53 protein-coding genes and 1 tRNA gene (2 of these 54 cut by a window edge) are annotated in these 57,671 nt (G+C 50.3%); 19 read left to right on the forward strand and 35 right to left on the reverse strand.

All coding sequences use genetic code 11. The features are described 5' to 3' along the window. The 3 genes from gmk to F456_RS0103200 form a co-directional block, all read right to left on the reverse strand. A protein-coding gene (gene gmk / locus F456_RS0103190) for a guanylate kinase (RefSeq protein WP_018975562.1) crosses the window boundary here: on the reverse strand, positions 1-110 show its beginning. 463 nt of this gene lie to the left of the window's left edge; the window shows 110 of its 573 coding nt (coding positions 1-110); its start codon is at positions 108-110; its stop codon lies beyond the left edge, outside the window. A gap of 12 nt (positions 111-122) precedes the next feature. Next, positions 123-383 carry an extracellular matrix/biofilm regulator RemA gene (gene remA / locus F456_RS0103195; RefSeq protein ID WP_005548256.1) on the reverse strand — a complete coding sequence of 87 codons (261 nt, stop codon included), beginning with the start codon at positions 381-383 and terminating at the stop codon, positions 123-125. Positions 384-446: 63 nt separating this feature from the next. Further along, positions 447-1,337, reverse strand: a complete 891-nt coding sequence (locus F456_RS0103200; RefSeq protein WP_018975563.1) for a YicC/YloC family endoribonuclease — start codon at positions 1,335-1,337, stop codon at positions 447-449. A gap of 214 nt (positions 1,338-1,551) precedes the next feature. Here F456_RS0103200 and F456_RS0103205 point away from each other — a divergent pair, with 214 nt between their 5' ends. Continuing rightward, positions 1,552-2,517, forward strand: a complete 966-nt coding sequence (locus tag F456_RS0103205; RefSeq protein WP_018975564.1) for a ring-cleaving dioxygenase — start codon at positions 1,552-1,554, stop codon at positions 2,515-2,517. Positions 2,518-2,732: 215 nt separating this feature from the next. Here F456_RS0103205 and dapF read toward each other — a convergent pair whose 3' ends face one another. Then, positions 2,733-3,569, reverse strand: a complete 837-nt coding sequence (gene dapF, locus F456_RS0103210; protein WP_018975565.1) for a diaminopimelate epimerase — start codon at positions 3,567-3,569, stop codon at positions 2,733-2,735. 353 nt (positions 3,570-3,922) lie between these two features. Between dapF and F456_RS0103215 the strand changes: the two genes are divergently transcribed. Beyond that, on the forward strand, positions 3,923-5,677 hold the full coding sequence (locus F456_RS0103215) for an Rqc2 family fibronectin-binding protein (protein ID WP_018975566.1): 1,755 nt from the start codon (positions 3,923-3,925) through the stop codon (positions 5,675-5,677). Between the two features lie 230 nt (positions 5,678-5,907). Here the strand turns inward: F456_RS0103215 and F456_RS0103220 are convergent, their stop codons facing one another. The 6 genes from F456_RS0103220 to F456_RS0103245 form a co-directional block, all read right to left on the reverse strand. Further along, positions 5,908-6,774 carry a PHP domain-containing protein gene (locus tag F456_RS0103220; protein ID WP_018975567.1) on the reverse strand — a complete coding sequence of 289 codons (867 nt, stop codon included), beginning with the start codon at positions 6,772-6,774 and terminating at the stop codon, positions 5,908-5,910. Between the two features lies 1 nt (position 6,775). Next, entirely contained in the window at positions 6,776-7,726 is a 951-nt protein-coding gene (locus F456_RS0103225; protein ID WP_018975568.1) for a selenium metabolism-associated LysR family transcriptional regulator, read from the reverse strand. Between the two features lie 116 nt (positions 7,727-7,842). Continuing rightward, on the reverse strand, positions 7,843-8,280 hold the full coding sequence (locus F456_RS0103230) for a hypothetical protein (RefSeq protein ID WP_018975569.1): 438 nt from the start codon (positions 8,278-8,280) through the stop codon (positions 7,843-7,845). A gap of 304 nt (positions 8,281-8,584) precedes the next feature. Continuing rightward, complete coding sequence (locus F456_RS21685) at positions 8,585-8,869, reverse strand: YlbG family protein (protein WP_018975570.1); 285 nt, start codon at positions 8,867-8,869, stop codon at positions 8,585-8,587. 39 nt (positions 8,870-8,908) lie between these two features. Next, the gene (locus F456_RS0103240; RefSeq protein ID WP_018975571.1) at positions 8,909-9,346 is read right to left on the reverse strand and encodes a YlbF/YmcA family competence regulator; all 438 of its coding nucleotides are present in this window, start codon (positions 9,344-9,346) and stop codon (positions 8,909-8,911) included. A 158-nt stretch (positions 9,347-9,504) separates the two neighbouring features. Next, complete coding sequence (locus tag F456_RS0103245) at positions 9,505-10,674, reverse strand: M20 family metallopeptidase (RefSeq protein WP_018975572.1); 1,170 nt, start codon at positions 10,672-10,674, stop codon at positions 9,505-9,507. Positions 10,675-10,947: 273 nt separating this feature from the next. On the opposite strand from F456_RS0103245, the gene ftsW reads away from it, so the two are divergent. Further along, the gene (ftsW, locus tag F456_RS0103250; protein ID WP_018975573.1) at positions 10,948-12,231 is read left to right on the forward strand and encodes a putative lipid II flippase FtsW; all 1,284 of its coding nucleotides are present in this window, start codon (positions 10,948-10,950) and stop codon (positions 12,229-12,231) included. A gap of 104 nt (positions 12,232-12,335) precedes the next feature. On the opposite strand, the gene F456_RS0103255 is transcribed toward ftsW, so the two are convergent. Then, entirely contained in the window at positions 12,336-12,722 is a 387-nt protein-coding gene (locus F456_RS0103255; RefSeq protein WP_018975574.1) for an Asp23/Gls24 family envelope stress response protein, read from the reverse strand. A 196-nt stretch (positions 12,723-12,918) separates the two neighbouring features. On the opposite strand from F456_RS0103255, the gene cax reads away from it, so the two are divergent. Next, complete coding sequence (gene cax, locus F456_RS0103260) at positions 12,919-14,079, forward strand: calcium/proton exchanger (protein WP_018975575.1); 1,161 nt, start codon at positions 12,919-12,921, stop codon at positions 14,077-14,079. Positions 14,080-14,183: 104 nt separating this feature from the next. Here the strand turns inward: cax and F456_RS0103265 are convergent, their stop codons facing one another. From F456_RS0103265 to F456_RS0103280, 4 genes are all read right to left on the reverse strand, one after another. Next, complete coding sequence (locus F456_RS0103265) at positions 14,184-14,471, reverse strand: Fpa/YlaN family protein (RefSeq protein ID WP_018975576.1); 288 nt, start codon at positions 14,469-14,471, stop codon at positions 14,184-14,186. A 175-nt stretch (positions 14,472-14,646) separates the two neighbouring features. Further along, positions 14,647-14,892, reverse strand: coding sequence for an HPr family phosphocarrier protein (locus tag F456_RS0103270; protein ID WP_018975577.1), 246 nt, complete (start codon positions 14,890-14,892; stop codon positions 14,647-14,649). Between the two features lie 110 nt (positions 14,893-15,002). Then, complete coding sequence (locus F456_RS0103275; protein ID WP_018975578.1) at positions 15,003-16,118, reverse strand: aminopeptidase; 1,116 nt, start codon at positions 16,116-16,118, stop codon at positions 15,003-15,005. Positions 16,119-16,316: 198 nt separating this feature from the next. Continuing rightward, positions 16,317-18,296, reverse strand: coding sequence for a sensor domain-containing diguanylate cyclase (locus tag F456_RS0103280; RefSeq protein ID WP_018975579.1), 1,980 nt, complete (start codon positions 18,294-18,296; stop codon positions 16,317-16,319). A gap of 655 nt (positions 18,297-18,951) precedes the next feature. Here F456_RS0103280 and rpsD point away from each other — a divergent pair. After that, positions 18,952-19,551, forward strand: a complete 600-nt coding sequence (rpsD, locus tag F456_RS0103285) for a 30S ribosomal protein S4 (RefSeq protein ID WP_018975580.1) — start codon at positions 18,952-18,954, stop codon at positions 19,549-19,551. A 187-nt stretch (positions 19,552-19,738) separates the two neighbouring features. Then, a complete protein-coding gene (locus F456_RS0103290; protein WP_018975581.1) occupies positions 19,739-22,948 on the forward strand; it encodes a penicillin-binding protein 1A in 3,210 nt (1,069 codons plus the stop codon). A 113-nt stretch (positions 22,949-23,061) separates the two neighbouring features. Here the strand turns inward: F456_RS0103290 and F456_RS0103295 are convergent, their stop codons facing one another. The 4 genes from F456_RS0103295 to F456_RS0103310 form a co-directional block, all read right to left on the reverse strand. Further along, entirely contained in the window at positions 23,062-23,775 is a 714-nt protein-coding gene (locus tag F456_RS0103295) for a 5'-methylthioadenosine/adenosylhomocysteine nucleosidase (protein ID WP_018975582.1), read from the reverse strand. Positions 23,776-23,788: 13 nt separating this feature from the next. Beyond that, entirely contained in the window at positions 23,789-24,799 is a 1,011-nt protein-coding gene (gene ccpA, locus F456_RS0103300) for a catabolite control protein A (protein WP_018975583.1), read from the reverse strand. A gap of 142 nt (positions 24,800-24,941) precedes the next feature. Then, on the reverse strand, positions 24,942-25,283 hold the full coding sequence (gene ytxJ / locus F456_RS0103305; RefSeq protein WP_018975584.1) for a bacillithiol system redox-active protein YtxJ: 342 nt from the start codon (positions 25,281-25,283) through the stop codon (positions 24,942-24,944). A gap of 150 nt (positions 25,284-25,433) precedes the next feature. Continuing rightward, positions 25,434-25,886 carry a hypothetical protein gene (locus tag F456_RS0103310; RefSeq protein WP_018975585.1) on the reverse strand — a complete coding sequence of 151 codons (453 nt, stop codon included), beginning with the start codon at positions 25,884-25,886 and terminating at the stop codon, positions 25,434-25,436. A 275-nt stretch (positions 25,887-26,161) separates the two neighbouring features. On the opposite strand from F456_RS0103310, the gene F456_RS0103315 reads away from it, so the two are divergent. Next, positions 26,162-26,689: a type 1 glutamine amidotransferase domain-containing protein gene (locus F456_RS0103315; protein ID WP_018975586.1), complete on the forward strand. Its 528-nt coding sequence runs from the start codon at positions 26,162-26,164 to the stop codon at positions 26,687-26,689. Positions 26,690-26,893: 204 nt separating this feature from the next. On the opposite strand, the gene ptsP is transcribed toward F456_RS0103315, so the two are convergent. The 4 genes from ptsP to aroA form a co-directional block, all read right to left on the reverse strand. Next, a complete protein-coding gene (ptsP, locus tag F456_RS0103320; protein ID WP_018975587.1) occupies positions 26,894-28,618 on the reverse strand; it encodes a phosphoenolpyruvate--protein phosphotransferase in 1,725 nt (574 codons plus the stop codon). A 93-nt stretch (positions 28,619-28,711) separates the two neighbouring features. Further along, a complete protein-coding gene (locus F456_RS0103325; protein ID WP_018975588.1) occupies positions 28,712-30,589 on the reverse strand; it encodes a glucose PTS transporter subunit IIA in 1,878 nt (625 codons plus the stop codon). Positions 30,590-31,080: 491 nt separating this feature from the next. Next, entirely contained in the window at positions 31,081-31,515 is a 435-nt protein-coding gene (locus tag F456_RS0103335) for a CoA-binding protein (RefSeq protein WP_018975590.1), read from the reverse strand. Positions 31,516-31,550: 35 nt separating this feature from the next. Then, on the reverse strand, positions 31,551-32,843 hold the full coding sequence (aroA, locus tag F456_RS0103340; protein ID WP_018975591.1) for a 3-phosphoshikimate 1-carboxyvinyltransferase: 1,293 nt from the start codon (positions 32,841-32,843) through the stop codon (positions 31,551-31,553). A gap of 100 nt (positions 32,844-32,943) precedes the next feature. Here aroA and F456_RS0103345 point away from each other — a divergent pair, with 100 nt between their 5' ends. After that, positions 32,944-33,252, forward strand: a complete 309-nt coding sequence (locus F456_RS0103345; protein WP_018975592.1) for a rhodanese-like domain-containing protein — start codon at positions 32,944-32,946, stop codon at positions 33,250-33,252. Positions 33,253-33,497: 245 nt separating this feature from the next. Here the strand turns inward: F456_RS0103345 and gndA are convergent, their stop codons facing one another. Beyond that, positions 33,498-34,949 (reverse strand): NADP-dependent phosphogluconate dehydrogenase, encoded by a 1,452-nt coding sequence (gene gndA / locus F456_RS0103350; RefSeq protein ID WP_018975593.1) that lies wholly within the window; start codon positions 34,947-34,949, stop codon positions 33,498-33,500. A 201-nt stretch (positions 34,950-35,150) separates the two neighbouring features. On the opposite strand from gndA, the gene F456_RS0103355 reads away from it, so the two are divergent. Then, positions 35,151-35,786, forward strand: a complete 636-nt coding sequence (locus F456_RS0103355) for a YktB family protein (RefSeq protein ID WP_018975594.1) — start codon at positions 35,151-35,153, stop codon at positions 35,784-35,786. Between the two features lie 196 nt (positions 35,787-35,982). Here the strand turns inward: F456_RS0103355 and F456_RS0103360 are convergent, their stop codons facing one another. Both F456_RS0103360 and F456_RS0103365 read right to left on the reverse strand, forming a co-directional pair. Beyond that, on the reverse strand, positions 35,983-36,777 hold the full coding sequence (locus F456_RS0103360) for an SDR family NAD(P)-dependent oxidoreductase (RefSeq protein ID WP_018975595.1): 795 nt from the start codon (positions 36,775-36,777) through the stop codon (positions 35,983-35,985). Positions 36,778-36,943: 166 nt separating this feature from the next. Beyond that, positions 36,944-38,236 (reverse strand): MFS transporter, encoded by a 1,293-nt coding sequence (locus F456_RS0103365; protein ID WP_018975596.1) that lies wholly within the window; start codon positions 38,234-38,236, stop codon positions 36,944-36,946. Between the two features lie 371 nt (positions 38,237-38,607). On the opposite strand from F456_RS0103365, the gene F456_RS0103370 reads away from it, so the two are divergent. Next, positions 38,608-40,086, forward strand: a complete 1,479-nt coding sequence (locus F456_RS0103370; RefSeq protein WP_018975597.1) for an aminotransferase class I/II-fold pyridoxal phosphate-dependent enzyme — start codon at positions 38,608-38,610, stop codon at positions 40,084-40,086. A gap of 257 nt (positions 40,087-40,343) precedes the next feature. On the opposite strand, the gene F456_RS0103375 is transcribed toward F456_RS0103370, so the two are convergent. Together F456_RS0103375 and F456_RS0103380 are read right to left on the reverse strand one after the other, a co-directional pair. Then, positions 40,344-40,673, reverse strand: coding sequence for a DUF1292 domain-containing protein (locus F456_RS0103375; protein ID WP_018975598.1), 330 nt, complete (start codon positions 40,671-40,673; stop codon positions 40,344-40,346). Positions 40,674-40,795: 122 nt separating this feature from the next. Then, a complete protein-coding gene (locus F456_RS0103380) occupies positions 40,796-41,344 on the reverse strand; it encodes a stalk domain-containing protein (protein WP_018975599.1) in 549 nt (182 codons plus the stop codon). A 243-nt stretch (positions 41,345-41,587) separates the two neighbouring features. Here F456_RS0103380 and F456_RS0103385 point away from each other — a divergent pair, with 243 nt between their 5' ends. Further along, positions 41,588-42,316 (forward strand): MBL fold metallo-hydrolase, encoded by a 729-nt coding sequence (locus F456_RS0103385; RefSeq protein WP_040924931.1) that lies wholly within the window; start codon positions 41,588-41,590, stop codon positions 42,314-42,316. Between the two features lie 318 nt (positions 42,317-42,634). Here F456_RS0103385 and F456_RS0103390 read toward each other — a convergent pair whose 3' ends face one another. Together F456_RS0103390 and F456_RS0103395 are read right to left on the reverse strand one after the other, a co-directional pair. After that, positions 42,635-45,832, reverse strand: a complete 3,198-nt coding sequence (locus F456_RS0103390; protein WP_018975601.1) for a bifunctional cytochrome P450/NADPH--P450 reductase — start codon at positions 45,830-45,832, stop codon at positions 42,635-42,637. 273 nt (positions 45,833-46,105) lie between these two features. Next, positions 46,106-46,510, reverse strand: a complete 405-nt coding sequence (locus F456_RS0103395; RefSeq protein WP_018975602.1) for a winged helix-turn-helix transcriptional regulator — start codon at positions 46,508-46,510, stop codon at positions 46,106-46,108. Positions 46,511-46,880: 370 nt separating this feature from the next. On the opposite strand from F456_RS0103395, the gene hxlA reads away from it, so the two are divergent. The 3 genes from hxlA to F456_RS0103410 all read left to right on the forward strand — a co-directional run bounded on the left by hxlA (position 46,881) and on the right by F456_RS0103410 (position 49,057). After that, positions 46,881-47,531, forward strand: a complete 651-nt coding sequence (gene hxlA, locus F456_RS0103400; RefSeq protein ID WP_018975603.1) for a 3-hexulose-6-phosphate synthase — start codon at positions 46,881-46,883, stop codon at positions 47,529-47,531. Positions 47,532-47,535: 4 nt separating this feature from the next. Continuing rightward, positions 47,536-48,117 carry a 6-phospho-3-hexuloisomerase gene (gene hxlB / locus F456_RS0103405; protein ID WP_018975604.1) on the forward strand — a complete coding sequence of 194 codons (582 nt, stop codon included), beginning with the start codon at positions 47,536-47,538 and terminating at the stop codon, positions 48,115-48,117. A gap of 217 nt (positions 48,118-48,334) precedes the next feature. Continuing rightward, the gene (locus F456_RS0103410) at positions 48,335-49,057 is read left to right on the forward strand and encodes a Na-translocating system protein MpsC family protein (protein ID WP_018975605.1); all 723 of its coding nucleotides are present in this window, start codon (positions 48,335-48,337) and stop codon (positions 49,055-49,057) included. Positions 49,058-49,428: 371 nt separating this feature from the next. Here the strand turns inward: F456_RS0103410 and F456_RS0103415 are convergent, their stop codons facing one another. Further along, positions 49,429-49,698 carry a hypothetical protein gene (locus F456_RS0103415; RefSeq protein WP_018975606.1) on the reverse strand — a complete coding sequence of 90 codons (270 nt, stop codon included), beginning with the start codon at positions 49,696-49,698 and terminating at the stop codon, positions 49,429-49,431. A 491-nt stretch (positions 49,699-50,189) separates the two neighbouring features. On the opposite strand from F456_RS0103415, the gene F456_RS0103425 reads away from it, so the two are divergent. After that, positions 50,190-50,261: transfer RNA gene (locus tag F456_RS0103425), tRNA-Val, on the forward strand. A 116-nt stretch (positions 50,262-50,377) separates the two neighbouring features. On the opposite strand, the gene F456_RS0103430 is transcribed toward F456_RS0103425, so the two are convergent. Both F456_RS0103430 and F456_RS0103440 read right to left on the reverse strand, forming a co-directional pair. Beyond that, positions 50,378-50,887: a copper amine oxidase N-terminal domain-containing protein gene (locus F456_RS0103430; RefSeq protein ID WP_018975607.1), complete on the reverse strand. Its 510-nt coding sequence runs from the start codon at positions 50,885-50,887 to the stop codon at positions 50,378-50,380. Between the two features lie 447 nt (positions 50,888-51,334). Further along, on the reverse strand, positions 51,335-51,547 hold the full coding sequence (locus F456_RS0103440) for a hypothetical protein (protein ID WP_018975609.1): 213 nt from the start codon (positions 51,545-51,547) through the stop codon (positions 51,335-51,337). A gap of 229 nt (positions 51,548-51,776) precedes the next feature. On the opposite strand from F456_RS0103440, the gene F456_RS0103445 reads away from it, so the two are divergent. Continuing rightward, positions 51,777-52,097, forward strand: a complete 321-nt coding sequence (locus tag F456_RS0103445) for a hypothetical protein (RefSeq protein WP_018975610.1) — start codon at positions 51,777-51,779, stop codon at positions 52,095-52,097. A 28-nt stretch (positions 52,098-52,125) separates the two neighbouring features. Further along, positions 52,126-53,835 carry a glycoside hydrolase family 32 protein gene (locus F456_RS24720; protein WP_018975611.1) on the forward strand — a complete coding sequence of 570 codons (1,710 nt, stop codon included), beginning with the start codon at positions 52,126-52,128 and terminating at the stop codon, positions 53,833-53,835. Positions 53,836-54,054: 219 nt separating this feature from the next. Here F456_RS24720 and F456_RS0103455 read toward each other — a convergent pair whose 3' ends face one another. After that, a complete protein-coding gene (locus F456_RS0103455; protein WP_018975612.1) occupies positions 54,055-55,383 on the reverse strand; it encodes a prolyl oligopeptidase family serine peptidase in 1,329 nt (442 codons plus the stop codon). Positions 55,384-55,514: 131 nt separating this feature from the next. After that, the gene (locus tag F456_RS0103460) at positions 55,515-56,399 is read right to left on the reverse strand and encodes an AraC family transcriptional regulator (protein ID WP_018975613.1); all 885 of its coding nucleotides are present in this window, start codon (positions 56,397-56,399) and stop codon (positions 55,515-55,517) included. 354 nt (positions 56,400-56,753) lie between these two features. Here F456_RS0103460 and F456_RS0103465 point away from each other — a divergent pair, with 354 nt between their 5' ends. Both F456_RS0103465 and F456_RS0103470 read left to right on the forward strand, forming a co-directional pair. Continuing rightward, positions 56,754-57,287, forward strand: coding sequence for an RNA polymerase sigma factor (locus tag F456_RS0103465; protein WP_018975614.1), 534 nt, complete (start codon positions 56,754-56,756; stop codon positions 57,285-57,287). Then, positions 57,268-57,671, forward strand: partial view of a DUF4179 domain-containing protein gene (locus tag F456_RS0103470; RefSeq protein WP_018975615.1) — the 5' portion only. Its footprint extends 1,288 nt past the window's final position; the window shows 404 of its 1,692 coding nt (coding positions 1-404); the start codon lies at positions 57,268-57,270; its stop codon lies off the right edge, out of view. The genes F456_RS0103465 and F456_RS0103470 overlap by 20 nt, the downstream gene beginning before the upstream one ends.

Genomic DNA, 57,671 nt, shown 5'->3' on the forward strand with positions numbered 1-57,671 from the left:
GCTGAGACCGAATAGACAAGCCCAGGCAATCTTTTCCGCAGCGCACTGCATACGGTTCCTTTTCCGACTCCCGACGGTCCGGACAATACAATTAATAACCCTTTAGACATAGTTCTCTCCATTTATTCGTCGTTATCGTCATCTTTGGTCGACAGGCGGTGAGCGACCGTCTCCGGCTGTACAGCAGACAAAATTACATGATCGCTGTCAGTAATAATAACAGCTCGAGTTCTGCGACCGTATGTTGCGTCAATAAGCATATGCCTATCACGCGCCTCCTGAATAATCCGCTTAATCGGTGCGGACTCCGGGCTTACGATGGAAATGATTCGGTTAGCCGATACAATGTTCCCGAAGCCGATATTGATAAGCTTGATTGCCATGTCCAGGTTTTCCCCCTATTTAGTTGGTCCTTTTTCTGCAAGTCGGGCCCCAGCACCCGGCCGTTATTCGAGATTGGCAGCCTGTTCTCGCATTTTCTCGAGCTCAGCTTTCATCTCGACGACATGGCCTCCGAGCGCCAGGTGGTTCGCCTTCGAGCCGATCGTATTGACTTCTCTATTCATTTCCTGAATCAGAAAGTCCAGCTTGCGTCCCTTCGGTTCACTGCTGCCAAGCAGCTCTCCACACTGGTTGAAATGGCTGCTCAGCCTTGCCAGTTCTTCATCAATGCTGCAGCGATCCGCAAACAGGGCGACTTCCATACCGAGACGATGTTCATCCAGCAGAAAGCTCCCGTCCCGCAGTTCGACAATTCGCTGCCGGAGCTTATTCCTGTAATCTTCGACAACAGCCGGTGCCAACCGGGTAAGTTCCGCATGTGCCGCTAACAAATTGTCCAGTCTCAGCCGGCAGTCTTGAATCAAGTGGACACCTTCCGCTCGGCGCATGGCTACCAGTTCCTGAAGAGCCTGCTCCAGTCCTTCCCAAAGAACCGCTTCCCAGTCCGTCTCATTGTCCTCATCCGTAAGTGTAACTTCCGCAGGAAGCATCACATCAGGAAGAGCCAGCAGTTCCGCCGCTCCAAGCCTACCATCGATTCCATAAGCGAGCTCCAGCTCTTGAGCCGCACGGATATACGATTCGGCCGCCGTACGATTAAGCTGCATGGCGTTTCCCGCAGATTCGCTTTCCCTTGTAACATATACGTCAATCCGTCCGCGCCTGACATGCTGCTGTACAAGCCGCCGGAGACCTTCCTCGAAGCTGTTCCATTCCCGGGGCATCCGTAGCACGACTTCACAGTAGCGATGATTGACGGACTTGACTTCAAATTGAATTTTGTATCCGCCGCGCTGCATGGCGAATTGACCATAACCGGTCATGCTGAAAGACATCGTCATCACATCCGTTACCCTATTTTAATGGATTATGCAGTTCTAAACAAGAGGTAAACAAGAGAGCCGGCGTACGTTTGCAAAATTGCGTTTCGGCCTTGCATATCTTGAAATGAAGATATATACTGAAATTAATAAAGCAGCTTTATATTTTTCTTTATTGAAAATCCCCGCACTTCTTTTGCTTCTTCCAAATATAAGGAGATGAATCCTCATGCAACTGCTTGGACAACACCATGTTTCTCTTATGACCGGGCAAGCCGAGAAAAACTTTGATTTCTTTACCCGTGTGCTCGGTATGCGTTTGGTCAAGAAATCGGTCAACCAAGACAATACGACTTCTTATCATCTGTTTTACGGAGATGCCGTCGCAAGTCCCGGTACTGAAGTCACTTATTTTGATTACCCGGGAATAGGTCCTTCCTATCCGGGCGTTTCCAGCATTTCTTCTACTTCTTTGCGTGTGCCCACAACAGCCTCATTGGAATTCTGGGCCTCCCGTTTCGATGCATTAGGAATCAAGCGCGGCGAATTCGTCAAACGCGCAGGCAGAGACACGCTCTTCTTTGAAGACTTTGAAGGTACGCAGCTGATCCTTGCCGCCGACAATGGCGAAAAGGGTGTAGCTCCCGGGCAGCCATGGACAGCGGAAGAGATTCCGCTCGAGCATGCGATCGTCGGACTTGGTCCGGTTACGCTGACTGTAGCCGATCCCAAACCAACCGCCCTCGTACTCACGCAGCTAATGGGATTCCGCAGAATCGGCACTTATCCTTCGCCTGCCGGAAACTTCGCCGAAATCGAAGTGTTTGCCACTGGCGAAGGCGGTTCAGGCGCCGAGGTGCATCTGGAATCTCGTCCCGACCTGCCCAAGTTCCGCTTGGGACGGGGAGGCGCCCATCATGTAGCTTTCCGCATTCCGAACGAAGAAGAATATGCCAAGTGGGTCAATCGCATTGCCGCAAGCGGTATGCCGAATTCCGGCGAGGTGGACCGCGATTACTTCCGCGCGCTGTACTTCCGCGAGCCGAACGGCATTCTGTTCGAATTGTCTACCGACACGCCAGGATTCGATATCGATGAGCCGATCGATTCTTTGGGAGAGAAGCTCGGACTGCCGTCATTCCTGGAGCACCGGCGCGCCGAAATCGAAGCGAAACTTCGCCCGCTGAAATTTTAAAATCACTGCTGTGTTTCGTAGAAAAACACAAAAGCCGCAGGTTCGCGGTGCCGCTGCGTTCTCACGTAAACGTGACGAACGCAAGCGGCTTTTCCGCGTTCCTGCGGCTTTGCCGATAAGTCTTAGGCTCGGACAGATCGGACAACAATTTGCTGAAGAACTGCCGGGAAGCAGCTCTTCCAGGCAGTCTGTCCGCAAGGCCTGACAGGGCTCCCTTACTCGGTCAGTTTGCCCGTATAGACAAATTCGGCCGGTCCCGTCATATAGACGTGATTGTCGGCTTCGTTCCATTCGATAAACAGATCTCCGCCCTTAAGCGACACTGTCGCTTCCCGGTCGCTGTGCCCGTTCAATACGGAAGATACCAGCGTCGCGCAGGCACCTGTACCACATGCCAAAGTCGGTCCCGCTCCACGTTCCCAGACGCGCATATCGATCTGCTTCCGGCTGTTAACGGTAGCGAACTCAACATTGACCTTTTTCGGGAACAAAGGATGCTTCTCCAAGGCCGGTCCCCACTTGGCGAGATCGAAATTCACTGCGTCGTCGACATAGATTACACAGTGCGGATTGCCCATCGAGACAGCCGTAAACCGGAAGCTTTCGTCCAGCGCTTCGATCGGCTGATCAACGACCTGCTCTCCATCCATGGCAACCGGAATTTTCGCTCCTTCGAGAATCGGAGCTCCCATATCAACGCGAACCGTCTTGGCGACACCGTTATCCGCGCTGATTGTCAAAGGCTGTACGCCTGCTCCGATCGTCTCAATCGTAATACTCTCGCTTGAAGTCAACTTATGATCGTAAACGTATTTGGCAACGCAGCGAATCGCATTGCCGCACTGCTCCGCTTCAGAACCGTCCGAGTTCATAATGCGCATCATGAAGTCCGCTTTTTCCGAAGGCAAAATATAGACGAGACCATCGGCGCCTACGCCGAAGAAACGGTCGCATACTTTGACTGCAAGCTCGGCTGCATTTGCCGGCAGTTCCTTTTCTCCGTATACGATAACAAAGTCGTTACCCAGTCCTTGCATTTTCGTAAATTCCATGAGTTCACTTTCACTCCTTATCATTTTCGAAACAGGATCGTCAGACTTCTTTGCACTTGGCAAAAAGTTGACGAAACCCCCGGTTTCGCTCAATATAGATCATACCGTGTCCGTTTGCGAACGCCATCTTTAGATGCGTTCGGCTGCGGACTTTTCCGCGGATCACCACATCAACTCCGATGTAACCGCCGCATCAACGACGGATGCCAGGAGATGTATGGGCCGCGAAGCTCCATTAACTAAGATACCCGAACCGGCGCGCGATTGCTATTAATTTTCTGTGTGAAACTTTGTGTTTTTCCGCGCGCCAGTCTCGAAATCATCCTGCTTGTATAGAAAGAAGGTCGTTATAGATGGCATTGGACGGAATCGTTACACGCGCAATCTCCGCCGAGCTCGCTGCACTCCAAGGCGCACGCATCGGCAAAGTACATCAGCCCTCGGCCAGCGATATCGTCTTCCAAATCCGCTCCCGTGCAGGCAACAAGAAGCTGCTGCTGTCCGCAAGCCTTACCTATCCGCGAGTACAGTTCACCGAACAATCTTATATGAATCCTCCTGAAGCTCCCATGTTCTGTATGCTGCTGCGCAAACACTGCGAAGGCGGCGTAATCGAAAAAATCGAGCAGGTCGGCATGGAGCGCATTTTGCATTTCTGGATCCGCCAGCGCGACGAAGTAGGCGACGTGTCGCTCAAAAAGCTTGTGATCGAATTAATGGGTCGGCACAGCAACATCATTCTGCTTGACGCTGTGACGGGCGTTATCTTGGACGGCATTCATCATGTCACTCCTGCGATCAGCAGTTTCCGTGTCGTAATGCCGGGTTTTCAGTATCAGGAACCTCCTCAGCAGCATAAGCTAAATCCGCTGGAAACAAGCGAAGAACAGTTTGCGCAAAAATGGAACGAAAATGTAGTCACTCCTCCCGTAAACCGGCTTGTTGACGCCTACACGGGCCTCAGTCCGTTGATTGCCCAGGAAGTGCTCCACCGGGCAGCGTCAGGGAATCCGGAAGAAGAATCCGGCACTGACTCCTCTGCAGTCTGGCAGGCATTTGACGTTCTGATGAGCGATGTTCGCGCAGGAAAATTCTCTCCAACCAGCGGCCTTAACGCGCGCGGCAAGCTTGTGTTCTCCGCTGTGCCGCTGACGCTGATCGAAGGCGAGCTTCGCCAATTCGATTCCATCAGCACCTGTATGGAACATTATTACGGAGACAAAGCCGACCGGGATACCGTCAAACAAAAGGTTGGCGACCTGATCAAGTTTCTTCAGAACGAGCGCAGTAAAAACGTTAAGAAGCTTGACCATCTGGACAAGGACCTCGAAGAAGCGCAGGACGCCGAGCAGTACCGGATTTACGGCGAGCTGCTGTTTGCTTCGCTGCACCTGCTGAAGCGCGGCATGAAAGAGATCGAGCTGGTCAACTTCTACGACGAGGAACAGCGTACGGTCAAAGTTCAACTCGATCCTCTTCTCGGTCCGTCGGACAATGCCCAGCGCTATTTCAAAAAGTACAACAAATACAAAAACAGTCTGGCCGTCATCGATGAACAGGTCAAAAAAACGCATGAAGAGATCGCGTACATGGATAATCTGCTGCAGCAGCTTAATGATGCCTCGCTGCGTGACGTCGATGAGATTCGTGCCGAGCTTGCGGAACAAGGATATGTACGCAACCGTGTTTCGCGCGGCGCCAAAAAGAAAAAGAAGAACGACAAGCCGACCCTGCATATGTATACATCGTCAGAAGGCATTGAAATTTATGTCGGTAAAAATAACTTGCAGAACGAATTCATCACCAACCGTCTGGCGCATTCCAGCGATACCTGGCTGCACACTAAGGATATTCCGGGTTCGCACGTTGTTATCCGCAGCGCGGAATATGGCGAAGATACGCTGAACGAAGCCGCCCAGCTGGCCGCTTATTTCAGTCAAGCCAAGCATTCCAGCAGCGTACCGGTCGACATGACTCAAATTCGCCATGTTCGCAAACCAAGCGGATCAAAGCCAGGCTTTGTCATCTACGATCATCAAAAAACGCTCTTCGTTACGCCGGATGAAGATTTGATCAAATCTCTTCCAAATGCAGTAAAGAACGGGTAAATACCGACTTAATAGAAATTCTTAATTACCCAGAGATCTCCAGATTTTGTGCGACTGAAAGAAAAAGCGTATTCGCCGTTTTGGCCGAATACGCTTTTTTGCATTCCTTAACTTATTCAGCGGTTTTACGCAGTTCCTTTTCGCGATTGCTCTTGCTCAGCCGCTTACAGACCAGCACCACTTTGCTTTGATCCGCTGTCTCTGCCAGTTTTTTTGGAATTATGCAAACTTCACTGCTGACTCAACTGCCGAAGAGTATCAACTACCGCTGCTTCAACCGTATAAGCGCCGAGCTCTCCATGGAACACTTTGCCCTGCCGAACTCCGTGGTAATCGGAACCGGCTGTCGTCAGCAGACCGTATTCTTCAGCCAGCTTCCGGTAACGCTCCTCGTCATCCGACATATGGTCGGGATGACGAACTTCAATACCGGCCGGCTTGGCCGCTTCCAACACCGTGCGTACAAGTTCATCGTCACCGTACAGGCCCGGATGAGCCAGCACCGGTATCCCGCCTGCTTCGCGGATCCAATCCGCTGCTTCGACAGGTGTAATACGCGGCGGAGACACATAAGCCGCCGCTCCTTCAGCCAGATATTTATCAAAAGCATCCCGAAGATCGGACGCATACCCTTTGCGTACCAGCACATCGGCCATATGCGGTCGACCGACACTCTCGCCGGGACCCAGTGGACGGCCGCCGCGATCCTTGACTTCATCAAGGGTAATTTCGACTCCAAGCTGCTGCAAGCGCTCCAGAATCAATTCATTGCGTTGGTCGCGTACGCTGCGCAGGCCGGCAAGTCGTTCCAGGAAAAGCTTGTTATCCGGATCAACAAAATAGCCCAGCATATGAATGTCTTTACCATCCGCACGGGTGCTGATCTCCACTCCCGGTATGAAGTCCAATCCGGCGAGCCTCGCTTCCGTCTCCGCTGCGCGAACCCCCGCTACCGTATCGTGATCGGTCAGCGCCATTCCCGCAAGTCCGCGTTCCGATGCCAGACGCACCAATTCCGTCGGCGTATTCATACCGTCCGAAGATGTGCTGTGCATATGCAAATCGTATAAGACGCGCATTTTTTCGATACCGCTCATCTTACTCCTCTCCTTTCCGCTTACGACTTGGTTTGCTGCCCTGCTTGTTCGTTTGTTCATACCGTTCCCGCAGAAAATTCAAAAAGGCAACGGCCGAAATCGGCAGCAGTGTCGACTTCAGTCGAACCGAGTAGAACTGCCGCTTGAACGATGCATCTTCGATCGAAACAGCATGCAGCAGCCCGAGCGAAAGTTCGTGCTTGACCGAAGACGGAGACAGCATCGTGATGCCCAGTCCCGCTTCCACCGCCGATTTGACCGCTCCGGTGCTGCCGAGCTCCATTACCGTCTGCAGGCTGCGCGGGTCCATGCCCTTTGCCTTCCACTCATCCTCCATCACTTGACGCGTACCGGAGCCTTCTTCACGCAGAACAAACGGATAAGACGCCGCTTCTTCCAATGCAACCGATTTGCGATTCGCGAGCGGATGGCCGGTCGGCACAATCAGACGCAGCTCGTCCTGCATGACCGCTTCGCTGATCACATCCGGATGCACGACCGGAGCCTCGACAAGTCCAAAATTCAGCGTATGCCGGGCAATCTCATCGAGAATTTGCGTCGTATTCATCACTTTGAGCGAAATCGCGATATCCGGATGCTGACGACCGAACGGAACAAGCAGCGGAGGCAGCACGTATTCGCCGATCGTATTGCTCGCGCCAAACTGCAGCCTGCCTTCCAGCTTATGCGTAAAACGAGCCATTTCCATGTCCGTCTCCCGCATCAGTTCAATGCTGCGCCGAGCGAACGGCAGTAGGATCCGACCGGATTCGGTCAATTCGATTTTTTTCGTTGAACGATTGAGCAGCTTAGTACCGAAATACTCTTCCAATGTCTGCACCTGCATCGTTACCGCTGGCTGAGTCATGTGCATAGCTGCCGCTGCTGCGGAAAAACTCCCTTTTTCTGCAACCGTATGGAAAATATGAAGCTGATGAAAATTAAGAGCCATCTTTATCCTCCTCACAAAAAAAAGCATGAAATAAAACTTCCATGCTTAGACTTACGTATTCGATTGAAATCCCCTGTAGGGAATGTCGTAATCCTCCATAACATCCCAATTTTCCGTTACTTTTTTTTGCGTCCATTTTTCATCAGGGTCATTCTTCGCGAATGCCGGAGCCACGAATAATAAGTTTTCAGATCCCGAAGCTCGATCGTTTCCGACATTTTCCCGAGAAACGTTACGATAATCATCTTGTGCAGAGGTCCGCCTTCGACCGGATAAGGACCAGTCAGCTCGCCGAATTCCGCTACCATAACAATATCGTTGTCGATCAGATAAACGTCTTCTTCTTTACGATAATACGAAACGATTCGCCCGGTTTGCAAGCATTCCCACAACCAGGCTGCAATTTCTTCTGTACTCTTTTGCACACTATCAACCCGATCGCCATAGCGGCTTTTGGCATGATTCGTAATTACGATGTCTGCTACCTTTTTGTCGCCGAGAGCGATGAAAAAAGGTTCGTAAGTGCTCCATCGTTCCGTCGCCTTATCCCGCACCGTTTATCACTCTCCAGAGACTCAACTTCGTCTGTTTTTTGGTCTACGCGTAATGGCAAGTTCAGTCCTCTTCCGGCAGAGTGTACGTTAATTATTGCCGGACTCAGGCAGTCGACAAACTTGCGAATACGTTGTAGGTCTTTATGTCTACGCCTATATCTATGTCTATGTATATATACCCAATACATTACATCATGCCTCTTATTTATACAAGGAAATCCGAAAAGCATGCGGGAATTTTAAATAGTATAGAAGAAGCGACCCGAAAAGGGCCGCTTCTTCTGCTCGTTTACACCGATCCAAATCAGCTTGACAGAGCTTCGGAATCGGGAAGCTCGATTTGAGCATCTTCCGGAAACTTACTGCCATAATCCGTTTTGAGATCTGTTCGATGCGATCTTTCGATTTTGCGTACATATGAGAGTCTGCGCATATGTTTCGCCGTCTCCTCAGCCCGATCGGCATTGAGATAAACGACGGCATAATGCATGCGGCGCGATACGTAATGAAGCGTTCCGTATTTCTCCAAATTCCGTGCCGCTTTCAGATCGTTAACCCATACAATATAACCTATACGTTCCGGAACCATGGTGCTCGCACCTTCTTTCTATAGTAGAACGACCGCTTGTCAGCCGCAGCCGCAGGAGCCTCCGCTTCCGCATCCTTTTTTCGGCAGATGATCGTTACCCGGCACTTTGATGCTCGAAGAAACCGAATAAGCGATTGTCTCCGACATTTCAAAGAGCAGTTCGTCCAGCGCTATCTCTGCTGCCTTGAAACGGGCTACAGCCTCAATCTGCTCCATCTCCCGCTGGGTAAGCTCGACTTCTTCTTTCGCCGCGTGATAATTCGGATGGAAATGTCCGAATCGCTGCGTTTCTTCAAATAATTCCTTCTTGGCGTTCAACTTGTCCATAAGACGCCGCACTTCCGGATGCTCCTGCATCCGTTCGCGCCAATATAAGTAATCCGCAACTTCGACAGAACCGTTGATCATATCGCCTAATTCATATGCGCTCATGAGCACACGGGCCATGTCGACTGTTTCAATCTCCGATACGCTCATTTTGTCATCCCGCTTCTGTGCTTGAACTCTACCCGGTCCCACCCGGGACGGGCAGGTACAATTATCATAGCACAACCCTGTACAGGATGTAAGCCTTTAACAGAATAGGAGAAGACAGAAGAACGCTCATACTTCATCGAGAGAACCTAACCTATCGCTTAATCCTTTTGTTGGAGCGCGGATTCTGCCATTGCAATCAGCAGTGTCGCCGAAGCACTTAGCGCGGATTCGTCGAAATCAAAACGCGGATGATGATGCGGATAGACGAATCCTTTTTCGGAGTTGCCTGCTCCGACGAGCATGAAGCATCCCGGCTTTTCCTGCAGATAATAAGCGAAGTCCTCTGCCGGCATCAGCGGCTTGGCGATCTCGATGTTAAAACCCGGAAGAGCCTCTGGCGCAATTCGGAAGAAACGTTCCGTTTCGGAAGCGTGGTTAATAAGCGCCGGATAGCCCACTAGATAGTCCACCTGGGCTGAAGCTCCGTACGCTTCGGCGATCTGCCGGCTCATTTCTTCAATTCTCCGGCGGATCAGTGCCCTTGTCTCTTCATCGAACGTACGAACCGTACCAGTAATCCGCGTTGTTTCTGCAACGACATTTTGCGCAAATCCGCCATTGATCGTTCCGACACTGAGAACGGCTGGTCTGAGCGGATCGACGGATCGACTTACTATCGTCTGAAGCTGCATGACGAGTGCCGAAGCCGCGATGATGCTGTCGACCGTTTCATGCGGCATACCGCCGTGACCGCCCCGCCCGGTAATATCGATAAAAAATTCGTCAGTAGAGGCCATCATCGGTCCAGCGACAGAAGCGGCCGTACCGATTGGAAGCGGAGTCCAGAGATGAACGCCGTATACGGCATCGACTCCTTCAAGCGCTCCCTCCTCAATCATCGGCTTGGCACCGCCCGGGCATACTTCCTCGGAAGCTTGAAACAGCAGCCTTATTTCTCCCTCCAGCTGCTCGCGGCGCTCTGCGAAGTACTGCGCTGCACCAAGCAGTGCTGCCGTATGGCCGTCATGCCCGCAGGCATGCATAACCCCTTCACGTTTTGACGCATATTCGGCACCACTCTCTTCCGAGATCGGCAGCGCGTCCATATCCGCCCGCAGCGCTACGGTACGTCCCGGCAGTGCGCCTTTGACGATCCCGATCAATCCGTGTCCCCCTACATTCCGGCGAACCTCGATACCAAAGCTTTCAAGTTTTTCCGCTACAAATGCAGCCGTTTCTTTTTCCATATAAGATAATTCCGGATTGCGATGCAAGTGTCTGCGCCACTGCACCATATTTTCGAATTGAAGTTCCACTGTTTCGTTCATTGCTTCAGGTCCTTTCCGGTCGGCTTCGCCTCGCAGGCTCCCCCTTATGGAAGCTTGCTTGACGTGCCTTTTTGTCATTGTAGCAAAAAACAAAAGCTGCGCCCACCGTTATGGGAGGTCTTGCACCGCTCTTTCAAAGCGACTATGATGAAAGATGAAGTTTAGATACGGTTTCACAAGGAAGCTTTCAAAAGAAATATTGTCCTTGACCTCTGCCGAATACTCACATATCAAACGGCGCTTCCGCAGCGCCTGCCGAAGGATTGAACCTACATGAGCACAATTAAAACAAACAGAACAGGTCAGGCAAGCGGAACGGGCGTGAGAACGAAAAGCGGTCCGCCTAAATCGCCGCCCGATTTTCAACTGCTGATATTGACCCTGATCCTGACCGGCTTTGGTCTGCTGATGGTGTTTAGCGCCAGCGCCAGCGTCACGCTGCTCGGCAGCAAATTCAGGAATGATCCGCTTTATTTTGCACTTCCGCAGATGTTTTACGCGATAATTGGCATTATCGTTATGTTGATTGCTATGAGTATCCCTTATAAAAGATACAAGAAACTGTTTATTCCATTATTCCTCTTTACTTTTATATCGCTGATTGTCGTACTGTTCATGCCTTCTACAAACGGCGCGCACAGCTGGATCAGGTTGGGACCGATTAATTTCCAGCCGACCGAACTAGCGAAAATCAGTACAATTTTGTACTTGGCTGCCCTGATCTCAAAAAAGGGAGAAAAATTCCGCGATCTGCGATCCGGCTTTATGCCGGTTATTGTAATTGTCTCGGTAATTGCCGGACTCGTCATGCTGCAGCCCGATTTAGGTTCCTGCATGATTCTTGTATTGGCCTGCCTTCTTGTCATCTACGCGGGCGGAGCGAGTCTGAAGCATATTCTCGGCTCGATGATGATTCTCGCCGTTATTCTGGGCTTGTTCTTCGGCGGTAAAGCACTGCTCACTCCGAAGACCCCGGATGAAGCAAGCGCAACATCCAGCTACAAAGCCAGCCGGATTCAAGCTTATCTTAATCCGTTTTCCGATCCGAAAGGTTCTACACAGAACCTGCTCAACTCCTTGATTGCGATTGGCGAAGGCGGAGCGACGGGAGCCGGATACGGTCAGAGTATTCAGAAGTTGTCGTATCTGACCAATTCGCATAACGATTTTATTTTCGCTATTATTGGTGAGGAGTTCGGCTTTATCGGAACCGCGGTATTTCTTCTGCTCTATCTATACTTCCTCTGGAGAGGGCTGCTCGTTTCACTGCGCTGTCCGGATATTTTCGGTACATTGACCGGTGTCGGAATTGTCGGACTGATCGGCATTCAGGCATTCGTCAACATAGGCGGTGTAACCAATACGATTCCGCTTACAGGCGTCACTCTGCCATTTATTAGTCACGGCGGCACATCGCTGTTGATCACTCTCTTCAGCATGGGCATTCTGCTCAGCATCTCGCGCGAATCCAAAAAGTCTGCCCCTGCCGTCAAGGAGCAGACAACGCAGACGGTAACGGTGCCGGAACGCCGTCCCGTTTTGTATCGTTCGCGTTAAAGTCAGGAATCAACCATTCAAAGTCTTTGATTCCCATATAAAAAGGTTCCCTCGAAAATTTCGAGGGAACCTTTTTTGCTGCAGATTGCCGATTCATCTTACAATTAACGGATACGTGACGGCTCTTCAATCGAAATGTCGTCTTTGAAAGCAACACCTTCAACTTTGACATTAACTTCGATCACTTTCAAACCGGTCATATTCTCTACGGCTTCACGCACATTTTGCTGCAGCATGCGGCAAACTTCGTGAATCGGAGTCTCGTACAATACGATGATACGCAGGTCGATCGCCGTCTCCAGCTGCCCTACTTCAACCGTTACACCTTTTTGTACGTTCTTCCCGCTTAGACGTTTAGCCCAGCCTTCCGACAATCCCCCCGACATCGCTGCGATTCCTGGCGTTTCCAGTGCGGCCATTCCTGCGATTTTAGCTACAACATCATTCGCGATTCGCACATTACCATTGTCCAATTGTACTTGTTCGGACATGACCATCCCTCCTTACTTCATACTTCTAGTTTAAAGGGTAACCCCCTCACAGCGCAAATAGCTATTTTTCTTTTTTTCTCCGGGAAGCTTGCATTTCGTTTCAGGACTCGGAAAATTGGCTTATATTTGGAGTGGATTTGTTATTTTGATTTTTACATATGAATCCAGACCGAATTTGTATACGGAGGCCTGACCCATGAAAAAAATGCTATCCCCTGTTCTGCTGATTCTCACTTTTGCGCTTAGCGCGGCCGGACATCTGCTTCACTGGAATTCGACTCTCGAATTTATACTGTCCGCGATCTCAGTCATTTTCGTAGCCGGATTCCTCGGACGCGCCACAGAGAGCGTCGCCCACTATGCCGGACAGAGACTTGGAGGCTTCTTAAACGCGACATTCGGTAATGCAGCCGAGCTTATTATCGCAATCATGCTCGTTAAAGAAGGTTTATTCGATATGGTTAAAGCGAGCTTGACCGGTTCGATTATAGGCAATTTACTGCTTGTACTCGGCCTCAGCTTGTTTGCCGGCGGTATGAAATTTAAGGTGCAGCGTTTTAACGTGCCTCTTGCCGGAATGAACGGTTCGCTGATGGTCGTGGCAGTCATCGCACTGTTCGTTCCTGCCGTGTTCCTGAACACGCATTCGATCGAGGGTCTGCAAATTGATACTTTGAGCCTGATTGTAGCGGCTATTCTGATTGTGGCGTACATCGCCTGGCTGTTCTTCTCGATGGTTACGCACAAAGATTACCTTGCCGATCCTTCCGAATCCCGTGCAGCGGCAGCCCTGCCTACGACCGTAGGAAACGGAATGCCAAGCGGAAGCGCAAATGCGGTATCTCCCGCGCCTGCGCAGACCGAGCACGAAGACGAACATGCTCCGGCTTGGTCGAAAGGTCGATCTATCCTGTACCTCGTGATTGCTACCGTTATGGTGGCCTTCGTCAGCGAATGGCTGGTCGGTACACTGGAGACCTTTACCACACAGTTTGGTCTCAGTGAATTGTTCGTGGGTGCCTTTGTGGTCGCCATTGTCGGCAACGCTGCTGAACACAGCGCTGCGGTTATGCTTGCGATGAAGAACAAGATCGGTGCTGCAGTTGAGATTGCGGTCGGCAGCAGTCTGCAAATTGCACTGTTTGTCGCACCGGTGCTTGTTTTTGTCAGCTTCTTTATGGGCGGCTTGAGCGGCACGATGGACATTGTATTTTCGACGATTGAGATTGTGGCTATCGTCGTTGCCGTATTTATTGCCAAATCCATTATTCAAGACGGCGAAACAACTTGGTATGAAGGTCTGCTGCTGCTCGCTGTTTATATCATTTTGGGCGTGTCCTTCTATATGGTCCATTGATCTCGCCAGCCGCATAGAGAACGTCAAACAAAAAAAGCGCGTTCGAAGCTTATGCTTCGTGCGCGCTTTTATTATGTTGAAGCTTGAAAGCGGCGGCAGATCCGCTACTCCCTGTTATTCAAAGCTTCATAGAGAACCGCTAAATTGCGTTCCAACTTACTGACGATCTGCTTACCTTCAACCTCGCCAACGAGACCTGCCCGGATCGCAAAATCGACCTGTCTGGAAAAACCGTACATTTGCGTATCCAGCACTTCCTCATAGAGAGGACAGTAGCGGGTCGCCAGATTCTCCATCTGTACTTCAATCAACTTCTCAATTTTATCTGCATCTTCTTGAAGAAGATTGGCTGCCTTAATTTGAAACTGCTCTTGCACATCAGATGAAGTCATATTTTCTCCCCCCTATGCCCGAAAGTGTGGCCGGCGTTTCTAATCTAATATTAGACGAATTTAAAAGGTAATACAAGAACCGCCTTTCAAGAGAAGAGTAAAATGCAAACGGACACAAGAAAAAGCACCGATCCGCTGCAAACGGTCGGTGCCTGGCTTGAGAACCTGCCGCTGCCTACTCCGGCGCAATTACGATATTCAGACCATGCTTCTCGAAAACTTCAACCATAGCCGCTTTGGCTTCTTCCGCGTCTGGACCGATGACGTGCAGTTCATACTGCTGACTGCTTACGAGTGTCGTAAACAATCCCAGGATGCTCTTAACATCGATATACTTGTTCTCGGCTTGCAGAACGATCGAAGAAGAATAGCGGGATGCGGTCTGAGCGATTTCAACAACCGCTGCATTGTTTTTAGCCATTATTATCCCTCCGTCTGAATCTCAAAATAACAACCTGTATTCTTATCTTTCATGATAACTTGTATCCGCTTTCTTATCAACCGTTTTCCGCAGTCTTGAAACTTTTTGCGTTATTTCAAATTTTCAGGATTCAAACATTCCAGTTCCGGTACAACGAAAATTCCATCTTTGCGGATCAGTCGATCATCGAAATAAATTTCTCCGCCACCGTATTCTGGACGCTGGATCAGTACCAAATCCCAGTGAATCGACGAACGATTACCGTTGTCAGCGATCTCGTAAGCTTGCCCCGGGGTAAAGTGCAGACTGCCGGCAATCTTCTCATCAAACAGCGTGTCTTTCATCGGTGTCAAAATGTAAGGGTTAAAGCCGATCGCAAATTCGCCGATATGACGCGCACCTTCATCAGAATCGAGAATTTTGTTCAGCTTCTCCGTATCATTGGCCGTCGCTTCGATGATCCTGCCGTTTTCGAAACGGAATTTTACGTTCTCAAATGTAATGCCGTTATATACGCTGGCCGCGTTATAGGAGATTGTACCGTTTACCGAATCCCGCACTGGCGCTGTGTATACCTCGCCATCCGGAATGTTGGCTGTCCCAGAACATTTGATCGCCGGGATATTCTCGATTGAGAACGAGAGATCCGTACCCGGTCCGACGATGCGAACTTTCGACGTCTCGTTCATCAGCTTCTGCAGAGAATCCTGAGCACGGTCCATTTTGGCGTAATCGAGATTGCAGACATCAAAGTAAAAATCTTCGAATGCCTGTGTGCTCATATTTGCCAGCTGAGCCATACTCGCACTTGGATAACGGAGCACCACCCATTTTGTATGTTTCACGCGTTCTTCGCTATGTACCGGGTGATTGTATAGTGCATTATACATCTTCATTTTCTCTTCCGGAACGTCCGCCAGCTCGTTAACGTTCTCGCCGGAGCGAATGCCGATATATCCCTGCATTTGTTTCATCCGGTTCAAATCCTGCTCCGCCCAGGTGCGGATCATATCTTCCGTAGCGTTTATCAGCATCGTACGCTGTACCCTTTTATCAGTCAGCTGTACAAACGGATTGCCGCCCAAAGCCGCAATCTCTTCCACAACCGCCTGCAGCAGATCCCGTTCGGGTCCAATCATTTCGACGAGGATATTTTCGCCCGGCTGCACATTGACGGAATAGCCCGCCAGCGTCTTTGCCAATTTCTGTACTCTAGGATCACGCATGCTGTCAGTTCCCTCCCGCAAATCGGGTTCCATTCTGACGGAAGCCCGCTTGAATTAAACGGCAGTCGGCAGGATACCGCTGCCGATAGCTCTATTATTGTAGCACTTCTTCCGTTTGAAGTCATTGCATCCAAAAGGTCTTCACCCAAAAAGCCCCGTACGGTATACATCCGTTCGAGGCTTATCCAAAATCGGGTATTAATCGGCCATCGCTGTGCGAATCTGGTTGCGCCCGTTGTTTTTAGCTTGATAGAGTGCCATATCCGCCCGATAAAACAACGATTCGACACTGATTGCCAAATCTTCTTTTGACCATTCTGCAACGCCGCAGGATACGGTGACGCCGGGACGGGTATCCTGCTCAATCAGGCTTCGAATGCGCTCGGCTACCATCAACGCCTCGTCAAGTGTCGTTTCCGGGAAATAAACGGCCAACTCTTCGCCGCCCCAGCGTGCGGATACATCGCTTGTCCGAATAGAGTCGCTTACGATCGCGCTTACCTGCTGCAATATAGAATCTCCAATCTGATGGCCGTAGGTATCATTTACCTGCTTGAAACGGTCGATATCAATCACCAGCAGCGAACCTTTCGAGCCTTCAAGCTGATGAGTATGAATCTGCTCATCGAGATGACGGCGAACATAAAGACCAGTCAAGGCATCTCTATTGGCTACGCGCTGAAGCTCTGCGTGCAGCGTTGCATTGCTCAGGGCAAGACCGATATGCGTAGACAACATTTGCAGCAGCTTGAAGTTATCGTACGAGAAATAATGATCTTTTCCATGAGCCAGCAGAACGGCTCCCATCGTCTTGCCGTTCGATATCAGCGGAGCGGCGATCAGCGACCGGGCTTCTGACACTTCCATAAAGCGGGAAGGAATCGACGATTCCAAGTAGTCCGATATAATAATCGGCTCGTGCATTTGCAGCACCATTCCGCCAAAGCCGTAATCTCGGCTAAATGAAGCCCCTTCCAGTTCCGGCAGACTGCAGGCCATCACGTCAAAACGCTGTTCCGCAGGATTATCTTTCACGATGCAGCAGTACTCCGCTCGGAAAATGCCTACCAGTTCCTGAATAGCAAAAGAGAATACATCGCTGAGCTGCAAATTTTGATTCAGTCGTTTGGTAAGCTCATTGATCAGCAAAAGTTCACGGATCAATAAATTTGACTGTTCGTACAGCTTGGCGTTTTCAAAAGCTTTGCCTGCGGTATCGGAAATCATACCGAGCAGACGCGTATCCGGATTTTCGGTCGGAGCGTCGATTGTAAAGTGAAAGACACCGTAAACGCCCTGATGTCCGGCAAGCGGAAGCGCCGCTTCAATCCGATTTGGGTACTCGGGCGTAGGAATACGCTCAACTTCCACGCTCCCCTGCATGAAAGATGTCGTGCAAATACCCTGCTTGTGCTGGTCAAGCAGGAATGCTTGAAGATGCGGGTTTGAGCTTTGGTAATCCTGCGTCATCAACAGCTGACATCGGGCCGAAGGATGAAGCATTAATACGATACGAAGCATCTCCTCGAGCACACCTTCAACGTTGAATTTATCGTACAGCCTGCGGACCATACGAAACAGCGCCGAGTCCCCGTTTAATCCTGGAGTACCAGCCTGACGGTTATAAAGTGTATCGTAAACAAACGAATACTCGAGCCGACGGTAGAAACAAGTACGAAAATGGGCTGCGCCTATCTCTACAGCTCTCTTTATTCCGGCTGAATCATTCTCGGAAACCGAACAGCCAAGAACTGCGAACACATCCCCACTGCTGCGGGTAAAGATGGGAACGGCCAATGTCATACGCGTACACATGTGCTCACCCAAATGGCCGCCAGAAGGAACCATAACCGTTTCTCTCCTTGCCAAAGCCATCCATCCGGCATGCTCCGCTTCTTCTTTCAATCGAAGGAGCAAATTCGGATCACCCGCTACAGCCTCGCCGTCATGACCGAACAAAAACCATTCCGTTTCCGGTGAGAAGCCTCCGCTTTGTTCCCGCCATTCGGCGAAGCTCTCCCGAAGCAGCGGTTCTATATAAGGGAAATCGGCTGTGCCGATATCCACCGATTGAATCCAGAAAGACTGGTCTTCACGGGATATTACGGGAAACAACGCGTCGCTAATTTCATCGCGCTGAAATTTCTCCACCGGGTTCTTCCCTGCGTGTTCGGACATAACTTCTCTCCTTTGCCGAAAACAATACCTTCATTCGGTAACTTAACCGAATTTGATTTGCGTTCAAACCGTCACCTAAGCTGCGGCTTTCTGCAAGCGCCGAAACGGATGTCGGAAATAGATCGTTTAGTAACAATCCGATCAAAATTTCTGCGCATTTATCTCTTTCTATTTTATACGAAAGTTAAACTGCAGTTCGCCTAAACAGAAATTAAACCCTGTTTTTTCCGAAAAAGGAAAAAAGAAGGTTATGTGCACCTTTTTCAGATATCTCCTTTTTATATTACTTTGTTCGCCTCATTTTTGCATCTTATTTTTCGCTATTTACGCTTTTGATTAGGCCTTTCGACGCACAACATTTAATAACAAATAAATTCCTTCTTTTTTAAGTACTTTAAAGCTTGACGTGATCGAAAGTTTCCTATAAACTTTAGTGATGTATGAACGCCGGATACCTACGTATCCGGGTGTAACGGTGCGTCACCCTCACGTTATTTTGTTGCTATCGGGACAGCGGCTGAACTTTCCCGATATGAGTACGCTGATTCGTTTATTCCTTACTATAGAGGAGAGCGTTTCCGGCCTGCGTACGCGAAACAAAATACGGCGCACACGGTTCCCCGGCCATTACACATGACAAAGGAGTTTTTCCAATATGGCACGTTACACAGGCCCTAAATTCAAACTCAGCCGCCGCCTCGGTATTTCCCTGAGCGGTAACGGCAAAGATCTTAAGCGCAACTTCCCTCCGGGTCAGCATGGCGCTAACCAACGCAGAAAACAAAGCAACTACGGCATGCAGCTTCAAGAAAAGCAAAAACTGCGCCACATGTACGGTCTGGGCGAGAAGCAATTCCGCACACTGTTCAGCAAAGCGCAAAAAATGCAAGGCATCGCCGGCGAGAACTTCATGTTCCTGCTGGAAAGCCGTCTGGACAACCTCGTGTATCGTATGGGCTTCGCTAACTCCCGCGCAGGCGCGCGTCAGTTGGTTGCTCACGGTCACGTAACGGTTAACGGCAAAAAAGTCGACATCGCTTCGTACGCAGTAAGCCTGGGCGACGTAATCGGCCTTCGCGAGAAAAGCCGCGGTATGTCGTCGATCAAGGAAGCTCTGGAAAACCGTGCACATGTACCCGCTTATGTTGAGTACAATGAAACGGCTCTGGAAGGCAAATATATCCGTTTGCCTGAGCGTTCCGAACTGTCGCAAGAAATCGATGAAAAGCAAATCGTCGAATTCTACAACCGTTAATCGGAAAGCATGCACAAAATACCCGCAAGCTGCAAAGCTTGCGGGTATTTTTTATGTTTTACTCTTTTTGCTGATTTTCCCGACTTTTCCAGTCTTCTCCCTCCAAGGCCCTCCTCTCCATTTTCTGTGCTGTTTTTCTTGTTTTTGTGCTATAATAAGCCCTGTTCAAAAGGAGGAAGATACGCTAATGGCAGATGAGAACAAAACGCCCGAAACGAAAACTTCCGTCAAGAAAAGATCATTTTTCCGCAAAACGCTAACTTTTTTCAAATGGATGATGATCCTTGGCTTTGCAGCTGTTCTTTTTGGAGGAGGAGCGGTAGCAGGTTATGTTACCTCCATCCTTGAGGATGAGCCGGTACGCTCCAGAGCAGCGATCGAGCAGGCTATCGACGAAAATTCGATTACGGGTTTTGCTTATTTCCGGGACAGCTCGCCGATCGGCCAGCTTCGTACTGATGAGGACCGCAGGCCGGTCGTTTACGATCAGATTCCGCAGACCGTTATCGATGCTCTCGTTTCGATCGAAGACAAAAATTTCTATTCCCATCCCGGAATCGATACAAACGGTACGCTGCGTGCCGTCAAACAGAAAGTGTTGAATGAACCGGTACAGACCGGCGGCAGTACACTGACCCAACAGCTTGCAAGACGGGTATTTTTAAGTTTAGATAAGACAAACGACCGTAAGATTAAGGAAATTTTGCTTTCTCTGCGCATGGAGCGTTTCCTCTCCAAAGAAGAGATTATGACAGCTTACCTGAATAAAATGCCGTTCGGTAAAGGCTCTACCGGTTATAATCTGTTCGGAGTCAAAGCGGCGGCGAAAGGAATTTTCGGCCTTAACGATCCTTCTCAATTGAATCTGGCACAAAGTGCTTACCTGGCAGGACTTCCTCAACTCCCGACCACGTATTCCGCATTCGACAGTCAGGGCAATTTTAACGAGAAAGGCTTCAAAAATGCCGTAAGCAGACAGCAACGTGTGCTTTCGAATATGCTAGAGGACGGCAAGATTACCAAGAAGGAATATGATGAAGCACTCGCTTTTGATTTGGAAGGCTCACTGTCCGGCAGAACAGCGAAAGCTTACGCTATCTATCCGTATTTGATGGCGGAAGTGGAACGTGAAGCGACGAAAATCATCATGCAGCTGGAATCGCCGAATGTTTCTTCGACGGAAGAAACCTCTTCTTATGAAGCGGCCAACGAGATGCTGCTGACCGGCGGATACCGTATATACACCACAATTGACAAAGATATATACAAAACGATGCGCAGTATTGCGGAAAACCCGACCAATTTCGGAGCCGCTGATCCGCATGGCCTTCCACAGCAGGTGGCCGCCAGCCTGGTCGACCAGAAGACCGGTGCCGTAATCGGCATGATCGAAGGCCGAAGCTTCGATACATTGGAGATGAACCTCTCTACGCAGATGAGAAGGCAGCCGGGTTCAACGATGAAGCCGATTGCAGCTTATCTACCGGCTCTCGACAGCGGAATCATTCAGCCTGCGAGTGTGATCGACGACGCGCCGATCATTTTGCAGACCGGTTCGACGTATCATATTCCCAAGAACGCCAACAACCGTTATCAAGGACTGGTAACAGCGCGCTATGCGCTTAACCAGTCGCTGAATATCCCTGCGGTTAAGCTGTTTACCGAGAAAGTCGGAATTGAAGACTCTTGGGCATTTGCCAAGAAACTCGGTATTACGACGATTACCGATTCCGATTACAAAGCTCAAACCGGGGTACTTGGCGGAATGAGCCAGGGGGTTACCGTCAAGGAGCTGACCGGCGCCTACGCCGCAATCAGCAACGGCGGTAAATTCAACGAGACTTATATGATCGAGAAGATCCTAGACTCCAAAGGAAATATCGTTTATAAACATCAAGTTAATCCGAGTCAGGTCTTCTCCGAACAGACGGCCTACTTAATGACTGACATGTTGAAGAGCGTAATCAGCGATGGCACCGGCAGCGCTCGGGGCAGCAGCATCCCAGAGATGTTCAATCAATATGGACAGACTGAAATAGCCGGTAAAACGGGGTCGACTCAAGATTATGGTGACGTATGGTTCATGGGTTACAGCCCTGATATGACGCTCGGCGTATGGTCCGGCTACAATGAACCGATTAATACGATGAATGACGACAAAGGGCGTGCCCGAATTCTATGGGCTGCAATCATGAACGAAGTGATGACGCTGAAGCCCGAGTTGTTCCCAAATAAGGAATTTGCCAAACCGGAAGGCATCGTCACAAAGACAGTGTCCGGTTATAGCGGCAAACTTCCAACCGAGCTGACAGTTCAATCAGGGAAACTGGTAACGGATATTTTCAATGAAAAATATGTGCCGACGGATTATGACGATGGATTGGTCTCCGCCAAATACATCATCTATAACGGAGTCAATTATGTGCCTCATCCGGAAACACCGGACGATATGGTGCTGAATAAGGTCACCGTCAATCGAGAAAAGCCGATTAATCAGCTGATTATCGAATTAAAAAATGCACTTTCCAAAATGCAAAACGGTCAACCGCTCAGCTATTACATCCCGGCGGATGCCGGCGTGGATATGCCAAAAGAAGTCGATCCGCGTACGGATGACGGCTTTGCTCCTTCCGCACCGGTCAATGTCTGGATGAATAACTCCGGTACATCGATTGCTTTTACGGCCAATCCTGAAAATGACGTAGTCGGTTACCGTCTCTACAGTTCATGGGATGGTGGAAGCTCATTCCAATATGCAGGTGCGGTACAGACGGGCGAATTCCTGCAGTTCCCGTTGACTCCAAGCTCCGCTCTACATTACGTAGTGGCAGTCGATGTTGCAGGCAAGGAATCGGGGCCGAGCCGAACCGTCGGTGCAACCAGCCAACCTCAGCCTCAGGCAGAGCCTGAACCTATCGTTCCGGAAGAACCGCAAACGGTCGAAGGAACTGTTGTACCTAATGAACCGATTGAAGAAGCCGAGACACCGGAGGTACAGGAGCAGGAATCGGACGAGGAAGAGACTCAAGGGTCAGTCGAGGAAACTGATGATAGTACGGACGCTCCGGATCCGAAGCCAAAGCCAGAACCGGAACCGCAGACTGAGGAAACTGCGCCTCCTGCGGCGCTTACTCCTCCCGCTGCACCTGATCAGCTTCAGGTCAGTGCATCTGCCAGCGGAGCACAGCTCAGTTGGGCACCTGCAGAAGGAGCATCCTCTTACACCATTTATTACAGCAAAACGGCGGAAGGCCCGTATACCGCAGTCGGAAATACGTCTTCCGCTTCGTTCAACTATACGGCTCAAGCTCCATTTGCGGCATGGTTCAAAGTCTCGGCCTCCAACGAAGCCGGCGAATCGCCCCAGTCGTTGACATTGCACGCAGCAAGTCCGTAAAGTGTCACAAAGAACCCATTATTCAACAACAAAAGCCCTATATCACCGGCAGGTCGGTGATATAGGGCTTTTCGGTAATGTAGGGCATCCCCGCAAACTTCACAAAAAAAGCTTTACTTTGTTACGAGATCGTCCCAATGCTCAAGCATTCCAACGACAATCGCATAAGAACGGGCCGATGCTGTTATGCTAAAATCGGCAAAGCTTCCTGGGGCTTCTCCGTTTGCTTTGTCGGACATTGAACGAATAATGACGTGCGGCAGTCCGTTCATCCGGCAAACCTGTGCAACTGCAGCCCCTTCCATCTCTGTACACAGTCCGTCAAACTCATCGCGCAGACGCCTTACCTCGTTTCGATCGGCTACAAAGCGATCTCCCGACAGAATGCGGCCGATCCGGAAGTCTACCCTCTCCGATTCACACGCGGCCTTGGCCTTTGCAATCAAACGATTGTCCGCCGGAAAGCAAAACTCTTCTTGAAAAGGAATCACTCCCGGAGCAAAGCCAAGCGGTGAAGCATCCATGTCATGCTGCAGACTTTCCGACGAAATCACAATATCGCCAATCTCCAGCTGCGGATGCAAAGCTCCGGCAACACCGGTAAAAATTAAGGCTTGAACATGAAACTCGCTGACCAGAATCTGTGCAGTAGCGGCAGCATTGACTTTGCCTACACCACTGCGACAAACGACAACATCTTGGCCAAGCAAACGGCCTTCCGTATAAACAATACCCGCAGCCTTTCGGCTGCGGGTATTGTCCATCTCATCAAGAAGCAGCTTGACTTCTTCATCCATTGCGCCCATCAAGGCTATCGGATTTTTCATCAAATTTCGTCGTTTAGTCGTTCAGACGAGCGACGGATAGACGGAGAATCGTTTCATGCGGCAGGATAACCTGTGCATTTTCTACGTTCTCTTTCTTCATCAGCTTCGTCAGCAGACGCATAGCTACGGCACCGATATCGTACATTGGCTGAGCAACTGTCGTCAGCTGTGGACGAACCATCGAAGCCATACGAATATTGTCTACGCTCATGATTGAGAAGTCGTCCGGAACTTTGTAACCTTCATCTTGTACGCTGTGAATAGCACCAATAGCCATCTCGTCCGTAGCCGCAAAAATCGCGGTCGGCTTACGTTTAAGACCCAGGAAATACTTCATGGCTTCTACACCGGATTCATAACGGTAGTTGCCAATACGCACCAGATCTTCCTGATACTCAATCCCTGCTGTTTCCAGCGCACGTTTGTAACCTTGGAAGCGCGAGTAACCGTTTGCCGGATCCTGCAAAGTGCCGCTGATCATCGCTATTTCACGATGTCCGTGACGGACGAGTGCACTTACTGCATCGAATGCGGCTGCCTCATGATCGATATCAACAGAAGGAATCGTACCGTTTTCATCTTTAGTCGCACAAAGAACAATCGGTACGGAAGCCGTCTGGAATGCTTGTACATGATCTTCGGTAATTGTACCGCCCATGAACAGCAGACCGTCAACCTGCTTCTCAAGCAGCGTATTGATGACTCGAATTTCCTTATCCTTCTTCTTGTCCGCATTACAGAGGATAATATTGTAATGATACATGTTGGCGATATCCTCGATGCCGCGTGCAATTTCAGCAAAAATCGAGTTCGAAATATCGGGAATGACTACACCGACGGTTGTTGTCTTTTTGCTTGCCAGACCACGTGCAACCGCATTCGGGCGATAGCCGAGACGTTCAATAGCCTCGTATACTTTTTTCCGAGTTTGCGGCTTTACGTTAGGGTTGTTGTTTACAACCCGCGAAACGGTGGCCATCGAGACTCCAGCTTCACGCGCCACATCATAAATAGTTACCGTCACATCATTTCTCTCCATTGCCAGTAAATTTTTCAATCAGGTTTCAATGAATTACATTCAAGCTTTCATTAGTACCATGATACGATAAATTTGCTTGGTACGCAATGTTAACGCTTCACTTTTTTCTGAAAAAAAGGCGCCTGTCCTAAGACAGAGCCTCACTCAGCGCCGAAGAAGTGATTCGCGAATGCGAAGTATTCCATACTGCCCGGCCTTCTTTCAATACAATAGCCTGCGGCGAAGCGTGCTCCACTCCCAAACGATCAGCCGCTTCCAACGATACCGGCCGATCTTCGACCACATGAATCAGCATATAAGCGGCATCCTCATTCGGCGAGTCATTCAAATAACGCTGTGCTTCTTTGTATGCTCCTGCACTGATCGGGCAGCGTGTGCTGTGCTTGAACAGCAGTACCGTTTTCTCCTGCGACTCGCGAATAGCAGCTTCCAACTGCTCGCTCGTTGTAATTTGGGTAAAAGTAGGCATGATAGGTCAGTCTCCCTCCGTCTATTTCAAATCCGATTATTGTTCACACAAGTGTTAGGTTCCAGTTTAACAACCTGGCAAAACGAAGTCAAAAATACGACTGGTTTTGTTAATGTTCGTATTTTACAATGTCCGGATTTTCCTGAAAATTTATACCGAAGAGTAACGGACCTCTTGACCATCTATATATACTTTCTCACTTAATTGAGACAGTCGGGCTTCGATTTCCGTCATCCAAGATCGATCGCCCGCATCTTTGGCACAGCGGTACAAATCGAGCAGCGTATTGATTCTCGCCGTACAGCTTTCTTGGATTTCCGCTTTCAAAGCGTCCTTGGTATCGGCGGGACTGCATGTAAAAATGACATATATAATGCAGGCCAGCTCATTGAAATCCGTGTAGTCAATCCCGTACGGTTCTTCGCAGAGCGACAGTTTCTGCAGCAGTGCAGTGAGATCCTTCCGAACCCAGGGCAGTACCTCTTCATATTCACATTTTGGGCAAACCAGAACCGGCACGTTATCGATGCTGACATGCTTTTTGTAATCGACAAGCCGAAAGTCCAAGTCATACCTTTGTCCGCACTTACAATGTTCCAGCATTCAACAATCCCCTCCAACATCGATATTTTCCGTATTTCAGTCATACCTCGAAAGAAGCCGGCTAAAAAGTCTTCCATCCTGCCGGAAAAGAAATCATATTTCAGAGTAAGCTCTCATAGCAAAAGATTCGCCACTGCTTACGCAAATTCCTGCTTTTTTTCAAGAATGTTAAGCGCTCTCAACAAAAAAACCTCTGTTTCGTCTTTTGCGACCGTACCGTTGTCCTGTTACAATAATAGACGTTAACTAATGAACATAGGAAAGGAACGGTGAACATGCGACTCGACGGTAAAAAAGTGATTGCGTTGGTGGATGAAGAATTCGAAGATCTCGAGCTTTGGTACCCGGTCTACCGGGTACGCGAAGAAGGAGCGGAAGTTCATTTGGCTGGAGCGGAAAAAGGCAAGTCGTATACCGGCAAATACGGTGTTCCTGCACAAGCCGAGTATGCTTTCGATGAATTGAACAGCGCCGATTATGACGGTATTCTCGTACCTGGCGGCTGGGCACCCGATAAGCTGCGCCGTTATCCGAAAGTTCTTGAGCTGGTTCGCGAAATGCATGAGGCGAAGAAACCGATTGGACAAATCTGTCATGCCGGATGGGTACTGGTTTCCGCACGTATTCTGGAAGGTGTCACCGTAACCTCCACGCCGGGAATTCGTGACGATATGGAAAATGCAGGAGCCATCTGGAAAGATGAGCCGGTCGTTGTCGATGGTCACATTATCTCTGCACGCAGACCGCCGGATCTGCCGCCTTACGGCCTCGCTTTCTGCGACGCACTAGCGGCAAAATCGTAGGCCAATTCATAACAGACAGAACTAGGTCTGGAAGATCTGAATAAATTGGGCTCTTTTTTTGCAGTATACAAAAAAGGTTCCGAAGCTTATTGACAGCCTCGGAACCTTTTTTTGCTTTTTATTTATCTCTTATTTCTTATCTTTTATCTCTAGTCTTTTATCTCTAGTTGCCTGTTTATTTGGCTTTTTGTTTTATGGATTCCTCTATACTACAGGCGCCACAAACTCGGACAGCAGTCTCTCAATATCGCCCGAACGGCTGAGCCTGAAGCAGTCTTTACCGGTCTCTCTCGCCAATGAAGCCGTCGTGTTCAGTACACGATGCTTTACTCTGAGCAGAGACTGCGGCGACATACTAAGCTTGCCGACTCCAAGTTCCAGCCATAATGGAATGGCTCGTTCGTCGCCTGCCAATTCACCGCAGACACTCACTTCAATGCCTCGGTCATGTGCGGCGTTAGCGGTCATTCGCAGCATACGCAGAACAGCCGGATGATATGGATGATACATGTGGGCAATCTGTTCGTTCATTCGGTCGACCGCCAATACGTATTGAACCAGATCGTTCGTACCAATGCTGAAGAAATCGACTTCTTCGGCCAGCAGGTCGGCAATCGCGGCTGCCGCCGGAACTTCAATCATAATACCGACCGGAAGATCCGAACGATATGCTTCTCCCCGATCGTCGAGCTGGCGCATCGCCTTAAGCAGAAGCTTTTTCGCCTGGTGCACCTCGTCCACGGAAGAGATCATCGGATACATTACTCGTACATCACCAAAAGCGCTGGCACGCAAAATGGCACGAAGCTGAGTCAGAAACAGATCATGATGGTCCAGACTGATCCGAATAGCCCGATAACCAAGAAACGGATTGTCTTCTTCCGGCAGCGCAAGATAATCCAGCGGTTTGTCTCCGCCAATATCAAGTGTACGAATAACGACGGGATGCCCGCTCGCCCGCTCCGCAATACGGCGGTATACATCGAACTGCTCCTCTTCACTAGGGAACTCCGAACGGTCCATGAAAAGGAATTCCGTGCGGAACAGCCCCACACCCTGAGCGCCATGCTTCATCGCTGTCTCCAGTTCTTTCAACGAGCTGATATTCGCCGCAAGCATCAGCTGTTCCCCGTCTCTTGTAACTGGCTCGACTTCGGCCAACAGCTGCAACTGCTCCTTCTTGCGCTGCAGCCGCTGCCGCTTCTCCTCGTAGATTCGCATCGTTTCTTCATCAGGATCGACAAAGAGTACTCCTTCGTCTCCATCAATGACGAGCAGCTCGCCGGTCTGAAAAGGCTCCTCCCGCTTGCTCTCAAGTCCCGCTACAAGCGGAATACCCATAGCTCTAGACATGATAGCCGAATGCGATGTTTTTCCGCCTACCATTGTAACGATTCCGAGTACATGCTGCGGATTGAGATGCACCAGTTGGGAAGGCGAAAGTTCCTTGGCAACCAAAATATACGGTTGAGTATCGGACGGCAGCTTGATCTCCGGCGCACCCAGCAGATGCTTAAGTAGACGGTTACCCACATCTTTGATGTCAGCCGCCCTTTCTTTCATATACTCGTCATCCAACAGATCGAACATGGTAACAAAGTGGTCGATCGCTTCCTTAACGGCTACCTCCGCCGCTTTGTACTGACGTTCAATAATGCCCCGAATTTCGCTCATGAATACCGGATCTTCAAGAATGGCGAGATGAGCGTCGAAGATGCTTGATTCTTCCGGACCCACCATTTCTTTGACTTCCTTTTTCATGTCTTCAATCTCGCAGCGGGACGTCCGGATTCCTTCGGTCAAACGTTCGAATTCACGCGTCAAATCGACGACATCCATCTTCTGGTCCGGCACGTCCCATTCCCATGTCGGCAGAACGAAAGCTCTTCCGATCGCAATTCCGGGTGCGGCCCCGATACAGGTAATCATCGCACTCCCCCTCCTGTCTCTCTGTCTTTGATTCGATCCCGACTGATCCGCAGCGAAAAAATCGGGTGTGCAGCATTTTCCTATCCGTATTCTCTATTTCGAATTCGTATCTTTGTCATAAAGTACGACCGACATCACCGATGCTTGTCCTTTTTTGACCCCCTTGAACGGGGCGAAGCTCCAGGAGCGTACACGATCCGGATTCGTAATCAACATCGGAGTCGCCAACGACTTCGCTTTTTCTTTAAGCAGCGGCAGATCGAAGCGGATCAGCAGCTGTCCAGGTTCAACGATGTCTCCTTCCTTGATAAACGCTTCAAATGCGCCTTCAAGATGCGACGTATCAATGCCAACATGCAGCAGAACGTCGATTTTCTCGTTGGTTCGGATACCCAGCGCATGCTGAGTAGGATACACATGAATCACCGTACCTGCTACCGGCGATACCAACTCGTTTTTCTCCGGAATGAACGCTACGCCGTCCCCGACCAACTTTTTCGCAAAAATTTGATCAGGAACATCCTCGAGCTGAATCATCCGTCCATGAACCGGCGAAGAGAACAGTACATGATCCAGCTCGCGGTCGATCAGCTTGTTGATCTCTTCGCGGATCAGCTCGGAGTATGTCCCAAAGACGACCTGTACATTGCCTCCTCCAAGCCGGATTAACCCCGCCGATCCCAGTGATTTGAGCGCATGACCATCAATTTTCCGGTCATTGGCAACCGTCAAGCGCAGCCGGGTGATGCATGCCTGTACCTGAACGATGTTATCTCTCCCACCCAATGCTTGAAGAATGAGAGGTGCACGATAAGGAATATTACCGGCCCAATCTTCCAGCATCGATCCTTCTTCGCGTCCAGGTGTCGGAATTTGGAATTTGCGAATGGCCCAGCGAAACAGAATGTAATAACCGAGCCCGTATATAATACCGATCGGAATCAGTTTCCAACCGTTGCTCGACAGGTGAAAGTTCAGCACGAAGTCAATCAAGCCGGCCGAATAAGAAAAGCCGTGATGAATATCCAGCGCATACGTCAGCCACATCGCGAAGCCTGCAAGCACCGAATGCAATGCGAACAGAAACGGCGATGCGAACAGGAAGGCAAATTCGATCTGCTCCGATACGCCAGTCAGCAGGCAGACAAGTGCAGCTCGGACAAATGTCTTACGTACCTTAGGTTTCAAGTCTTCGCGGGCTTCGTGAATGACGGCCATTGCCGTTGCAGGCAGTGCAAACATCATGATTGGGAAGAGCCCCGCCATGAACACGCCTGCAGTGGGATCTCCGGCGAAGAATCGAGGCAGATCGCCCTGGACAATCGTTCCTGATGCCGTTTCAAAGGAACCGAACTGAAACCAGACGACATTGTTCAGCAAATGATGCAGGCCAAAGGCCGACAGCACACGATACAAGATGCCGTATACAAATAGTCCAAATCCGCCCATTGCCTCGACTTCCAGACTCATCCAGTTGATTATGGCCTGCAATATTGGCCCTACTGCCAGCATGGCAAAGGCGAACAAAGCCGACAGCAGGCCCATAAAGAGCAGAACGAAGCGCGATCCGCCGAAGAATTGGATCGTTTCCGGAAGTTTGAAATCTTTGAAGCGGTTGTACAGTGCACCTGCAATCGCTCCGAGCAAAATACCGATCAGAGTCGTCGGCTGAATCTGTCCGCTTGCAAAGTGTTCGATTACCTGTTCATAGATGGTCATACCCATAAGCGCCGCCAATCCGGCGTAACCGGCCTGATTGGCAAGTCCCAATGCTACCCCTACGGCGAATATATAAGGCAGATAGAGCAATACGCCCGATCCCGCCACATTTAACGCTTCGGATACGCCTGGAAGCCCCCATGACCCCCAGGGAAGACTGCCCGCGCTGAGCAGAATGGCCGCTGCGGGCAGGACCATTGTCGGGATCATCACGGCCCGGCCAAGCTGTTGAAGCGAACCTAACCAATTCAAAGACGTCCCTCTCCTCTCTTCCTTCAAATGTTAAGCTTTGACGGAAAGTTTGTCAAAGAATTTGCTTTGTTTTTTACGCGGTGAAGAGGCTTTTTCCTATACGGCAAGAGCCTTGCTAGTTGAAGGTCCCGTTCGATGGAAAAGCCTTGATCGCGGCGGGGAACGTTCTTTTCGGTCGCGTGTTGCATTCGGGAAGCCTGAATCGGATGAAGAGGAAGCTTCCCGAATGCAAAGGCGAACGCCTGGGCTCCTACACTGAACGTTCCCCTCTGCCTGAGGCAGCTTACATATAAATCGGAACGCTTCCTACATAGAAGCGAGGCTCTTCCTTCAAATAGGAAAAAGCTTCACTTCGCCTAGCGAATAAACAGCGCGGGGAAAGGACTGAGGAAGGATATAAAAAGAGGTACTCTGTCTTCTTACATAGACAGAGTACCTCTTCAGGCCAGATCATGAATAACTAGATCACGTAAGAAAAACGGTGAGTCACATCAACGACGCGAACCGGCACCCGTTACAGCATCTTCGACTTTGATGCAGCGGTCCATAATGACGGTAAGGCCGGCTTCGCTCGCAATCTCCGCAGCTTCATCACTGTAGATGCCGGACTGAAGCCACAGGGTCTTGGCACCGACGGCAGCGGCTTCACGCGCCACGTCGGCGCAAAATTCGCTGCGGCGGAATACGTCGACGATATCGATCGGCTCCGGCACGTCGGCCAGCGAAGCATAGCAGGTCTCACCAAGAATCTCCTGACCTGCGGCTGTCGGGTTCACCGGGATAATCCGATATCCGCGCAGCTGCATGGCCTGTGACACCATATGAGATGTCCGGTCGGGCTTGTCGGATAGTCCGACAACGGCAATGTTGCCTGCCGCTTCGAGCAGTTTGCCAATTTCGTCCCGGCTTGGATTCTGAAAAGCCATGGGGTTCTCCTCCTCGATCTCGAATACACTTCTGTCTATTCTTTTACCCATTCCACGTTTGCTCCAAGCGCTTTCATATCGTCGAAAAATCCAGGATACGATTTGGCCACATGATGCGCATCGGTAATTGTAATCGGCTCGTCCGCCCGCAATCCGACAATCGTAAGGGCCATAATGACGCGATGATCGTAATGCGAATCGATGCGTACGCCTCCCGCAACGCCCTGTGGTCGCCCATGCACGATAATTTCGTCGCGCTTCTCTTCCACGTCCGCTCCTGCTTTGCGCAGCTCTGCCAAATAATCCGTAATGCGATCACATTCCTTATAACGAAGATTCTCTACATTATAGAAACGCGATGTCCCTTCGGCAAATACGGCTGCTGCAACCATAGCTAATACCGCATCGGTCGCAGCATCGCCGTCAAACTCGACAGCCTGCAGCTCTCCCGTACCCTGTACAACGGCAGTATCATTCTCATGCGTCAGTGGCGCTTTCATCATTTTTAGCACATCGACGACAGCACGTTCGCCCTGCTTACTGTGAACGGCAAGACGCCGAACGGTTACATCGGACGGGAGCACAGCAGCTGCGGACAAGATGGCCGCCGAACCCGGGTAGTCGCCCTGTACCGAATATTCTCCCGCTCTATAGGCTTGGCCGCCCGGTACGCGGAACAGCGAATAATCGGCATTCGATTCGATACGGATCCCGGCCTGTTCCAACACCTCCAGCGTCTGCCCTACCACAACTTTTGACTTCAGATCGCCCGTAACGACGATCTCACTGTCTTCTTCCAGCAGCGGCGTCAGAAACAGCAGTGCACTTAAATACTGTGAGCTGACTTCACCCGATACCGTTACACGGCCGCCCTTGACCGGTCCTCTGACCGTAATCGGCAGTCGGCCGCCGTTATGGTCGATCTGCGCACCCATTTGCTGCAGCGCATCGATCAGATCGTCATGCGGTCTCTTGCCGAGCGAATCGGGATAGGTGTTTACAAAGTGTACCTCTTCTGACAGCGCCGAGACGGCCAACAGGAATCGCAGCACGGCTCCTGCATTGCCGACGTTCAGTTCCGCCTGTTTTTTCGGATAACGACCAAATCCTTTGATTACGATCTTCTCGTCATCTTCTTCAAGTTCTGCGCCCAATCCTGCGATGCAGCGGCGCATCGCATCGCTGTCTTCGCTGTGTGCCGGAAAACGTACGACGCTTGTTCCGTCAGCCAAAGCTGCGGCGAGCAGGTAACGGGTCGTATAGTTTTTGGAAGACAGCGCCTCAATCGTTCCTTCCAATTTCTCCGTACGTTTAACGATTACGTCCATAATTTTCTCCTCCAAGCCGATGCTTTTCCTATTTTAAATTTGACACAAGTTTTTCCTGTTCGCTATCATGGTATCATCCCAACCGAAAGGCAGGAAGTCCATGAATCCTATTGCACAAATTGAACCTTCGGAACTTCGCGAACGAATCGAACAGGGCAATGCCCCGCTGATGATTGACGTACGTGAACCGGAAGAAGTCGCCCAGGGCATGATCCCCGGCGCCGTTCATATTCCGCTCGGTCAGCTGGCCGGACGTCTGGACGAAATCGATCAAGACCGTGAGACGGTGTTTATCTGCCGCAGCGGTTATCGCAGCGAACGTGCTTGTGAATATCTAGAGCAGTCCGGGTTCGACAACGTCGTCAACATGACCGGCGGTATGATCGCTTGGTATGAAGACGAAGAATAATTCGATAAAAGGAGCCGTTTGGCTCCTTTTTTTGTCTCAAAAAGGTCGTCTTTCCCATGCGATACCTCGCCTGTCCGTTATATTCGCTGTACCCAATATGCTTATTATACATGCTCATTTATTCCTGTTCAATAATTAGACGCTGTAAAGCGTTAAATTAATTAGATTCTTATGAAGAAAAAAGCGGCGAAAACACGTCCCGAAGGACGGCTTCCGCCGCTTTTGTATATCCGAATATTTTCGGATTATTGATTTTTGACGTCCGGCAGATCCAGTGTGCCGTTGTCCAGATCCAGCCACTCGTGGTGGAACGATCCTTCTTTGTCTACACGTTTGAACGTGTGTGCGCCGAAGTAGTCGCGCTGCGCTTGCAGCAGGTTCGCCGGCAGACGCTCTGTACGGTAGCTGTCGTAGTATGCCAGTGCACTGGAGAAGCCTGGAACCGGGATACCGTTAGTTACAGCCGCAGCAATTACTTTACGCCACGATTCTTGGTAGTTCTCAATGACGTTCTTGAAGTACTCGTCGAGCAGCAGGTTGGCCAGTTGACCATCGCGCTCGTAAGCATCCTTGATGTTTTGCAGGAACTGCGAACGGATAATGCAGCCGCCGCGGAAGATCATGGCGATGTTGCCGTACTGCAGATCCCAGCCGTACTCGTCGGAAGCGGCGCGCATCTGCGCGAAGCCTTGAGCGTACGATACGATTTTACTTGCGAACAGCGCTCTGCGCACGTTTTCGATAAATTCCGCACGGTCACCGGAGAATGCTTCGTTTTTCGGTCCGCTCAGCACTTTGCTTGCCGCAACGCGCTCTTCTTTCATTGCGGACAGGAAGCGTGCAAATACGGATTCCGTAATCATGGACAGCGGAACGCCCAGATCGAGCGCGCTTTGGCTGGTCCATTTACCTGTACCCTTTTGGCCTGCAGCGTCAAGAATAACATCGACCATCGGCTTGCCGGTTTCCGGATCTTTTTGCGAGAAAATGTCGGTCGTGATCTCGATCAGGTAGCTGTCGAGTTCGCCCTTGTTCCATTCGCTGAAGATTTGGTGCAGTTCGTCTGTATCAGCGCCAACCACGTCTTTGAGAAGGTGGTAAGCTTCACCGATCAGCTGCATGTCGCCGTACTCGATACCGTTGTGCACCATCTTGACGTAGTGGCCTGCACCGCCAGGTCCGATGTATGTGCAGCAAGCGTCGCCGTCCACTTTAGCCGAGATTGCTGTCAAGATTGGCTCAACTAACTCGTATGCACTTTTCGGTCCGCCTGGCATGATTGAAGGGCCTTTCAGCGCGCCTTCTTCGCCGCCCGATACGCCTGTGCCGACGAAACGGAAGCCTTTGGCTTCAAGTTCTTCGCTGCGGCGCTGTGTGTCAGGGAAGTAGGCGTTGCCGCCGTCGATGATAATATCGCCCTGATCCAGGAACGGAATCAACTGCTCGATCGTCGCGTCCGTTGCAGGACCTGCTTGAACCATGATCAGGATCTTACGCGGTACTTCGAGAGATTGAACGAATTCTTCCACCGAGAACGTACCTACGAGATTTTTCCCTTTTGCTTCCTCAAGCAAATCATGAGTCTTCTGCGGGGAGCGGTTGTATACCGAGACGGTAAAACCTTTGCTTTCGATATTGAGTGCCAGATTTTTGCCCATGACGGCAAGGCCGACCACGCCAATTTGCTGTTTCGACATTTTAGGTTCTCCATCCTTTGCGTATGAAATAGGGTTTCAATAATTTTCATTGTACTCGTTTTGTTTAGTAAAGTGAAGTCCTCGGGATTAGCCTTCATCTTCCCTTCATGTCGAACCCCTCTAACCGTATGCTATAATGCTCGTTGAGTCGCTTGAAGATTATACGAGGAATCAGTTTCTGAAAGGAGCACAAACATCAACATGGAATTCCGCGGTTTTGACGAAAAAGATTTTGCCGTATTTGAAATAGAGGGCCTTGAGCCGCGTATGAATGCTCTGATCGCCAATGTACGTCCGAAGCTTGAGGAGCTGGGCCGGACGATCGCTCCGTTCCTGTCCGCACAGTGCGGCGAAGAGATGTTCCCACACGTTGCCAAGCATGCCCGGCGCACCGTGCATCCGCCTAATGATACCTGGGTAGCTTGGGCATCCAGCAAACGGGGTTACAAAGCACTGCCGCATTTTCAGGTAGGCATGTTCGCCGATTACCTGTTCATTGTGATGGCCGTTATCTATGAAAGTCCGAACAAGACAACATTGGCCGAGTCGCTTAAGAAGAATGAAATTAGCGTAATGAATCTTGTTCCGGACGAGCTGCGAGAGCAGTTCTATTGGTCGGTCGACCATATGAAACCGGGCGGCACGAAACATTCGGAACTCGGTCCGGACGGTCTGCAAACGATCGCCCAACGGCTCGGTACTGTAAAAAAATCCGAAGTACTCTGTGGACGTTTCCTGCAAAAGGACGATCCGCTTCTCCAAGACGGAGACACGCTGATTCGGACTGTGGAAGAAACGTTCGAGACGCTGCTTCCGCTGTACAAAATGGCATTTTGACCATCGGACCGATCATTTTGACTCGATGATCTCAGCCGCTATCTTCGCATAGGCTGCACAGCTGCGAAGATAGCGGCCTTTTGGTATGCGTTCAGTTTGTAGGCGTTCATTTGTATACGCCTACTTGTATGCGTCTTGTATTCTTCAATCTCTATGCCGTCTATCCATTTATTCGAACGCCCCTGTCTCAGCCCGCTTACATCCCTTTAAAAGAACCGCCGTTGACCGGATACTCCGCGCCAAATGCATACTCCGCCCGGTCGGAAGACAGGAACACGATCATGGATGCGATATCTTCCGGCTGGCCGATCCGGCCCACCGGCAGCTCCCGTACTTCGTCGACAAAGAAATCAATGACTTCGTTTTTGGGCCTGCCGAACTTCTCGGAGATCGCGTCGATCATCCCGCCCGGCTGATCCCAAATATTCGTATGGGTCGGACCCGGCGATACGGTATTGACCCGAATGCCCTGTTCTCCGAATTCAAGCGACAGCGCCTTGCCGACACTAAGCACTCCGGCCTTGAATGCCGAATAGTCGACAGACATCGGCTGCGGCTGCCGCGCATCTTCAGACGCCACACTGATGATTACGCCTTTGCCCTGCTCCATCATATGCGAAATAGCTGCTCTTGAAGTACGCACCATGCTCATCAGGTTGTTCAGATACGTCTCTTCCCACTGCTCGTCTGTCGTGCCGAGAAAGCCGTCCAGCCGCGAGTGCGAAATTCCGGCATTATTGATCAGAATATCAAGGCGTCCGAATTTCTCGATTGCCGCGGCAACCAGCTGCTTCGGTCCTTCGGCCGTACTCAGATCGGCTTCCACAGCCAACACAGTGTCTGCATCGCCAAGTTCACGAATCTTTGCGGGATGACGGCTGACGCCGACTACCTTCGCACCCTCTTCCAGGAAAAGCTTTGCGGTCGCCAGGCCGATACCGGAGCTTGCACCCGTTACAATGACTACTTTATTTTTCAAATTAAGCTCCATGACTGATTCCTCCTGCCGTCCGATTGATTTGCTTTTTCGCAAAAAAAAGCACACCTTCATTCTTTAACCGTTTTGACGGTTCTTGAGCGACAGCGAAGGACCAACATCCATAGAACGCCAAAAAGCCGTCCGGAAGCGGACGGCTGACAGAATTCGTTTGTAAATCTTAGACGGCCCGTGCCCGGCGGCGTGATGACCAGGCCATAGGTGCATGAATAATCAACAGCAGTGCCATCGAGATGGCACTGGCCCAGAAGGGTGCCTGCGGTCCGAAAGTATCCCAGGTCCAGCCGCCGGCCAGAGGCCCGACAACGGTTCCTACGCCCTGCAGCGTCAGGAACACGCCCCAGATTGCACCGCGTTCTTTTTCCGGCACCAATTCGGCCAGCAGTGTATTCCATGCGGGCAGAATCATGGCGAAGCCTACGCCTGCGGTCAGAATGAAGCACCAGACAAAGGTCATCTCATGCGTCGAGGCCAAACCGCACAGCGCGATAACGGCTAACAAAAATCCAATATGCAGGAACCAGCGTGTGCCGAATTTGTCGACAAGGCGACCTGCCGGAATCATGCCTACGACGGCCACACCTCCGCCAATGATCAGCAGCATATTGAACTGGCCTGGAGACATGCCCAGTTCGTTACGGATATAAACCGAAATGACGGGGGTCAAAATGCCGATCGCGAACGACTGCAGGAACATGGCCGGATACAGCAGCGGCGTCAGCTTGAGCGCCTGGAGCGCACGGAACACTTTTCGTACGGAATACACCGAGCGGACCGTATGACGCTTGACGACGCGGCGAATCCTTTTCGGGAACGGGAAGCCCGAATGCGAGCGGCGGACAACCTTTGGCGTCAGCGTTGTCATCATTCGGAGCGGCAGCAGCAGCGCAGCGGCCGTTACAAGTGCCATGACACTGAACAGTACCCAGAAGACGATCTGATACGAATTGCCCACCAGCAGATTGGAGATGAGCGGTCCCGCTCCGGTTCCGGCCAAGGTCGCAATCTGGATACTCCCCATCTTGGCTCCGGTTCCTCCGTTCAGTTCGGCTTCGATACTGATCGTACTCATCACGACCGGCCAGATCGGCGCCGTACCGATACCGAGCAGCGTACAAGCGGCAATAAGTGAAACGCCAGTCATTGAAAAAGCGATCACACCTACAGCTGCCCACGACAGCAGCAGGCCGCCGACGATCGTCCATCGCAGACCTACATGCTCCGCCAGCCATCCCGTCGGACTGCGCAGCAGATTGTCGCCTATATACTGCAGCGAGAAGGCGAGACTAATTGTCAGCGCAGGAAGTCCCAGCGTATCGTTCATGTAAACGGGCAGCACTGTAACAAGCAGCGCTCCCTTCACAAATTCAGTCAAAAATACAATGATCCACAAACACGTAAACACGGAAAAAAGCCGCGATGTCGGCTTGGAACCGATCAACCGCTTGTTCATAATCATGCCCCTTTCGGGCCGCTTGCGATGTCCTCGCAGCAGGCCTCTCCACATTCCGCATCCTAACGATGCAGATTTTATCTCTATAAGATTATTAGGTCTTTATTATTGCTTATTCCATTCTGTTATTATATCGGGTAATCTCGCAGGAAGTCTAACAACTTGATCCTCTTTTACAATTCATAGAGCCATTTCCTTCTCATATCTCTGCATTTCCGGTATAATAGACGTTTATCCTTTTCTTTCCCCTGCATGTTGATTTCGAAAAATTGCTTTCTTGCAATCCTCCCTCATTTTGCTATACTCAGTTTGTTTGATTTTTTTATCAGTGATCAACTACTTTACGCACACGAAAGGTTGTGACAGCCCTAATGGATCATGCTCGTACTCCGCTCTTCACTGCGCTTAAGCGCCATGCGGACCAAAATCCGGTACAGTTTCACATTCCAGGTCATAAGAAAGGAATGGGTACCGATCCGGAATTTCGTGAGTTTATTGGGGATAACGCCCTTTCCATAGACTTGATCAACATCGCCCCTCTCGACGATCTGCATCAGCCGATGGGTGTGATCGAAGAAGCTCAGCAACTCGCCGCCGATGCTTTCGGCGCTACGCATACCTTCTTCTCTGTTCAAGGCACAAGCAGCGCGATCATTACGATGATCCTGTCCGTCTGCGGACCAGGCGACAAAATCATTGTCCCGCGCAATGTGCACAAATCGATTCTTGGCGCGATTATCTACGCGGGAGCGAAACCGGTATTTATTGCACCAGAACGCGATGCGAATCTCGGAATCGATCATGGCATTACCGTTTCCGCAGTGAAAAAAGCGTTGAAACTGCATACCGATGCCAAAGCGCTGCTTGTCATTAACCCGACGTACTACGGCGTATGTGCGGATCTGCAGCAGATCGTCGCTCTTTCGCACAGCTACGGCGTACCTGTGCTGGTCGACGAAGCGCACGGCGTTCTGATTCATTTCCATGATCAGCTTCCGCTGTCGGCTATGCAGGCCGGTGCTGATATGGCCGCGACCAGCGTCCACAAGTTGGGCGGTTCGATGACGCAGAGCTCGGTCCTGAACGTCAATACGAAGAACGGCTACATCAATCCAAAAAGAGTGCAGACGGTCATTAGTATGCTGACGACAACGTCCACCTCCTATATTCTGCTCGCCTCGCTCGATACGGCTCGCCGCCAGCTTGCGCTGAATGGCTTCGCCATGGCCGAACGCGCGCTTAACTTTGCCGATTACACGCGAAGCGCAATCAATCAGATCGACGGACTGTACTGCTTCGGTGAAGAAATTCTCGGAAGCGAAGCAACGTTCGACTACGATCCGACCAAAATCACGGTTCAGGTCAGACGTCTTGGCATTACCGGTTACGAAGCCGAGAACTGGCTGCGCGACAATTACAATATTGAAGTCGAAATGAGCGATATGTACAATATCCTCTGCCTGATTACGGCTGGCGACAATGAGGAGACCATTCATATTCTGCTAAATGCGCTGCGCGATATGTCACAAGAGTTTCTTCCGCAGGGCAAAGAAGTAAAGGAACTGGTCGTCAAAATCCCAGACATTCCGCATCTCGCTTTGCTTCCGCGCGATGCTTTCTACGGCGAGACGGAGTCGATTCCATTCAAAGATTCCGCAGATCGCATCATTGCCGAATTCATCTACGTGTACCCGCCAGGCATTCCAATTCTGCTGCCGGGCGAAGTTATCTCGCAGGACAACATTGACTACATTACCGATCATGTTGAAGTTGGTCTTCCTGTCAAAGGGCCGGAAGATCGCTCGGTACAGTATGTCAAAGTCATTGTGGAGCCGGGCGCGATCCGGTAACACCAATCGAACACATCTGAATTCTGCAGGGCCTGCCTTTGCAGATTACTTTACTAAAAACGGCCGCGAAAGCGGTCGTTTTTTCATGTCCGCCCATCTCTCTGCGGCCGATCGACCTGCCGAACTCCTTAAGTCCGGCACGACATATTCCTGGCGATTCACATTTCGCCGGATGCAAAGCAAAAAGCGGATGCTCTCTTGCGAGAACATCCGCTTCTTGCTTGGGGCGGCTTCCCTAGGGGTATGCCGCGCCTCTATTACTCTTCTTCGCCTTGTGAAGCGACGAGTTCATTGTAGGCTGCTTCGACTTTCGCCCATTCCGCTTCATCCTCGATGTTGACGAGAACAGTCTCGCCGTCTTCTTCTTCGAGACGCAGAATAAAGCCGTCGGCTTCCGGGTTGTTGCGTTCAAGCAGCAATGCATAGACATCTTCGCCTACATCGAAAGTTTGTACGAGTACCATTTCTTTCTCGTTACCTTCTTCATCGCTGAATGCAACTACAATTTCTTCTTCTTGGCTATGATCATGACCGCATCCGCAATCTTCACCATGCTCATGGTTGTGTTTATGTTCGTGTTCGCTCATTGTGGTAAAACCCCGTTTCTTACAGCGTATACGCAAGCTTGCGCAGACGCCCTGAATTTAATAGACACAGCTTATCCTACCACTTCGCCCGTCAGAGGTCAATTTGATCGCTGCACTGCCTTTTAGTCAACTGCGGTGATCGCTTTTTGCGCTACTTTAGTATATGCGGTATTGCCTTTTCTAATATAAAATTCAACGTAATATTTGCCGGTCCGGTTAAAGTCGTATGTAAAATCGTACGTCTTGAACCAGAAATTATCTTTACGGGATTTCAGCTCTTGAGACTGAATATCTCTAACTTCCCCCGAAGGATTACGAATAGATACTTTTACCGCATTAATATCGGTATTCAGGCTGTCGATCTGGGAAAAGATGTAGAATTTCAATTTTCCTACACTGACGTTTCCAAACGGCGTATCTCCTTTGAAGAGGAAAATATCGACATTGGGCCGGGTAAAAGTAACCGTCTTGGTATTATCGTTGTATTCGGCCAGACCGTCGAATTCACGTACCGGCACATAGGTCGTACCGTCGATCAAGTAGCCGCCGCTGCTTACTGCACTCCCATTAATTAAAACCCTGATCTTTTGAAACGCCGAATCGGCAAACGCAGCGGAGCCGCTAAGCAGCGACAGGGCCAGCGCACAGACCGCTATTCTTTTCCACCTCATGTTCGGGCGTCATCCTCTCTGTATAATCTGGATCTTGTAAGCCGGACAAACCCCTCTGTACAGCTTACAGGCCTTTTTGTAAAAGGCCGTTCTCATATATCTATACTCTCCCTACGCTGTCAAGTTGCGGTGCCTTTGTTGATTCGGAAATGAAAATCGGCCATAATAATGCGGAAGAAAAAACGCGGCGCAGCGAAGCACCCAAACGCCGATCTGCCGGCGATCGAAACGGAGGAAATATCGATGAATCTGCAAATGATCGGAACAGGCAGCGCCTTTGCCAAAAAGTATTTTAACAACAATGCGCTCATTGAGCAGGATGGCTTCAAGCTGCTGATCGACTGCGGCATTACCGCGCCTATGGCGCTGTATCAGCTGGATATCGGTATGGAAGAGTTAGACGCAGTGCTTGTTACCCATATGCACGGAGATCATGTGGGCGGCCTGGAAGAATACGGCTTTCAAATGAAGTTTAAGCACGGGCGCCGTCCGGTACTGTACTTGGCTGATACGCTCGCCGCTCCGCTTTGGAACAATACGCTGTCAGGTGGCATGACGCAGGAAGGAATCGAAAAGCTTGAGGACGCATTCGACGTACGAACACTGCACACAGGTGATGTACAGGAGATCGCACCAAATCTGTGTGTCGAACTGGTACATACCCAACATATTGAGGGCAAAAACAGTTATTCGCTGATTCTAAATCGCGACGTGTTCTACAGTGCCGACATGACATTCGATCGTGAGCTGCTGATGACCCTGGTCCGCGACCGCGGAGTTCGCCGCATCTTCCACGAAGTCCAGCTGGAAGGTCCAGGCGCTGTACATACGACACTGGATGAACTGCTGTCGCTTCCCGAAGACATACAGGAAATGACGCAGCTGATGCACTATGCGGATAATCGGGATGAGTTCGAGGGACGCATAGGCAAAATGAAATTTTTGGAGCAGGGACTTGTCTATTCGATCTGAAGCGCGGCAAATTGAATCTTTTTAGAAAAGGGCCCGGCCAGTAGGCCGGGCCTTCTGGCTGCTCTCGAAAGTTACGTAGGCGGGGAAGCGAGCCGGCTCCGAGAGAAATTCGTTTCGGTCGCGTGTTGAAATCGAGAAATAGATTTAAATTTTAGTGGAATTTTCTCGATTTCAAAGGCGAACACTATCGTTCCTTCACTGAATTTCTCTCTCCGCCTTCTCGCTTCTAGATACTTTAGACTGTCTCGCAAAAAGAAGGCCCGGCCAATTGGCCGTGCCTTCTTTTTGCGAGACATATGCTGTATCTGAAAGAAAGGATTAAATGCCGGTCCAGACGTCTTTGACGTAGCGGCCGTTCTCCTGCAATTCATCCAACCAATGTTGGGACTCTTCTTCATTGGCATTATGCACATCGCGGTAAGCACGGCGAAGCGTTTCTTCGACATCAGGCGCCATCTGTACGCCGTCACCGCAAACATAGAAGATGCCGCCTTCATCCAGCAGACGGATCACTTCGTTCGTGTTTTCCGCCATTCGATGCTGAACATAAGTCTTCGGCTGGCCTTCTACCCGGGAAAAAGCGGTATGCAAATGTACGACACCTTCGGCCGCATAAGCTTCCAGTTCGTCCCTGTACAAGAAGTCCGTCTCCGGGCTGCGGCAGCCGAAGTACAGCTGGGCTTCACCGAGTTCGACCCCCTGCTCTTTCATGACGCGGCAAGCCTGCAGAAATCCGCGGAATGGCGCCAGTCCTGTTCCGGGACCGACCATGATGATTGGTGTCTGCGGATCTTCCGGAAGCGTAAAGCCGCTCTGCGGATCGCGGATAAAGGCAGAAATCTCCGCACCTTCGGGAAGTTCGGCCAGATAGTTCGAAGCGACGCCGGCATATTCGCCGCGTCCGCTGCGGGCAGGACCGCGTACCACGGCTACCGTCAGGCTGAGCTTGTCCGGATCCAGCTTCGGCGAACTGGATATCGAATAGTAGCGCGGCTTGAGCGGAGGAAGCAGCGTCAAGAAACGCTTGAATTCCATTTCGCAGGCGCGGTATTTTTCGAGAATATCCAGCATAGTCAGCCGCTTGAACAGCACTTCCCGCTTATAAATGTCTTCGTCCTTCATCAGCTCTTCAATCTCAACTTTGTGAGGCGGACAGACAGTCACCTCCGCAAGCTCCTTAAGCTGTGCCCGGCTGGCCGGTTCCTGCAGCTCCACGCTGCCGGTCAGCAGTTCGCGAAGTTCCACCGGACGACCCAGCGGCAGATGTGCTGCAGCGCGGCCGCTGCCCTGAAGCTGCACGCGAGCATCCCCCTGCAGCCCAAAGCGTGCCAGCACCCGGTCGACAAGACTTCGCGGATTGCGAGGCAGCACGCCCAGATGATCGCCTTCCTTGTACGAAGCTCCGGCCGGCACTTCGAGTTCAATATGCCGGGTACTGCGTCCGCCTTCCGGCAGCTGCAGTTCAATACCGCGCACAATTTTCATCGGCACCGCACCGTACGTATCGGCCAGTGGCGAATGTACCTGGACTCCGTCGACGAATTCGACGGAAATACCGGTCGGCGTCCCCTGCGCCGCTTCCGACATCGAAGCTTCGATGTTCAACTTCTTCAGCGCGGCTGGCCACAGCTGGCCTTTCCACTCATCCAGCATATGTTCGAAATCGTCATTGGCGTCGCCTTCGCCGCGATCCAGAACACGCTGTCCACCAAGACGCTCCAGCGCATCGTCCACCTGACGCGGAATGCGCTGGTACGTATTCGCCCAATTGCGGTCCCCGCAGCCGAATACAGCGTAGTGCAAACCGTTCGCCGATCCACTCTCCGCCTGATCCAGCCAGTCGGTAAATTGTCCGGCATTGGACGGCGGCTTGCCGTTGTACGAAGCGGTCACGACGAGCAGCAGCCCCTCCTTCGGCAGATTGTTGGTTCCATTGTCCATCTTGGATACTTCCGCCCGGAAACCAAGCTGTTCTCCTTCTTCCGCCAGCTCATGCGCAATCCCTTCCGCCGTTCCGAGGTTCGAACCGTAGAGAATGGTCAGAGGCGTCTCGTGCCGATCCACTTCGATCTCATTTTTCTTCGGTTCGGCTTCTGCGACTGCGGTTCCCGACCCCGGGAATGGAGATGCTGCCATAGGAGCGTTCGCTCTCGGACGCACCTGCATCGTAAATCCGTCCGGCTTCAGTGTGAGCGTCTCCTTGATCTTCAGTTCGTAATTCGCGCCATCAACGATATCGAAATACCGAAGCAGCGTACCGAGCACCAGCGTCGCTTCATGCATTGCAAACTGCTGACCAATGCAGGCCCGCTGTCCATTACCGAACGGCTTGTAGGCATCGTTCGGTACCTGGGATGGATCTTCGAATCGCTCCGGACGGAAAGCTTCGACTTCGTCGCCCCAGGCGCTTCGATCACGGTGCAGAACCGGAATCAGTACATTAACTGCTTCGCCTTTTGCCATCGGATAGCGTCCGGCCAGCAGCGTATCTTCTTTGGCACGCAGCGAAAAGGCAGGCGCAGTCGGCCATAAACGGAGCGTCTCGTTCAAAATCATTCGAATATACTTCATCTCGCGAACCTGCTTGTAGGTCGGCGCGGCATCGGTCAGAACACGGTCGACTTCTTCCTGCGCCTTCTTCAACTTGTCCGGGTTATGCAGCAGGAAATACAGGGCGAACGACAGCAGTCCGCTTGTCGTCTCGTGTCCGGCAATCAGGAATGTAATGATCTGGTAGCGAATGTTCTCGTCCGACAGCGATTCGCCCGAATCCGAGTCCTCTCCGCTCAACATATTGTTCAGCAGATCATTCTCGCCTTGATCCCCGCGCTCTCGGCGTTCCTTGACGATCTTGTCCACCAGCGAAAACATATAATCAATATCTCGCTGCATCTGCGCCTTTTTGCCAACCATGATCTTATTGTGCACGCCGAGACGCTGCAGTTGGCTCATCGACTCGTCCAGCGAGCGCGTCATCGCCTCGACGAACGGGTGGTTGGATTCGCGGTAGAAGCTGTTGAATCGGTAATGGAAGCCGCACAGTCCAATCGTATCCAGCGTCAGACGAGTCATATCTTCCGGTACATCTACAAATTCATCCGGATTCAGCCGTGCCCATTTCTGCACAAGCTGCATTGCAATATCGACCATCATGTCATGATAACCGATCATCGCCCGCTGGCTGAAGCTCGGCATTAGAATATTGTGCGCTTTGCGCCAGTTGGGCTCTTCCGTCCAGCTCGTGAATAAACCATCCCCCGAAAAAGAGCGAACTTTCTGCAGCGGTGCCCAAACATTTTTCTCAAACCGGGATTCATCACAGGCATCTTCCACCAGCTCACGACCCGAAATGTACAAGTTGTTGGGGCGTCCAGGAAGATCCATTCTAAAAATTGGACCTTGTTCCTCCGCCAGCTTCATCAGTGATTGTACCGGAGCCTTCGTATCGACCAGCGGCAGATTGCCGAGTGGACCGAACGTTTTAGGCTGAGGAATCATCGTTTCTTTTGTCGCCATGTTTTGTCCCCTTCCTTCCAAATAAAGCATTCTTGAAATCATTTAAAAATATACCCTGACCAAATGACCGTTTTTAAATATCGGTTCTGAACTTACTTCTACAGTTTATCCTATTAGCTGCCTTTTGAAACGAAATTTCCAGAAAATGAGTAAAAAGGCCTCGCTTTTGCAATTGCAATGTCCCAGAGTCTTAGGCAATCAAAAACACAAAAAAGCGCTCCCGAAGGAACGCTTGATTTACGTATAAGCCGCTTTTTTCGCTTTTGTTTATAGTTAATCTTTAGGCTCTTTCTCTTCCTTCAGCCCATTTTCTTCTTTGTCCGATGTGTTCCAGATGACTTCTTCACCGTATTTCTTGCCCCAGTCATACATCATCCGCAGCACCGGAGTGAGACTCTCTCCATAAGCGGTAAGCGAATATTCGACTTTAGGCGGCACTTCCCGATACACTTCGCGGTGCACAAGCAGATCTTCTTCCAGCTCGCGCAGTTGATTGGTCAGCATTTTCTGAGTAATATTCGGAATCAGCTTTTTCAATTCACTGAACCTTTTTGTTCCTTCAAGGCCCAGATGCCACAAAATAATCAATTTCCACTTACCGCCGATAACGGCCAGCGTCAATTCCTTCTCGCAGTTGATCGCCTGTAAGTCGATTCGTTCTTTTACTTCGCTCGCCATCGCCCTATCCCTCCGCTTATCTGTTTCTGGCGGTTCTGATCTACCGATCAATCCCGTTTATATTCCATTCATTTCCCTATCTATCTTAAGCTTCATTTTCTTGTTCACACCTCAATAGTATACATTAGATACGTACCTCCCTGCAAAGAAAGTACAAACTTTAAGCATACTGGGTTTTTCAAACCCGCGCCCCGCCCAATAGTATACTCGGGGTAACTTCGCCACTTTGAAGTGCCTTCTTCTTATTCTATGGAAAGCGGCTTACAATAAGTATAGAAAGTGCAGCGGCGAAGTGTTCGGTTCGGTCCGAATGCTTGCAGTTCAAAACGCCGCTCGCTAATCCAACTTACCCGATAAGGAGTGTTTGAATATGAAATTGCAATTGGCATTGGATTTGGTCGATATTCAGGGCGCGATCGATATTGTCTCGGAAGTACAAGAATATGTAGATGTGGTTGAAATCGGAACGCCGATCGTAATTAACGAAGGTCTCCACGCTGTCAAAGCACTGAAAGAAGCTTTCCCGAAACTCGACGTTCTCGCCGACTTGAAGGTTATGGATGCGGGCGGTTATGAAGTCATGAAAGCAAGCGAAGCCGGTGCAAGCATCGTGACCGTTCTCGGCGCTTCCAACGATTCGACAATCCGCGGCGCGGTAGAAGAAGCGAAAAAGCACGGTACGCAAATTCTGATCGATATGATCAACGTGCCTAACTTGGCAGAACGCGCTGCTCAGGTCGACGCTCTTGGCGTAGATTACATCTGCGTGCACACCGGTTACGATCTGCAGGCCGAAGGCCAAAGTCCGTTCGAAGATCTTCAGACGATCAAGTCCGTAGTGAAGAATGCGAAGACGGCTGTAGCTGGCGGTATCAAGCTGGATACGCTGCCAGGCGTTATCTCTGCTCAACCGGATCTGGTGATCGTCGGCGGCGGTATTGCAAGCCAAGACGATAAAGCGGGCACAGCTGCCGAAATGCGCCGTCTCATTCAAGAAGGCTCCGCTTCAGTACAGGTCTAAGATTATGAGCAGCCAACCTTCCGCCCTCACAGGCACGGCGGACTATGCTGCACGGATTGCCGCAGAGCTGGCCGAATCCGTACGCGGCATCGATCCAGCGCAGGCGGAAGCTTTTGCCGAAGCGCTAGACCGTGCGGCAAACGTGTTTACCGCCGGAGCCGGACGCTCCGGGCTGATGTCTAAAGCGCTGGCTATGCGCTTGATGCACAGCGGCAGCGCCGCCCATGTGGTAGGCGAAACGGCAACGCCCGGTATTGGACCAGGCGATCTCCTCGTTATCGGATCAGGATCGGGCGAGACTCGGACATTGGTACCGATGGCCGAGAAAGCTCGTGAACTCGGTGCAGAGGTCGCCGTTGTCACCTTGAAACCGGATTCGACGCTGGCCAGTCTGGCATCGCTCATCGTCCGCCTGCCCGGCGCTTCCAAGTCCCGGGAGAACGACGATTACGAGACGATTCAGCCGATGGGTTCACTCTTTGAGCAGACCCTGCTGCTGTTCTACGACGCTTCCGTTCTGCGGTTAATGCAGCGGCGCGGACTGGACAGCGGACGGATGTATGGCAAACATGCCAATCTCGAATAGCGGCAATTCTATCCTTTATTTTACAAATGCCGAACAAACGGTCGGTCTTCCTCACGGAAGAACCGGCCGTTTTATTTATTTTCTTCAAAAAATGAAATTTTATTAGCTTTATTTTTCTCACTTGGCTTATACTGCGGTTATGGGAATTGATTTAAGTTTACTTTTTAAGTAGGTATTTCCCTAAAACAATTATGAAAAGGCAAAAGGAGCAGGCTTCATGTTCAATGACAACGTTTCGGATGCAATCCGTTACAAGACACTTTCCTTATTTGCCGAACATTTCGGCGTCTCCCCGGCACGGGTCAGCGTAACGCTTGATGACAGCTGTGTGATTATATACGCGCAGCGTTTTCTTCAGCCCGTCGTCGAATCAATGATTCTTGAAGAATCGCATGGTGCGCTGCAGTCTATTCGCGAGCTAATGGTCGGCTACCTGCTGCCCGAACTGAACATTTTTGTCAATCAGGATTGCGGAATTCCGGTAGAAGCGCAGGCTTACGACTGGAACGACGATGACCTCTCCTGCTTGATCTTTATGATGTTAAGCGACCCCCTCTGTCTGCAGGAAAACAAACCCTACCCCGATCAAAATAAAATTCATCGTCACATTGCCGCCTTAACTTATGATGTCCAAAAATTCCCTCAAAAAATTTATTCGTTCTGGGTAGACCAGCGCATACTTGTCATTATTCGTGATGGAACACTGATTGAAGTGGAAAAAGCTTTGATCGAAGACGGTCACTGCGAACTGTTAAGACAGTCCAAACGTCGCGTGGAAAAATTCAGGTTCATCGAAGACCCTCCTTTCGGCGGAACGGCGATTCGCAATCTGAAGAGCGTGTATATGGATTGGATGTTCCCTCATGATCGCAGTGTGCTTGTCTACGTATTCGACACCCCTCAAGCTTGTGCTGCACTACCGCAAAAACCACCTTTATAAGACTATACTTATTTCTATCTCTTCCCTGTATTTTTCTACCCATTCTACTTATTCTATTTGTTCTATTTGTTCTATTTGTTCTATTTGTTCTACCTTTCTATCTCTGTATTTTCTTACGCCTCTTACTTCTATGTACCTTGCCACCTCTATCTCCCTGTATTTTTGTATTCTTTTATCCTGTAAAAATGCGCTGTTAAACTGTGATGATGAATAATCGTTTCAGCTGCACACACTGGTCGGACGTGTAAGATTTAGCCAATTTCGCATAAAAAAGAACCGGTGTTTTTCTTCCGGTTCTTTTTTGCAAAGGCTGCAAAACAGTCCATTGATTGCCGGCTGCCGTTCCGTCTTTTGGTTCCTCCTACGATTCATTACTCATTTTCTCCGGTCATTTCAATCCGGTCGATGCCTTGAACAGTAATCGAAACCTCGAAGTTTCCGCCTTCGACAGGATTCATACGTATCAGACCTTTTTCGGCCAGGTAGCGATAAGCCAACTTTTTCTCCGGCTCTCCGTCAATCTCTTCTGCCGTTATGACGATAGGTTCTCCTTCAAGAGCGAACCAGCTATCGTAGAGTCTTCCCAGCACCTCACGCCGATGTCCGCGCCGACGGTTGAATTGTCCCATGCGTTCCACCAAAGACCTCTCCTCCTTCGCATATGGATCGTGGGGCTCTTCGCTTACGCTCCCAACGAAAGGCCCTCACTCTCTATTACACGAATGTCAAAGGATTCTCCCACTGACATCGGACAAAAGCGGCTAAATGAGCGCTTGATTGGCGGTCCTCGCATAACTTGACAATCAAGCGTCTAGTTTCGCCAGCAGCTCGTTCAGCTTCTCGTCGCTGTTCGGCTGAGCGGCGAAGCCATCGACGCTCTCAACGGCAGGTAACGGCCGACCGCTTCCATCATGTCCGAACTGCCATCTTCCTTTTTTAAATGTAAAGAGTTCACAAAATCGATTCTATGAAAAACTTACCTTTTTTTCATATCATGGAGATAGAATCTAAAATGGAAAAAAGCAGATTCCAAAAATAAAGGAAATTCTACAAAAGTGCTTGCTATACCTCTGTGCCCTATGGTATGATCTTTCTTGTCGAAAAGAAATGGAAACATTGAAGACATTCATGAAGGACGGTAGCTCAGCGGGAGAGCACTATCTTGACAGGGTAGGGGTCATGGGTTCGATCCCCATCCGTCCTATACTGAAAAGCCTCTTGTATATCAAGGGGCTTTTTGCTGTCTGAACATAATCAAGTTTATTGAACGCAATCAAATCAAGAGAAGCCGAATATCAAATGTCCAGCTTCTTTTCTAGTCTATTCAGTAACCAGTGCAGCTTTATTGGCATTATCCCACTCTACGGTCGCACCTGCTGCCTCTACTGCATTCCTCAAGCTTACAAAGATACGATTACTCTCTGTCTCAATAAACGGAACATGACGCATGGGTAAAGTCTTTTCCCCATTTACTTCACCAACAAAACTTTTCAAAGAATACTTCAATTTAAGTCCAGATTTCGAGGCAGTAAGAGCTAAGTTATCTTTATCAAAAGCAAATTCCATTCCTAACTGTTCAAAAAGATCTTTGGCAGGCACCATTAGGCTTTGGTTCACGATAACCAGTCTGGGTATAGTGGTTAACGTCTCTCCATTCCACTTCAAACTTCCTTTTGCAGAATTTGTATACGGATTTTCTATAACGTATGGAGGCTCCACAAGACCAACCGGTGGTTCCGGATAAGAACTATCCGATGCAGCACTCGCTTGTGTACTCAAACTAATCGCAGCACCTGCTACTATTAAGAACGAGAAAATCTTTTTTTGCAAATTTGTACCTCCTTTAATTCTTGCTGTAGAGCACTAAAAGAGCGGCTTGGAACATTATTTCCGTCCGGCTTTATGCTGCTATATACTGCTATATTTTTGCCTGCTAAAGGATGCTCCGATTCAATCAATCTGCGAGAAGAAAAATAGCGCTAAAGATGCCGCTGCTGGCCGCATACTAAAGACTTTTTACTTCTTTATCCGAATTTGTTTGAAGCCATTGATTGATTTCACGCTCAAGCTCATGAGAGTTCATATTCGCAAAAATCTTTACTGAAAATTTTTCCATGAGTTCTCCCCTCCCTTGTTGTTTTACTTCTATAAGCTATTTTCCGCTTTAACATTCAAAGTTTTCAACTCACTTTCTTTTAAACTTCCTTCCTTACACATCTATAAAAAACCACCGTTGCCGGTGGTTTTTGTTTTGTTCGAATTCTTGGGAGATCTCTTCTATTCGTCTTCTTCTTCGCCGTCTTCTTGAATGTCATAGAACCAGAAATACTTGATAGTAGACGTGTTGATGGTGTTGCCGTCGATCTCGATCCATGGGTTCGAAGTGATCTCTTCCGGCAGCCGTTCGAAATCCGCCTCGCTAACCTCAATTTCCAGCACTTCTCCGTCCGTAAAATGAATGGCCATAACTACCGCTTGTTCCGTTTCCATTCGGCACGCCTCCTTTAATCAATTTTCCCTGCTCTTCTTGTATTCTACACGTGTCGTGTTTCTCCTGTTTGCAGTTCTAATGTTTACAGAGGATAGACATATCTTTTATGTTTTTCACAGTAAACGTATACATTCAGATTGGGACAGGAAGAATCAATCTGGTAAAATGAAACTATATTCAATCCCTATCTCACTCAATCACACCGTTTTAATTATAAGGAGGATATTCATGCAGTTAAACCAATTGACCCGCCAAGGCGAAGAAATTCGCGATAAAGTTGCAAACAGCAGCGATTTCCGCAGTATTACGCTATGGCTGTCGAGTGCCTCCGTTTATCTCGAAACCCGGCATAAGAGTCTGAAGGAAACGGCTTCTTTTCTCGCGGAAAAGGACAGATTCAAAGCGCTTGTGCTGGAGAAAGATGAATACTCCCTGCTTCTGTTCGATTCGCTGCTGGGCACATTGAAGGCGATCGAAATGCTGGAAGATCTGCAGGCCGGAGAACGAAACGAATCGAGCCGGGGAACACGCAACTGGAACGATTTCTGAGCGCCTAACATAAGGAGGACACTGAACAATGAAATCGCCGCAGGACAAACACCGCAGTGCATTGGAACTCGCCGAAGCTTCACTTGACGAAGCACGGGAGCGGGTCGCCCGTAACCCTTGGAGGCTTCTCTATCACGCCGCTGCCCCAGCTTATTGGATCAACGATCCTAACGGATTCTGCTTTTTCCGGGGTGAATATCATTTGTTCTATCAGCATCATCCATTCTCGCCCGAATGGGGACCGATGTACTGGGGGCATCTCAAAAGCCGCGATCTTGTGCACTGGGAACATCTGCCGATCGCGCTTGCGCCGTCCGAAGATTACGATATCGACGGCTGCTTCTCCGGCAGTGCCGTTGTCAAAGACGATCAGCTCTGGCTGATGTATACCGGCAACCGCTGGACAGGTCCCGACCGGGAAAATGATCTGCTTCAGGTACAGGCACTAGCTGTCAGCGATGACGGCATTCATTTTGAAAAGTTTGTCGGCAATCCGGTCATCGACAAAGCGCCGGAAGGCGACATACATCCTTTTCATTTCCGCGATCCGAAGGTCTGGGTTCATGAAGGAAGTTATTACTGTGTATTGGGCTCGCGGACACAGGATCACCGGGGACAAGTGCTGCTGTATCGCTCCGAGAATCTGACCGATTGGACATTCGTCAGCGTTATGGCCGGAGGAAAAGAACCGGCGAATATTCTCGGTTACATGTGGGAATGCCCTGATCTGTTTTCTATTGGAGGCCGCGATATTCTGGCGTTCTCTCCACAGGGCGTTGCACCGCAGGGCGATCATCTGTACCGCAATCTGCATCAAGCCGGATATGTCCTCGGGCAATTGGACTACGGCACAGGTCTGCTGGAGCATGGCGAATTTGTGCCGCTGGATTACGGCTTTGATTACTATGCGCCGCAGACGATGGAAGACGACCGGGGACGGCGTATTCTGATCGCCTGGATGGCGATGTGGGAAAGCGAAATGCCCGAGCAGGCCAGCAGTTGGGCTGGGGCGATGACGCTGCCTCGCGTGCTGACGCTGGAGAACGGACAGGTACGCAGCCGTCCGGTTCCCGAACTTGAGGGGCTGCGCGGCGAAGAGGTTCGTTACGTCAACGAGCCGATTGATGGAGCAGCGATTGGCGAGTCCGCGGCCGGGATTGAAACGGCGGGAGCGAGTGAAGCCGCGATAGAGGGGACTGCCAGCGGAGCGGCGGCAGGAAGCAAAGCCGTGACAGCGAGCGAAGCGGCGACTGCGAGCCAAGCGGCGGACGGCTCGGTTTCCGAAGAAACCGAGCCGAAGTTGAGCGGGACGCGCGCAGCCATTCGTTACGAACGGGAATTTGCCGGCGTCTCCGGCGAGTGTCTCGAGCTGGAGGTCGAGCTCGACGGAGGCACGGCGTCGAGGTTCGGTATCGTGCTGCGGGCAGATACGGCCCGCGTCGAAGAAACGGTGCTGGCGTATGACCGGGCCGAGGAACGATTGATCCTCGACCGTGAGCGCTCCGGCGCCGGGCCCGGCGGTGTACGCCGGGCGCCCTTCTCGCTGCAGGAGGGCACGCTGCGGCTGCGGATTTTCCTCGACCGGTCGTCGGTCGAGGTGTTTGCCGGGGACGGCGAGCTGGCGATGACGGCCCGCATTTATCCCGGTGCCGAGTCAACGGGCATCCGATTCTTCGCGGACGGCGGCGAAGCGAAGCTGATCTCGCTGCGCTGCTGGTCGCTGGAGTCGGAGCGCTGAGCTGTCGATCGGTGAAAATTTCTAGCGGCACGACTCGCGCATGATGCGGACAGCGACATAGAGCAGTTCGAAAGGAACGCAAAAACACGGTACGCGCCGATCCGCGTGCCGTGTTTTTTGGCTGAACGTGTTTACAATAACCAGAGCTCCTTCTCTGCTGTCATACAAAGCCGGCGTTTTAACTTGTTGAAAGTTTTAGCGACGGCTGCAGCGTACGTGCTACTCGGTCCGAGACTGGGAAGCCAGCCATTCCATCAGCGTAACATGTTGTCCCTCGAGCTCTTTGGCAACTTCGTTATTGTATACATAGATCCAAGACCAGTGACCGTCATATTCGTACGGTGCTCTGCCTGACTTCTTGTAAAGACCGGAAGTATCGATCACGTTCTCGAACAGGGACAGATGTACATCGGACGCTCCCGCTCTGATCAACCGGTTGTAGGTCGGTACGACATATTTATCGATAGGCACTACCGTATCTGTTTTTGCCGCAATAAACCAGATCGGAAGATCTTTCATACGTTGAATATCGTTATCCGAAATCAAGCTGTCCAGCAGCGCTTCACAGGTTGGAAAGGCCGCTGCGAAATACTCCGGATAATCGCGAATCATCAGCATGGTCATGTATCCGCCGTTGGAGTCTCCTCCAATAAGTATCCGATCCGGATCGATATCCTTGTGATTGGCCGCATAATCTTTGATTAATGCCATAAGCGCTTCTTGATACTTGGATGTGCCGTCTCCGAAGCCGGTCAGCCCGTCCATCCAGAAAGTTGGAGTCTGAGGAGCAAGCACGTAAGCGCCGCCAAAATGGGACTGGATCTCTTCCGAGGCGAAATTGACCGCTTTATTACCGGAAATTGCGATAGTCGGATCGGTTCCACCTTCTCCTGCGCCGTGCAGCCAAACAATAAGCGGTTTCTTTTTATTATCCTGTGCGGGAGCATAGTCGGCATAAGTTAACTTCACTCCGTCATAGGTTGCTTCTCCCGTTCCGAAATCGTCCACCAGCTCTGTTGCTCCGCCCGCAAACGTATTGACGACCAGTCCCGAAACGCTTCCTGCCGGCGTCACGATATCTTTTTGCTGAATGATAGTATAATCGCTTTTGTTCCAAGCGTTAAACCCGCTCGCCGGATCGTAATTCATCGGGGAACCCAATGTTGCGCCTGGACCGATCGGCATTTCCAGAACCGCGTACTGCCCGGTTTGATTCGCTGGATTTCCGTTTTTATCCGCTACATAAGCCTTTTTGATTACACGGTATCCTTTTTCCAAGAAGGGATCCGTTAAGCGGCTGTCGCTCCGCTGGACATGAACAACAAAGGTATCCGCCGCTACGGAACCTGCCGGAATCGGTCTGCCCAAATCGACGATGATTTTGGTGATGGCAGGACCCCAGTCCTCGATTTTCGTAACGGTCTGGTAAGATGTGGGCTGCGTTTTGACTTCTTGAGCTTTGACTCCCGAAGCGAGCGAGAGCGAAGTGCCTACAGCCAATGTGCATAACAATGCGACTTTCACACTTTTTCTGATCCCCTGTAACATCTTTCATCCTCCTCATGGTTAAAGATCTGCTTTCCACCTTTATTGAAGCTGAAGCGTTTCAATTAAAGCGGTTACATTTATTTTAAGAAATATGCCTGACAAGTTCCTATCCTTTCTTAACTTGTTTAAGGTCAAATATTGACTTTTGGCATTTTGACCGCATTTTTGCTTTTGCGATATTGGTAAGCTGTTGCCTGGTAGGCGGCTTTGAACACTCGATTATACGACTTTTCATTCGGGAATCCATGATTTAGGGCAATTTGCAGCGTAGAAAGATCGGTATTCATCAATTCCGGCAGCGACTTTTCCAAGCGAACCGCATTAATGTACTGAAACACAGTCATTCCCGTATATTTTGTGAAAAAGCGTGAAAAATATTCTGGCGATAGGTTAAATTGACCCGCTAGATAATCCAAGGATAAGTTCTGTCTATAATGCTGCTTGATAAAATCCGTGAATTTTTCCAGTCGATCGGTATGTTTCCTGAATTCGATACTGCTGCTGTTCTTTTTCTTCGACTGAAAATGCCGCAGCAGGACATAAGCCAACTCGTAAGTCAGACCTGTTATCTTAATAGAAGCCAGTTCATCTTTTTCTAGATCGAGATAAGCGGCAATGAGAGCGTTCAGCACTTTGCGAAGCGCGTTGAACGATTTCTTACTTCGGCAGGTCTGTTCACCGATTGAGATGCAGTCGAATTCTACTCGGGGAATATCCGAAAACACGGCCTTCAAAAAGTCATTGGGAATCAAAAAAGTTACGACTTTTCGATTAGGCATCCTGTTGACGGAAAAAGAGTGAATCGCATTCGAATTGATGACTAGAATATCGCCTTCTCCCACCTCGTATTCTCTTCCATCCACATACACGCGATCAACTTTTCCTGAAAGCACGTAGCAGATTTCGAGACTGTCATGCCAATGTTCTGCAATAAAATGCCTGCTGCTTGAACTGTGAACGATCATCTTCAGCGGCAAATTTTGTAGAGGCTTGACTAATTCATATCGATATTCCATTTCTGCGCCTCCATTCTGCTTTTCTTTCCTTACTTGTGGTTATCAGAAATTCGGTTATCTCATTCACCAATCAAGCATGGATTCTATGTTCTATTCAACCATATAAAAACGGCTTAATCACCTGTCTAAAAATTCAACTTTTTCGCCTTGATGCATAAAAAGTATAGAAAAGAAGTCTTTTTTGTGCGGCGGCTATACTTTAATCCGGCTTTCTTTGATGATCTATTGGATCTGCCGTTTGAATGGGTTTACAACCTTTTCGTCGTCGAATATAAACCAAGTTAACTATAAAAATGAACGTTTTTCCTCCCTCGTTTGTTTTATAAGCGAATCTACCAGAAAGGGGGCGCACAAGTGACGAACAAAGAATTGTTCGAGACCTATCGGTCGGATGTATACCGGACCTGTTATTACATGCTAGGTCAAGCCGCGGATGCCGAGGATGTCTGCCAGGACGTATTCATGACCGCTTTTCGCAGCGAGTGGGAGAAGATTGACAACATCAGGTCTTGGATTCTGCGGATCGCAGTCAACCAATGCTTGAATCTGCTTAGACGCCGAACCAGTCTTCGTTCCAAGCTCACGAACAATCCCCGGCTGTTTACCGGGACGCCGGAGAAAACGCCGGATGTTGCGGTTGAAGACCGGGAAGCGGCTGCAGAATGGGCTGGCTATATGAGCCGACTGCCGGTTAAGATCCGCACCGTCATCTCGCTTCGGTATCTGCACGATCTGAGCACGGCCGAGATTGCCGAAGTGCTTAAGATCCCGGCAGGAACCGTTAAGTCCCGGCAGTACAAAGGACTTAAATTGCTGAAGCAGATGCTCGAAAAGCAGGGAAAACTTGAAGTCACCAAAGGAGGAGCTTATGAATATCAAATCCGTTAACGACAAAAAACAAGACGTGCAGGCTATGGAACCTCTGGTACGCAGTAAAATGAGCAAAGGCACCGCCATAGCGGAACCCGATTATGACGCCATGTGGATGAGAATGGAGCTGGAGTGGGAGCGCAGCAGTGAAGCGGCCTCGGCACAGGGTTCGACCAGACGCGCTCCGATGCAAATGCGAGTCCGCAAAGTTGCCTTGGCGACGGTACTTGGTGCCGCACTGGCGGCCGTACCGGCTTACGCCGCTTTCCAATACGACTGGAGCGATATCCTGACCGACCGCGAAGGTATTCAGACGGCACTGGCGCAGGGACTCGGCCAGAAGATCGAACAATCAGTGAAGCATGACGGCGTTACGCTGACGCTGCATACCGCCTTTACTCA

It is taken from the genome of Saccharibacillus kuerlensis DSM 22868 (assembly GCF_000378145.1).
In the GTDB taxonomy this organism is placed as follows: Bacteria; Bacillota; Bacilli; order Paenibacillales; family Paenibacillaceae; genus Saccharibacillus; species Saccharibacillus kuerlensis.

Excerpts from the sequence above, each read along its gene's own strand:
- remA (WP_005548256.1), bottom strand. The coding sequence starts at position 383 with ATGGCAATCAAGCTTATCAATATCGGCTTCGGGAACATTGTATCGGCT.
- F456_RS0103200 (WP_018975563.1), bottom strand. The coding sequence starts at position 1,337 with ATGTCTTTCAGCATGACCGGTTATGGTCAATTCGCCATGCAGCGCGGC.
- F456_RS0103205 (WP_018975564.1), top strand. The coding sequence starts at position 1,552 with ATGCAACTGCTTGGACAACACCATGTTTCTCTTATGACCGGGCAAGCC.
- dapF (WP_018975565.1), bottom strand. The coding sequence starts at position 3,569 with ATGGAATTTACGAAAATGCAAGGACTGGGTAACGACTTTGTTATCGTA.
- F456_RS0103215 (WP_018975566.1), top strand. The coding sequence starts at position 3,923 with ATGGCATTGGACGGAATCGTTACACGCGCAATCTCCGCCGAGCTCGCT.
- F456_RS0103220 (WP_018975567.1), bottom strand. The coding sequence starts at position 6,774 with ATGAGCGGTATCGAAAAAATGCGCGTCTTATACGATTTGCATATGCAC.
- F456_RS0103225 (WP_018975568.1), bottom strand. The coding sequence starts at position 7,726 with ATGGCTCTTAATTTTCATCAGCTTCATATTTTCCATACGGTTGCAGAA.
- F456_RS21685 (WP_018975570.1), bottom strand. The coding sequence starts at position 8,869 with ATGGTTCCGGAACGTATAGGTTATATTGTATGGGTTAACGATCTGAAA.
- F456_RS0103240 (WP_018975571.1), bottom strand. The coding sequence starts at position 9,346 with ATGAGCGTATCGGAGATTGAAACAGTCGACATGGCCCGTGTGCTCATG.
- F456_RS0103245 (WP_018975572.1), bottom strand. The coding sequence starts at position 10,674 with ATGAACGAAACAGTGGAACTTCAATTCGAAAATATGGTGCAGTGGCGC.
- ftsW (WP_018975573.1), top strand. The coding sequence starts at position 10,948 with ATGAGCACAATTAAAACAAACAGAACAGGTCAGGCAAGCGGAACGGGC.
- F456_RS0103255 (WP_018975574.1), bottom strand. The coding sequence starts at position 12,722 with ATGTCCGAACAAGTACAATTGGACAATGGTAATGTGCGAATCGCGAAT.
- cax (WP_018975575.1), top strand. The coding sequence starts at position 12,919 with ATGAAAAAAATGCTATCCCCTGTTCTGCTGATTCTCACTTTTGCGCTT.
- F456_RS0103265 (WP_018975576.1), bottom strand. The coding sequence starts at position 14,471 with ATGACTTCATCTGATGTGCAAGAGCAGTTTCAAATTAAGGCAGCCAAT.
- F456_RS0103270 (WP_018975577.1), bottom strand. The coding sequence starts at position 14,892 with ATGGCTAAAAACAATGCAGCGGTTGTTGAAATCGCTCAGACCGCATCC.
- F456_RS0103275 (WP_018975578.1), bottom strand. The coding sequence starts at position 16,118 with ATGCGTGATCCTAGAGTACAGAAATTGGCAAAGACGCTGGCGGGCTAT.
- F456_RS0103280 (WP_018975579.1), bottom strand. The coding sequence starts at position 18,296 with ATGTCCGAACACGCAGGGAAGAACCCGGTGGAGAAATTTCAGCGCGAT.
- rpsD (WP_018975580.1), top strand. The coding sequence starts at position 18,952 with ATGGCACGTTACACAGGCCCTAAATTCAAACTCAGCCGCCGCCTCGGT.
- F456_RS0103290 (WP_018975581.1), top strand. The coding sequence starts at position 19,739 with ATGGCAGATGAGAACAAAACGCCCGAAACGAAAACTTCCGTCAAGAAA.
- F456_RS0103295 (WP_018975582.1), bottom strand. The coding sequence starts at position 23,775 with ATGAAAAATCCGATAGCCTTGATGGGCGCAATGGATGAAGAAGTCAAG.
- ytxJ (WP_018975584.1), bottom strand. The coding sequence starts at position 25,283 with ATGCCTACTTTTACCCAAATTACAACGAGCGAGCAGTTGGAAGCTGCT.
- F456_RS0103310 (WP_018975585.1), bottom strand. The coding sequence starts at position 25,886 with ATGCTGGAACATTGTAAGTGCGGACAAAGGTATGACTTGGACTTTCGG.
- F456_RS0103315 (WP_018975586.1), top strand. The coding sequence starts at position 26,162 with ATGCGACTCGACGGTAAAAAAGTGATTGCGTTGGTGGATGAAGAATTC.
- ptsP (WP_018975587.1), bottom strand. The coding sequence starts at position 28,618 with ATGATTACCTGTATCGGGGCCGCACCCGGAATTGCGATCGGAAGAGCT.
- F456_RS0103335 (WP_018975590.1), bottom strand. The coding sequence starts at position 31,515 with ATGGCTTTTCAGAATCCAAGCCGGGACGAAATTGGCAAACTGCTCGAA.
- aroA (WP_018975591.1), bottom strand. The coding sequence starts at position 32,843 with ATGGACGTAATCGTTAAACGTACGGAGAAATTGGAAGGAACGATTGAG.
- F456_RS0103345 (WP_018975592.1), top strand. The coding sequence starts at position 32,944 with ATGAATCCTATTGCACAAATTGAACCTTCGGAACTTCGCGAACGAATC.
- gndA (WP_018975593.1), bottom strand. The coding sequence starts at position 34,949 with ATGTCGAAACAGCAAATTGGCGTGGTCGGCCTTGCCGTCATGGGCAAA.
- F456_RS0103355 (WP_018975594.1), top strand. The coding sequence starts at position 35,151 with ATGGAATTCCGCGGTTTTGACGAAAAAGATTTTGCCGTATTTGAAATA.
- F456_RS0103360 (WP_018975595.1), bottom strand. The coding sequence starts at position 36,777 with ATGGAGCTTAATTTGAAAAATAAAGTAGTCATTGTAACGGGTGCAAGC.
- F456_RS0103365 (WP_018975596.1), bottom strand. The coding sequence starts at position 38,236 with ATGAACAAGCGGTTGATCGGTTCCAAGCCGACATCGCGGCTTTTTTCC.
- F456_RS0103370 (WP_018975597.1), top strand. The coding sequence starts at position 38,608 with ATGGATCATGCTCGTACTCCGCTCTTCACTGCGCTTAAGCGCCATGCG.
- F456_RS0103375 (WP_018975598.1), bottom strand. The coding sequence starts at position 40,673 with ATGAGCGAACACGAACATAAACACAACCATGAGCATGGTGAAGATTGC.
- F456_RS0103380 (WP_018975599.1), bottom strand. The coding sequence starts at position 41,344 with ATGAGGTGGAAAAGAATAGCGGTCTGTGCGCTGGCCCTGTCGCTGCTT.
- F456_RS0103385 (WP_040924931.1), top strand. The coding sequence starts at position 41,588 with ATGAATCTGCAAATGATCGGAACAGGCAGCGCCTTTGCCAAAAAGTAT.
- F456_RS0103390 (WP_018975601.1), bottom strand. The coding sequence starts at position 45,832 with ATGGCGACAAAAGAAACGATGATTCCTCAGCCTAAAACGTTCGGTCCA.
- F456_RS0103395 (WP_018975602.1), bottom strand. The coding sequence starts at position 46,510 with ATGGCGAGCGAAGTAAAAGAACGAATCGACTTACAGGCGATCAACTGC.
- hxlA (WP_018975603.1), top strand. The coding sequence starts at position 46,881 with ATGAAATTGCAATTGGCATTGGATTTGGTCGATATTCAGGGCGCGATC.
- hxlB (WP_018975604.1), top strand. The coding sequence starts at position 47,536 with ATGAGCAGCCAACCTTCCGCCCTCACAGGCACGGCGGACTATGCTGCA.
- F456_RS0103410 (WP_018975605.1), top strand. The coding sequence starts at position 48,335 with ATGTTCAATGACAACGTTTCGGATGCAATCCGTTACAAGACACTTTCC.
- F456_RS0103440 (WP_018975609.1), bottom strand. The coding sequence starts at position 51,547 with ATGGAAACGGAACAAGCGGTAGTTATGGCCATTCATTTTACGGACGGA.
- F456_RS0103445 (WP_018975610.1), top strand. The coding sequence starts at position 51,777 with ATGCAGTTAAACCAATTGACCCGCCAAGGCGAAGAAATTCGCGATAAA.
- F456_RS24720 (WP_018975611.1), top strand. The coding sequence starts at position 52,126 with ATGAAATCGCCGCAGGACAAACACCGCAGTGCATTGGAACTCGCCGAA.
- F456_RS0103455 (WP_018975612.1), bottom strand. The coding sequence starts at position 55,383 with ATGTTACAGGGGATCAGAAAAAGTGTGAAAGTCGCATTGTTATGCACA.
- F456_RS0103460 (WP_018975613.1), bottom strand. The coding sequence starts at position 56,399 with ATGGAATATCGATATGAATTAGTCAAGCCTCTACAAAATTTGCCGCTG.